Genomic DNA, 57,091 nt, shown 5'->3' on the forward strand with positions numbered 1-57,091 from the left:
ATCGGCCGCCTGGGCATAGGCGGCCACTTCCACGCCATCGGCCGCGAGCACGGCGCGCAGGGCGTCGTCGATCTTGCCCTCGGCCACGAACAGCGTGGCATGGTCCAGCCCGACCAGCGCGTGGCCGACGAAAACCGGGTTGTAGTCCACGTCCGCGCCGCGCAGGTTGAAGAGCCAGGCGATGTCGTCCAGCGTGCTGATGAAATGCACGTCGGCGCCATGCGTGCGCATGGCGGCGCGCACCTGCGCCAGCTTGTCTGCGCGGGTCACGCAGGCTTCGGGCGCCACGTGTTCATAGATGGCGGCGCCAGGCAGTCCGGCACGGTCCGCCCAGACGTCGTCCAGCAGATCCTCGCGGATTTCCAGGACGGCGCCGGCCGAGGCCGCGGCCGCCGACAGGGCACGGAACGCGCCCAGGCCCAGCACCTGTCCGTCCACCCCGATGACCTCGCCCGCCTTGGCATTGGCCGCCAGCCAGTCCACATGGCCCGGCGTCGTGGCCAGCGCGATCTTCATCAGCTGCACGCAGGTGCCGGCCAACTGGGCCTCGGCCTGTACCCAATAGCGGCTGTCGACCCACAGGCCGGCGAAATCGGCCGTGACCACCAGCGTGCCGACCGAGCCCGTGAAGCCGGACAGCCAGCGCCGTCCCTGCCAGCGCGCGGGCAGGTATTCGGACAGGTGCGGGTCCGAGGACGGAACGACATAGGCGGACAGGCCGCGGCGGCTCATGGCCTGCCGCAATTGGGCGATACGGGCGTCGGTGCTAGACATGGGGGATGGGATCCTTAGCGCAACATGAAAGACATGGCGGCCAGGCTGTTCAGCGTGCGGACGGCGGACTGCATGCTATCCGTGGTGAATCGCAAGGTCACGCCGTCCACGCGTTCCAGCGTGGGCCACATGCAGAACAGGTCGGCCAGGGCCGAGCTCTGCGTCTGCAACCGGCATTCTATAGGGGCGGGAATGCGGAAAGGAACCACTCCCCCTTTCTTCGAATTGCGCACGGCGGTTTCGGCGGCGGACGCAATCGCGCGGCGCGATGCAGCAGGCGACAGGGTCACGCCGCTGCCCTGCCCATGGGCCACCTTGGTCTGCACCCATTCGGCGCCCGGGAAGGTATCGCGGGTCTCCGCGATGAAGGCATCGTCGCCGGTGCCCAGGATGACGGGCACGCCCATCTCGCCCGCCAGCGCGCCGTACAAGCCGGCCTCGCCCAGCTCCATGCCGTTGATGAACACGCGCGCAAAGGCGAAGCTGTTGATGGTGTGGGCCAGGATGCCGCGGCCTTGCGAGCGCGAGTGGTAGCCGATCATGAAGACCGCGTCGCAGCCCTCTTCCAGGCCGCCCATCATGCCGAGGTAGCGCGGCTTGCCCAGCACCAGGCGTGCGCGCTCGTCCAGGCCGTCGGGCAGCAGGTTGCGAAAGCCGCCATGCGAATCGTTGACCAGGATCTCTTCGGCGCCGCCGGCGATCGCGCCTTGCACGGCCGCGTTGGCCTCGGCGGTCATCCAGGCGCGGGCGCGCTCGTATTCGCCGTTGCCGGCGCGGACTTGTTCGGAATGGAAGACGCCAGCAACGCCTTCGATGTCGGTGGAAATCAGGATCTTCATGGGATCAGCCTCGGAGGATTTCAGAATTCGGTTTCGGACAGCCACTGGCGCCACTGCGGCGCCGCGTCGCGGATCGCGGCGCGGTGGTTGCCGTCGCGCCCCGTCACGCCTTCGGCATGCCACAGCGCGGAAATGATGGCCTGTTCGCAGGCTTCGGCGGCCGCCTCGAACAAGGGATCGATGCGGGCCTCGTGCAGCATCGCCACCGCCGGCATGGGCTGCTCGGGCAGTTGCGGCACCGTATAGGCCGTGGAAAACGCCAGCGCGATATCACCGCTGCCATGGCCGTACACCGAACCGGTGCGGGCCAGCCCTGCCCCTGCCCGCAGCGACAGGCGGCGCAACTGGCGCGAGTCCAGCGGCGCGTCGGTAGCCAGCAGCAGGATGATGGAACCCTTCTCGGGCACGATGGCGGCGTTCTCGCCCGCCTGCGCCAGGCCGCTGTCCAGCTGCTGCGCCAGCCGTCGGCCGAAGGGCCGGCCCGCCACGGTCAGGTTGGGCAGGCGGCCGAAGTTCGCCAGCACCAGCGCGCCTACGGTGTACTGCGGTCCCGCCTGGATGGAGGCCACGCGCGACGCGGAGCCGATGCCGCCCTTGAACGAAAAACACGACATGCCCCGGCCGGCGCCGACTGCGCCCTGCTCGAACCGCTTGTCCGCGGCGGCCAGCGCCTCGGCGTAATGCGATTCCTGCACCGCCAGCGCCTGGATATCGTTCAGATAGCCATCGTTGCATTCGAAGACCAGCGGATTGACGGTAGCCATGCCGCGGCCAATGCCAGGGTTCGCCGCGACCGCCGCGCGGATCTGCGCATTGGCCACCGTGCCCACGCCAAACGTGTTGGTCAGGCCGATGGGCGTTTCCAGCACGCCCAGTTCCTGCACCTGGACCAGGCCGGTGCTCTTGCCGAAGCCGTTCAGCACGGTGGCGGCGGCCGGCACCTTGTCCAGATAGGGATCGCCGCCATGCGGACGCACCACGGTCACGCCGGTCTGCAGCGGGCCTTCGGCCAGCGTGCGGTGGCCAACCGTGACCTCGCCCACGTCGCAGATCGAATCCAGCGGTCCCGATGGCAGTACGCCGATGCGGGGGATGTCCAGCGCTTGTTTGTCCATGTTCGCTACGTGTCGCCACGCTCCTGAATGTAAAACGCCGCCGCCCTGGGGCGACGGCGCAAAGATTCGCCCTCCACGCCGGCCCTTCAGGGAGGACCGGCGGCAGGATTACTTGCGGTCGATCTTGGGATCGAGCGCGTCGCGCAGGCCGTCGCCCAGCAGGTTGAACGCAAGCACCGTGAAGAAGATCGCCAGCGCCGGGAAGATCGCCACGTGCGGCGCGATCACCATGTCGGCGCGCGCTTCGTTCAGCATCGCGCCCCACTCCGGCGTGGGAGGCGAAGCGCCCATGCCCAGGAACGACAGGCTGGCCGCGGTGATGATCGAAGTGCCGATACGCATCGTGCCGTACACCACGATCGGCGAGATCGTGCCGGGCAGGATGTGGCGCATGATGATGGTCCAGTCGGACGCGCCCACGCTCTTGACCGCTTCGACATAGGTCATCTGCTTGATCGACAGCGTGTTGCCGCGCACCAGGCGGGCAAACGCCGGCACGCTGAACACGGCCACGGCCACGATCACGTTGACCATGCTGGAACCCAGGATGGCGACCACGCCGATGGCCAGCAGCATGCCGGGGAACGCCAGCAGCACGTCGGAGATACGCATCGTGATGCGTTCCCACCAGCCTTCGTAGTAGCCCGCCATCAGGCCCATGAAGGTGCCGACGATGGCGCCCATGGCGACCGACAGGAAGCCCGCGGCCAAGGAGATGCGCGCGCCCATGATGATGCGGCTGAAGATGTCCCGGCCCAGCGAGTCCACGCCCAGCCAGTGGGTCGCGGAAGGCCCGGCGTTCAGGGCGTCGTAGTCGAAGAAGTTCTCCGGGTCGAACGGCACGATCCACGGCGCGAAAACCGCGACGACGACGAGCAGCAGGACGAAGAGGCCCGCGCCGACGGCGAGCTTCTGCTTCTTGAATTTGCGCCAGAACTCGGTGGCCGGCGTGCGCACGTCGTTCTTGGGAACGGCGGCGATGGTCGTGGCGGGTGTCGTATTGCTCATGGCCGCCTCACTTGTAACGGATGCTGGGATTGATGACGCCATAGAGCACGTCGACAATCAGGTTGATCAGGATGAATTCCAGCGAGAACAGCAGCACCAGGCCCTGGATCACCGGATAGTCGCGCTGGGTCACGGCGTCCACCAGCAGGCGGCCGAGGCCGGGCCAGTTGAACACGGTCTCGACCACGATGGAGCCGCCCAGCAGGAAGCCGAACTGCAGGCCCATCATCGTGACGACGGGAATCAACGCATTGCGCAGCGCATGCTTGATGACGACGCGGCGCTCGGTCAGGCCCTTGGCGCGGGCGGTCCGCACGAAGTCTTCCTGGATGACTTCCACGAAGGAAGCCCGGGTAAAGCGCGCCATCACGGCCGCCACGGCGGCGCCCAGCGTGATGGACGGAAGTATGTAGTGTTGCCAGGTCGAGGCGCCCACGGTAGGCAGCCAGCCCAGGTTCACGGAGAAGACCTGCATCAGCATCATGCCCAGCGCGAACGCGGGGAACGAGATGCCGGACACCGCCAGCGTCATGCCGAGACGGTCGGGCCAGCGATTGCGCCATACCGCCGACACGATCCCGATGATCATGCCGAAGGTCACTGACCACACCATGCTGGCGAGCGTGAGCCACAAGGTAGGCATGAAACGGTCGGCGATTTCGGTCGAGACGGGGCGCTTGGTACGCAAGGAGGTACCCAGGTCGCCTTGCAGCATGTGGCTGAAGTAGCGCACGAACTGCTGCGGCAGGGGCAGATCCAGTCCCAGTTCCTTGCGCACGAGCTCGACGGTTTGCTGGTCGGCCTCCTGGCCCGCGGCCAGTCGCGCCGGGTCGCCCGGAAGCATGTGCACAAACAGGAACACGACCACGGCCACCAGCAGCAGCGTGGGGATCATGCCCAAAAGACGTTTGACGATGTAGGTCAGCATTGAAATTCCTGCAACATCGGCGGGGACACCGCGCCCCCGCCGTATGTGGCCTTACAGGGGCGACTAGGCCCCGAGAGTTACTGCCAGATTTACTGCTTCAGATCGATGTCGCCGAACCAGAACGAGGTGTCCGGCTCAACGTACACGCCCGACAGGTTCTTCGACTTCACGTAAAGGTTGTTCTGGGTCACCAGGAAGGCCCACGGGGCGTCCTTCCAGATGGTTTCCTGAACGTTCTTGTAGATCTCGGTCTTCTTGGCGCGGTCGGTCGTGGCCAGGGCTTGCTGGATGCCGTCGTCCACCGACTTGTTCGAGTAGTACGACACGTTGTTGAGCACCGGCGGGAATGCGGCGGTGGTCAGCAGCGGACGCAGGCCCCAGTCGGCTTCGCCGGTCGAGGACGACCAGCCGGCGTAGTACATGCGGACCTTGGCGTCTTCAGGCTTCTGCACCTGTTGGACGCGCTGCACGCGCTGGCCCGATTCCAGCACTTCGACCGACACCTTGATGCCGACTTGCGCCAGTTGCTGCTGCAGGAACTGCACCACCTTCACCGAGGTGCCGTCGTTATAGGCGGACCACAGCTGGCTTTCGAAGCCGTTGGGGTAGCCGGCTTCGGCCAGCAGGGCCTTGGCCTTCTTGATGTCGTACGGCCACGGGCCGGTCTTGTACGCGTAGTCCACGCCTTGCGGCACGACGCCGTCGACGATGGTGGCATAGCCCGAGAAAGCGACCTTGGCCAGGGCTTCCTTGTTGATGGCGTAGTTGATGGCTTCACGCACCTTGACGTTGTCGAACGGCTTTTGCTGCGTGTTCATCGACAGGTAGCGCGCCATGATCGAGTTCTGGTGATCGACCACGTCCAGCTTGTCGTTCTTCTTCAGCACGGCGGCTTGCTCGAACGGCACCGGGAAGGCGAACTGCGCTTCACCCGTCTGCACCACGGCGGCGCGGGTGTTGTTGTCCGTCACGGTACGGAAGGTCAGGGTGTCGACCTTGGGGTAGCCCTTCTTCCAGTAGCCGTCGAACTTCTTGACCTTCAGGTATTCGGCCGGCTTCCATTCGACGAATTCGAAGGGACCGGTGCCCACGGGGTGGAAGCCGATTTCCTTGCCGTACTTGGCCAGCGCGGCGGGCGAGATCATCATGGCGGCCGGGTGGGCCAGCGCGTTGATGAAGGCCGAGAACGGCTTCTTCAGCGTGATCTTGACGGTCATCGGATCGACCACTTCGGTCTTGTCGATCACGCTGAACTGGATGTAGCGCGACAGGCGGTTGTCCGGATTGGCCGGACGGTCGAAGTTGATCTTGACGGCTTCGGCGTTGAAATCGGTGCCGTCATGGAACTTCACGCCGGGACGCAGCTTGAAGGTGTAGACCAGGCCGTCTTCGCTGACGGTGTAGTCGGTGGCCAGAACCTTCTGGATCTTCAGGTCCTTGTCGAATTCGAACAGGCCTTCGTAGTAGGCCTTGCCGGCCGCCTGGTTCAGCGTGCTGTTGGTGTTGTACGGATCGAGCGTTTCCAGCGCGATGGAGACGGCGAACGTCACGTCCTTGGCGGCATGCGCCAGCGGCGACGCGATCACGCCGAAGGCCAGCGCAGCGGCGGCCATCAGTTTGGTGGGGCGCAGAACTTTCATCATTGCAACTCCTGGTTCCAAAAAAGGAATTAGGGGGTTTGGTGGAAGAAAAACAATTACGACGACTGACTCAATACGCTCCGCCGACCGGATGCCGGGCGACGAAGTGATCCGTTCCGACCTGCACCAGCGGCTGCACCACCGGCTCGTCGCCGAGCTTGCGGATAGGGCTGGGGATTTCGTCGGACAACAGCGTGCGCTTCATGTGGCGGCGGGCCGGATCGGCGATCGGCACGGCGGACATCAGCTTCTTGGTGTAAGGGTGCTGCGGATTCTCGAAAATGGCTCGGCGCGGACCGATCTCCACGATCTGGCCCAGGTACATGACGGCGACGCGGTGGCTGACGCGCTCGACCACGGCCATGTCATGCGAAATGAACAGGAAGGAAATGCCCATGTCGCGCTGCAGGTCGATCAGCAGGTTCACGATCTGCGCCTGGATCGACACGTCCAGCGCCGACACGGATTCGTCCGCGATCACGACCTTGGGGTTCAGGGCCAGGGCGCGCGCAATGCAGATGCGCTGGCGCTGGCCGCCCGAGAATTCGTGCGGATAGCGCTGCGCCATTTCGGCGGGAAGGCCCACGCGCTCCAGCAGCTCGGCCACGCGGCGCTCGGCATCGCGGCCACGGGCCACGCCGTGCACCAGCAGCGGCTCCATGATGGAGAAGCCGACCGTCACGCGCGGATCGAGCGAGGCGAACGGGTCCTGGAACACGAACTGGATGTCGCGGCGCAGGGACTGCAGTTCGGTGTTCTTCAGGCGCACGATGTCGCGGCCGCCGAAGCGGATTTCACCGCCCTGGCTATCGACCAGGCGCAGCAGCGAACGGCCGGTGGTGGACTTGCCGCAACCGGATTCGCCCACCAGCGACAGCGTTTCGCCGGGGAACAGGTCGAAGCTGACCTGCTCCACGGCATGCACGCGGCGCTGCACGCGGCTCATGATGCCGCCGCGCAGATCGAAGCGGGTGACCAGCTTGCGCACGCTCAGGATGGGCTCGCGCTTGGCATCCGGTGCGGCGGGCGCGCTGACGGGAGCGGCCTCGGGCTGGGCCTGGCCTTCGGCCTGCAGCAGCGGGAAGCGCGCGGGCAGGTCCGTGCCCTGCATGGCGCCCAGCTTCGGCACGGCCGACAGCAGCGCCTTGGTGTAGCGGTGCTGCGGCGAGGCGAATACCTGCTCGGACGGGCCTTCCTCGACCTTGTCGCCGCGGTACATGACCAGCACGCGGTCGGCCACTTCGGCGACCACGCCCATGTCGTGGGTGATGAACACCACGCCCATGTGCATTTCTTCCTGCAACTGACGGATGAGCTGCAGGATCTGCGCCTGGATGGTGACGTCCAGCGCGGTGGTGGGTTCGTCGGCGATCAGCAGCGCCGGCTTGCAGGCCAGCGCCATCGCGATCATCACGCGCTGGCGCATGCCGCCCGACAGTTGGTGCGGGTAGCGGTCCAGCACCGACTTGGCTTCCGGAATGCGGACCTGTTCCAGCATGCGCAGCGCCTCGGCGCGCGCGGCCGCGGCGTCCTTGCCCTGGTGCTGGCGGATCGATTCGGCGATCTGGTCGCCGGCGGTGAAGACCGGGTTCAGGGAGGTCATCGGCTCCTGGAAGATCATGGCCATGTCCGCGCCGCGCACACTGCGCATTTCGCGTTGGCTGGATCCGACCAGGTCGATCACGGAACCGTTGCGCCGCCGCAGGGCCATGCTGCCCTGGGCGATGCGCCCGCCGCCGTGCTCCACCAGACGCATGAGCGCCAGGGACGTCACCGATTTGCCCGAACCCGATTCGCCCACGATGGCCAGGGTCTCGCCCCGGTCCACATGGAACGACAGATTGCGCACGGCTTCGACCGTGCGCTCCGATCCCACGAAGCGCACTGTCAGGTCGTCGACCTGGACCACGCGGTTTTCCGGCAGCGCCAGGCTGTTTGCGCGATCAACCATCTCTTTTGATTCCCCAAATACTGAAAAAACGAACCCGCCGCCGCTTATCGGTAGATAGCGGTGACCGGCTTCTCGCCGACGCGGGCGTAACCTCGATACATGCCTTCCGTGTTGAACGGCAAGGCCACATTGCCCTGGGCGTCGACAGCCACCAGGCCGCCCTTGCCCTCGATGGTGGGCAGCTTTTCATGCACGACGCGGTCGGCGGCCGCTTCCAGCGACGCGCCGCAATATTCCATCTGGGCCGCCACGTCATAGGCCGCGACCATGCGGATGAACATTTCGCCCGTGCCCGTGGTGGACACCGCGCAGGTCTTGTTGCTGGCATAGGTGCCGGCGCCGATCAGCGGCGCGTCGCCCACGCGGCCGACCTGCTTGTTGGTGATGCCGCCGGTCGAAGTGGCCGCGGCCAGGTTGCCCTGGGCGTCCACCGCCACCGCGCCCACCGTGCCGAACTTCTTGTCCGAGTCCAGCGGATCGGCCGGCGCCGGCTGGCCGCGCGCGACCAGCGCCTGGCCGTCGTGGTCCAGCACCGCCGCTTCCGGCGTTTCGCGCTGCACGCGCAGCAGCTGCTCGCGGCGGGCTTCGGTGGAGAAGTAGGAAGGATCGACCAGTTCCACCCCTTCTTCCTTGGCGAAGGCTTCGGCGCCCTCGCCCACGAAGAACACGTGCTTGCTGTTTTCCATGACCTTGCGCGCGGCGAATACCGGGTTGCGCACGCGGTGCACGCCGGCGATCGCGCCCGAGCGCAGCGTGGCGCCGTCCATGATGGCGGCGTCCAGCTCGTGGGTGGCGGCGCTGGTGAACACGGCGCCATGGCCGGCGTTGAACAGCGGACAGTCTTCCAGCAGACGGACGGCTTCGGTCACGGCGTCCAGGGCGCTGCCGCCCCGGGCCAGCACGGCCTGGCCGGCGGTCAGGATGGATTCCAGCGCGCTCAGGTACTCCTGTTCTTTCTCGGGCGACATGGCCGCGCGGGACATCGCGCCGGCGCCACCGTGAATCGCGATCACGGGTTGAATCATCGTTTACCTACTCCATGGATGAGCCACGGCATGACGGACTGGGTTACCCCAGCGGCGGCCGCGACGGAATTCTTGGCCCGATAGGCCACCGCGGCCGACAGGGCTTCGATCAGCCCCAGGGCAGCGGTTTCGGAATTGGGAATCAGCTGGCGCGCGGAATACGCATACAGCAGCACGGAAGCCGTGGGCGCCAGCGGCGAGGTGGGCTTGTCGGTCAGCACCAGCACGGGCACGCCGGCCTGCTTGGCGGCTCCGGCCAGCGTCACCGTGTCGGCCAGATAGCGGGGAAAGCCGATGGCGATCACCAGGTCCTTGGACGTCATCCGCGCCATCTGGCGCGCCGCGTGCGACACGCCGCCGGGACCGGCCAGCGATTCGACGGAATGCAGATGCATGCAAAGGCCGCGCTGCAACAGGCCGGCCAGGAAGCCGCTGGCTCCGAAACCGATGATGAAAACGCGGTCGGCGGCCAGGATGGCCTCCACTGCCTGCTCGCAGGCGGCGGCGTCCAGCGACTGCAGGTTGCGCTGGGCGTTGCGGATGTCTTCTTCCAGCGTGGCGGCGAAGATCTGCACGGCGCTGGCGGAATGCGCCAGTTCGGTGCGCAGCTTTTCCACCGGCTCCAGCGCCGCCTCGAAGCCGCGCGCGAGTTCGGCGCGGAACTGCGGATAGCCCGGCAGGTCCAGGGCGCGCGCAAACCGGTTGGCCGTCGCCACCGATACCCCCACTGCCGCGGCGAACTCATCGATGGTCATGGTGGCGGCGCGGAACTGGTGCGCCAGCACGTACTCGGCCATCTTGTGCTGAGTACGGCTCAGCGCGGGCTGGGCCCGGGCGATCCGGTCAGCAATCGTAAGTGCAGCCTTGTTCATCGAGGAGGGAGGTGTAGCGGGAGTTTATGTAAATCTGTTTACAAACAAATTTTAGAGAAGAAAATAGATTTTCATACTAAGGGTATACCCGTGAAAACATGTAACAGTGCATCAAATAAAACGGGGTCGGTTTGAGGTACGCTAAGGCCCGCCCTAATGGCCTCCCACCCCCGCCACACCGGATTGACGCTATGCCCGATTGGATCTGCAAGCCGCACCAGGAACTGACCGTGACCGAGATCTACGCGATCCTGCAGTTGCGCACGGAAGTCTTTGTCATTGAACAGAATTGCATCTTCCAGGACATGGACGGCAAGGATCTGATCGGGCGGACCTCGCACCTGATGGCCTGGCAGGACGGCAAGCTCGCGGCCTATTGCCGCATCCTGGATCCGTCGCTGAAGGACGGCCAGATCGAGATCGGACGCGTCATCACCGCCCCCTGGACCCGCGGCCAGGGCCTGGGCCACGAACTGATCCGCCATGCGATGCAGGAAGTACGCCTGCGCTGGCCCGGCCGCGCCATGTATCTGGGCGCCCAGGCCCGCTTGCGCAACTACTACGGCGGCCACGGCTTTGTGCAGGTCACCGAGGAATACATCGAGGACGGCATCCCGCATGTGGGAATGCGGCTCGACGAAACGGCATAAAAAAACGCCCCGGAGGGGCGTTTTTCGTGGGTGCGGCGCAAGGATTACTTGACTGCCGACACGTCCAGCTTGGCCTGGGTCTTGGACTTGATCTCGTCCACCGTCACGCCCGGCGCCGTTTCCAGCAGCTTGAGGCCGTTTTCGGTGACTTCCATCACGCCCAGGTCGGTGATGATCAGGTCGACCACGCCCACGCCCGTCAGCGGCAGGTTGCATTCGGACAGCAGCTTGATGTCCTCGGTGCCGTCCTTCTTCTTGGCCACGTGCTCCATCAGGACCACGACGCGGCCAACGCCCGCCACCAGGTCCATGGCGCCGCCCATGCCCTTGACCATCTTGCCCGGGATCATCCAGTTGGCCAGGTCGCCCTTTTCGGACACCTGCATGGCGCCAAGAATGGCCAGGTTGATCTTGCCGCCGCGGATCATCGCGAACGAATCCGCCGACGAGAAGATCGAGGAGCCGGGCAAGGTCGTGACCGTCTGCTTGCCTGCGTTGATGAGGTCGGCGTCGACTTCATCGTCGGTGGGGAACGGGCCGATGCCCAGCAGGCCGTTCTCGGATTGCAGCCACACTTCCATGCCCTTGGGCACGTGGTTGGCCACCAGGGTCGGCAGGCCGATGCCCAGGTTCACATAAAAGCCGTCTTGCAGCTCGCGCGCGGCGCGTGCCGCCATTTCATCGCGTGACCATGCCATGTCTGTTCTCCTTAGGCCGGGCGAGTGGTGCGTTGTTCGATGCGCTTTTCGGGCGTGGCGTTCAGCACGATCCGATGCACATAGATGCCGGGCAGATGGATCTGATCGGGATCCAGGCTGCCGGTATCAACGATTTCCTCGACTTCGACCACCGTGAACTTGCCCGCCATGGCGACGTTCGGATTGAAGTTGCGGGCGGTCTTGCGGAACACCAGGTTGCCGCTGCGGTCGGCGATGTGCGCCTTGACCAGCGACACGTCCGGCACCAGCGAACGCTCCATCACGTATTGTTGGCCGTCGAACTCGCGGATTTCCTTGCCGTCGGCCACGATGGTGCCCACGCCGGTGCGGGTGAAGAAGGCCGGGATGCCGGCGCCGCCGGCGCGCAGCTTCTCGGCCAGCGTGCCCTGGGGCGTGAACTCCAGCTCGAGTTCGCCCGACAAATACTGGCGCTCGAATTCCTTGTTTTCGCCCACGTAGGACGCAATCATCTTGCGGACCTGGCGCGTATTGAGCAGCTGGCCCAGGCCGAAGCCGTCGACGCCCGCGTTATTGCTGATGCAAGTGAGGTCCTTCACGCCCGAATCGCGCAGCGCGGCGATCAGTGCCTCGGGAATGCCGCAAAGGCCGAAACCGCCCACGGCAATCATCTGGCCGTCCTTGACGATGCCTGCCAGCGCCTCCTGGGCGCTTGCAAAAACCTTGTCCATCGCTCCAACTCCTAGTTAAGGTCGAACTTGAAGAGGGCGCGGCTGCCGGCGCCGGCCCAGCAACACCGTACGGAGTCCTGTGCGGCTGGCGCCTAGGGTGGCGCGCCCTTATTGCTTTTTTGATTTTGCGCTGATTTTACCGGCATGGCCGGCCAACGCACGCGCTATTTTGGCCGGCGCCGATTCAAGCCCCGGGCTTGAACATGGCGCCCAGTTTGACCAGCACCTCATGCGGCCACGGGGCGGACGCATTGGCCACATAGTCCATCCAGACTAGCACGTTGCGCGCGCGGGCATAAGGACCGCCTTCGTCGCCCGCCCTCTCCAGCAGCAATTCGAATTCCGCGCTGGAGCGGCCTATGCGCATGAGCTTGTGCGTCACGAGCACATTGGCCGGATAGGTCAACGGCCGCAGGAAATCGCAGGACGCATGCGCCAGGATGAGTCCCTGATCGGCGGGCAGCGCGAAACCCGCGCCATAGAGTATCTGTATCCGGGCCTCTTCCATGAGGCGGAAATACATCGCATTGTTCAGATGGTTCAGAGCGTCCGAGTCGCCCCACCGCAAAGGCAGTTCGACTTGATGGATATCTCCCACGGCCAGGATCCGCGCTGAGGTTTTGTCCGCGTTCACCAATTGCTCCTGATGGCTAAAAGAAATACGAAGGCAACCATGGCCTCCGCCTGCAATACAATCGCCGATAATACTTCCAGCCATATATGGAATACATACGGGGAGCTTTGCAATGTCTGAACGCGAGTCGATGGAATATGACGTGGTCGTGGTTGGCGGTGGACCCGCCGGCCTGGCCACTGCTATCCGTCTTAAGCAGTTGGCCGCTGAGAAGAATCAGGAAATCGGCGTCTGCGTACTTGAAAAGGGCGCGGAACTGGGTGCGCACATCCTGTCCGGCGCCGTCATGGACCCGCTGGCGCTGACCGAGCTCATCCCCGACTGGAAGGATAAAGGCGCGCCGCTGAACGTGCCCGTCACGCATGACAAGTTCATGTTCCTGTCCGAAACCGGCGCGCGCACCACGCCCAACTGGCTGCTGCCGCCCTGTTTCCACAACGAAGGCAACTACATCGTCCGCCTGGGCGACGTGGTGAAGTGGATGGGCGAGCAGGCCGAGGCGCTGGGCGTGGACATCTTCCCGGGCTTCGCGGCCGTGGAAGTGCTGTACGACGAGAACGGCGCCGTCCGCGGCGTGGCCACCGGCGACATGGGCGTGGCCCGCGACGGCTCGCACACCGACCACTACCAGCCCGGCATGGAACTGCACGCCCGCTACACCGTGTTCGCCGAAGGCGCGCGCGGCCAGCTGGGCCGCCAGCTGATTGACCGCTACAAGCTGGACGACGGCCGCAATCCTCAGTCCTACGGCATCGGCATCAAGGAAATGTGGGAAGTCGATCCGGCCCAATCCAAGCCCGGCCTGGTGATCCACACCGCCGGCTGGCCGCTGGACGCCGACACCTACGGCGGTTCCTTCCTTTATCACCTGGACAACAACCTGGTGGCGGTGGGCATGATCGTTGGCCTGGACTACGCCAACCCCTGGCTGTCGCCGTTCGACGAATTCCAGCGCTACAAGACGCACCCCGCCATCCGCGGCACCTTCGAAGGCGGCAAGCGCATCGCCTACGGCGCGCGCGCCATCACCGCGGGCGGCCTGCTGGCCCTGCCCAAACTGACCTTCCCGGGCGGCGTGCTGGTCGGCTGCGAGGCCGGCTTCCTCAATGCCTCGCGCATCAAGGGCAGCCACGCCGCCATCAAGTCCGGCAAGCTGGCCGCCGAAGCCGCGTTCGACGCGCTGCTCGCGGACCGCCGCCAGGACGAGCTGGCCGCCTACCCCGCGGCCTTCGAGGCTTCCTGGCTGCATGCGGAGCTGAACAAGGCGCGCAACTTCAAGCAGTGGTTCAAGAAGGGCCGCACCGTCGCCACCGTGATGACCGGCGTCGAACAGCTGCTGCTCAAGGGCAAGATGCCCTGGACCCTGCGCCACAACAAGCCCGACCACGCCTGTCTGCAGCCCGCATCGCAATGCGCGCGCATCGACTACCCCAAGCCCGACGGCAAGCTCACCTTCGACAAGCTCAGCTCGGTGTTCATCTCGAACACCAACCATGACGAGAACGAGCCCATCCACCTGACGCTCAAGGATCCCTCCATACCGGTGCAGGTCAACCTGGCCAAGTACGGCGGCCCGGAATCGCGCTACTGCCCGGCGGGCGTGTACGAATTCGTCAAGGACGACCACGGCGAGGACCGCCTGCAGATCAACGCGCAGAACTGCGTGCACTGCAAGACCTGCGACATCAAGGACCCGACCCAGAACATCGTCTGGGTGGCCCCGCAAGGCGGCGAAGGGCCCGTCTACAGCGGCATGTAAAGCTACCGGACGCCCGCGCCCGGCCACCACAGGCGCCCCGCGGGGCGCCTTTTTTTTCGACAGGCAGGACTATCCATGACTGAACGCGTACTCCTCATCGGCTGCGGCGACCTGGGTCAGCGCGCGGCCCGGCGCTTCCTCGCGCGCGGCGACGAAGTCTACGCGCTGCGCCGCAATCCGCCGGCCGGAACGGCGGACGGCATCCGCTGGCTGCGGGGCGACATTTCCCGCGCCGACGGACTGCCCGCCCTGCCCGATGGCGTCACCCGGCTCATCCACCTGCCCGCGCCCGGCGCGCGCGAAGCCGCCGCCTATCGTGCGGTATTCGTCGATGGCCTGCAACACGTGCTGGACGCGCTGGACGCCACGCAGCTCAAGCGCATCGTGTTCGTCTCATCCAGCGCGGTCTACGGCGAACACGAGGGCGGCTGGGTCGACGAAGACACGCCGCCCGCGCCGCTGGGCAGCAATGGCCGCATCCTGCTCGAAGCCGAAGCCGCGTTGGCGGCCCGCGGCCTGCCCTCGACCGCCTTGCGGCTGGCAGGGCTGTATGGGCCCGGACGCCTGCAACTGATCGAACGCCTGCGCCAAGGCGCGGCAGGCGCGCCATCCTCTCCCCAACACTGGGCCAACCGCATCCACATCGACGACGCGGCTGCGGCCGTGGTCCACCTGGCGCTGCTGCCCCACGCCGCGCCCGTCTACATAGGCTGCGACGATACGCCGCTGCCCTTGCACGAGCTCTACGCCGACCTCGCCAGGCTGATCGGCGCCCCCGCGCCGCGCGAGGCGGCGGCGCCGGCCAACGTCGGCAGCAAGAAGCTGAGCAACGCCCGCCTGCGCGCCAGCGGCTTCGCCCTGCAATGGCCGGACTCGCGGCTCGGCTATGCCGCGCTGCTGGCAGCGGCAGGCAACCCGGACGCGCCGCAGGCATAGTTCGCCGCGCATCGAATCGTGACCGTCGAGGCTGGCGGATACTGGCGGCCGTATCCATTACCGGCCATCGCCATGCATCCTGCCCACCCCCTGCAGGCGGTCACTCACCCCGACCCCTACCCGTACTACGCCGCGCTGGCGCGCGAGCGGCCGCTGTATCGCGAGGCGGCGCTGGACCTGTGGGTGGCCAGCCATCCGGACACGATAGCGGCCATCATGCAACATCCGGCCGCGCGCGTGCGTCCGGCGGCGGAGCCCGTGCCCAAGGCACTGTGCCCAGGCCCGGCGGGCGAACTCTTCGGCCGCTTCGTGCGCATGAACGACAGCGCAACGCACACGCGGGTGAAGACCCTGCTGAGCGCCTACCTCCGCGAACAGACGGCGCAGGCCTGTATGCCCATGTGGCCGGATCCAGGCCCGCTGGACGCCGCGGCCGTCGACCGTTACCTGAGCGCCGCGCCGGTGCATGCGCAAGCCGCGTTCCTGGGCCTGCCGCCAGGCCTGTACGCGGATTGCGCCGCCGATATCGCGGCGTTCCTGTCCGCGCTGCCCGCCACCGCAGCGGCGGATCGCATTGAAGCGGGGCACGCCGCCGCGCAGCGTCTGCAGGCACGCCTGGAGTCGCATCTGCAGGCCCCAGACGCCGCGCCCGCCTTGCGCCGGCTGCGCGACGACGGCGCGCGGGCGGGAATAGCGTCGGCGCTGCTGGCCGCCAATCTGGCCGGCCTGCTGTTCCAATCCTGCGAGGCCGGCGCAGGCCTGCTGGGCAACGCCATCATCCTGGCCGGACGGCGCGGCCTGCGCGCGGACCTCACGGGCGATGCGGCGCTGGCGCTGATGGATGACGTGGAACGCAGCGACCCGCCGCTGCACAACACGCGGCGCTTTCTCGCCGCCGGCATCGACGTCGGCGGTCTATACATCGAAGCCGGCCAGACCGTGCTGCTGGTGCTGGCCGCGGCCGCCACGGCGCAGCCCGAGGCGCACTGGACTTTCGGCGCGTTCGGGCACGCCTGCCCCGGCCGCCTGCCGGCCCGCCAGCATGCGGCGGGCGCGCTCACGCGCCTGCTGCGCGCAGGCCTGGATGCCGCCGCGCTGGCGGCCCGTTTCCGTTACCGGCCGCTGCCCAACGCGCGCGTGCCGCAGTTTGATTTTTCCGAGGAGCAAGCGCCATGATCGCAGTGATATTCGAAGTCGAACCCGCCCACGGCGACCCCAATCCCTATCTGCACATCGCCGCCGGCCTGATCGACGAACTGAAGGCCGTGGACGGCTTCATCTCGGTCGAACGATTCCAGAGCCTGTCCGAGCCGGGCAAGCTGCTGTCGCTCTCGTTCTGGCGCGATGAAGCGGCGGTCCAGCGCTGGCGCACGCTGGAGTCGCACCGCCGGGCCCAGGAAGCCGGGCGCGGCGGCGTCTTCGCCAATTACCGCCTGCGCGTGGCGCAGGTGCTGCGTGACTATGGCATGAACCAGCGCGACGCGGCACCCGCCGACAGCCGCGAGCGGCATGGCTGAGGCCTGTGCCTCAGGCCCCGGCCGCGGCTGCCGCCAGCGCCACCCGATGGGTGGCGCCGGATTCGAACACCGCCGTCATCGCGGGCAGGCCCGGCGCGGATGAGGGATCGAAGTAATCCGCCTCGTCGCGCCCCGGGCCCGCCGGCAGGTCGCGCACTTCCACGCGAAAGCCCTCGGTCCGGTTGCCACGCAGTTCCGGCACTGCCTGCAACAGGCGGCGCGTGTAGGGATGCGTGGGCCGGTCGAACACTTCATCGCGCGTGCCTTCTTCGACGATATGGCCGCGCAGCATCACCACCACGCGGTCGGCGATCTGCTCGACCACGCCCAGGTCATGCGAAATCAGCAGGCAGGCAAAGCCATGCGAGCGCTGCAGCGACATCAAGGTCTCCAGCACCTGCTTCTGCACGGTGACGTCCAGCGCCGACACCGGCTCGTCCGCGATGATGACCTCGGGCCGCAGCACCAGCGCCCGCGCGATGGCCACGCGCTGGCGCTGGCCGCCAGAGAGTTCGTGCGCATAGCGCTCCGCGTAGCCCTCGCCCAGGCCCACGTCCCGCAGCGCCTCGGCCACGCGCTTGCGGCGGATTTCCGCCGTCATGCCAACTTCCAGCCGCAGGCCTTCCCCCACCAGGTCGCCGATGGTCATGCGCGGGTCCAGCGATGAATAGGGATCCTGGAACACCATCTGCACCCGCCGGCGCGCCGCCTGCCAAGACTGGCCCGAACCGCCCGCGGGCAAGGCCTGGCCATCCAATTCAATCCGCCCCTGCGCCTGCGGCACCAGCCCCAGGATGGACATCATGACCGTGGTCTTGCCGCTGCCCGACTCGCCGACGATGGCCAACGTTTCCCCCGCCGCCACCGCGAACGTCGCGCGGTGCACGGCGCGCACCGCGCGTTTGCGGAACCAGCCCTCGCGGACCGAGTAGTCGATTGCCAATCCGTCCACCTGCAGAATGGGCGGCCCTTCGACGGCGGGACGGGCCGGACCGCGCTTGGGCAGCGCGTCCAGCAGGCTGAGCGTGTATGGATCCGCCGGCCGCGACAGGACCTCGGCCACTGGCCCGGTCTCGACCGCAAGACCGCGGCACATCACCAGCACGCGCTGCGTGTATGCGGCCACCAGGGCCAGGTTGTGGCTGATGAAGATCAGCGCAGTGCCTTGCTCGCGCGTCAGTTCGCACATCAGGTCCAACACTTCCTTCTGCACCACGCAGTCCAGCGCGGTGGTGGGTTCGTCCGCGATCAGGAGGCGCGGCTTGAGCAGCATCACGCCCGCCAGCAGAATGCGTTGGCGCATGCCGCCGGAGAATTCATGCGGGTAGCGCTTCATGCAATCCTGCGCGTCGCGTACACGCACCCGTTCCAGCATCCGGACCGCCTCGTCCCAGGCCTCGCGGCGCGCCATGCCACGGCGCAGCACCAGCGCCTCGATCAGTTGTTCGCCCACGCGGAATGCCGGGTTGAGCGACACCATCGGCTCCTGGAACACCATGCCGATGCCGGTGCCGCGCATCGCCAGCCAATCGCGCGGCGCCTGCCGCAGCAAGTCCTGGCCTTCGAACAGCGCCTGTCCGCCCGTGATGCGCGCCGAGTCGGGCAACAGGCCCAACAGGGTCTTGCCGATCAGCGTCTTGCCGCTGCCGGATTCACCGACGATGGACAGCGATTCGCCGGCGTGCAGATCGAACGACACCCGGTTCACCACAGGCGCGGCGTCGCGCTTGCCGGGAAAGCGGATCTCCAGGTCGCGTACCGACAGCAGGGGTTCTGCAGCGCTCATGCCGTCACCCCCCGCATGCGCGGATCCAGCAGGTCGCGCACCGCATCGCCCAGCAGATTGATGCCCAGCAGGCTCAACGAAATCATGGCACCCGGAAATACCGCCAGCCAGATGGCCTGGTCCATGGCGTTGCGGCTCTCGGACAGCATGCCGCCCCAGGTGGCCAGCGGCGGCGGCACGCCCAGGCCGAGAAAGCTCAGCGCGCTTTCCGCCAGCAGGGCGGAACCGAAGATCGAGGTCGCGAAGATGAGCAGCGGCGGCAGGCAGTTGGGCAGCACGTGGCGGAACACGGTCCACAGGCCGCCATGCCCGGTGGCGCGCGAGGCGATGACGAAATCGCGCTGGCGCAGGGACAGCGCCGCGCCGCGCGCAATGCGCGACACCGACGGCGAATACGCCAGGCCCAGCGCCAGCACCACGCCCCATTTGGACGGTCCCAGCACAGTCATGATGCCCAGCGCGAGCAAGAGGCCGGGAAACGCCATCAGCGACTCCACCAGCACGGTGATGCCGCGATCGACCCAGCCGCCCGCGTAGCCGGCCGTGACGCCTATCGTCGTGCCCAGGAGCAGCGCCAGCAGCACGGAAAACACGCTGACCGCCACGCTGACCCCGGCGCCCGCCATCAGCCGCGACAGCACGTCGCGGCCGAACTCGTCGGTGCCCAGCCAGTACTCCGCCGACGGCGGCGCAAAGCGCGCCAGCAGATCGCCTTCCAGCGGATCGTGCGGCGTGTACACCAGCCCGACCAGGGCCAGCAGCACGACGCCCCCGACCAGCGCGCCGCCCAGGACGGCATTGGTATGTTTAAAGCCCATGATGATCCTATTGAAGCTTCACGCGCGGGTCGAACAGCGGATACAGCAGATCCACCACCAGGTTGACCGCCACGTACAAAAGCGCGATGAACAGCAGGCAGCCCTGCACCACGGGGTAGTCCCGCGCATAGATGCTTTCCACCAGCAGCCGGCCGATGCCCGGCAGCGTGAACACGGTCTCGATCACCGCCGCGCCCGACAGCAGATGACCCAACATCAGGCCGATCACCGTCAAGGTGGGGCCGAACGAGTTGGGCAGCACATGGCGCAGCATGACGCGCTTTTCCGGCAGGCCCTTGGCGCGCGCATGCGCCACGTATTCCAGCCGCAACGTCTCGATGGTGCTGGCGCGCATCATGCGCGTGATGGCGGCGATTTCCGTCAGCACGATGGCGCAGACCGGCAGCACCAGGTAGCGCGCCGCGCCCAATCCGCCCTGGGCGATGGATTCGAAGCCGTACACCGGCAGCCAGTTCAGCTTCACCCCGAACAGCCAGATCAGCAGGATGCCGACCCAGAAGCTGGGCATGGACACGAACAGGATCGAGGTCGACACGATGGCGGTGTCGGCGCGGCGGTTCTGGCGCCACGCGGCCACCATGCCGGCGGGCACCGCCACCAGGCAGGCCAGCAGCGTGGCGGTCAGCACCACCTGGGCCGTCACCGCGAAATGCGTCAGCACCAGATGCATCACGGGTTCGCGCCGCGCGATGGACATGCCCAGGTCGCCCTGCAGCGCGTTGCCCACCCAGATCAGGAACTGCTCGCCAACGGGACGGTCCAGCCCCAGCGCGTGGCGCATTTCGGCCAGCAGCGCCGGGTTGTCGATATCGCCCAGCATCAGCGAGGCCGGATCCCCGGGGATCGCGCGTATCAGCGCGAACACGAGCACCGTGACAACGATCACGGTGGGCACCGACGCCGCGATGCGCTTGAGTAGATAGCCCAGCACGGCGCCTCAGTTCTTGGTCACGTTGAAGAAACGCGGCTTGCGCAGCGGCCAGCCGGTAAAGCCCTCCAGCTTGCTGGAGACGACCACATAGCCGGGCTTGTTGTAGTACATCAACAGCGGCGTGTCGCGCAGCATCAGCGCATGCAGCTTATCGAAGGCCTGCTTGCGCACGGCGGGATCGGACTCGGCTTCTATGCCTTCCAGGATGGCCGCGGCCTCCGGACTTTCCCACTGGGCCATGGGCGTCTTGGACTTGTCGCCGATCACGTCGCGGAACATCAGCGCGGGCTCGGTGCGCGCCGAATAGGCGAATGCCATCAGCTCGAACTTGCCTTCGCGGAAGTTGGTCACCTGGGTGCCCCATTCCAGCATGTCCAGCTCGGCCTTGATGCCGGCCTTGCCCAACAGCTGCTGCGTCACCACCGCGACGCGGTACAGATAGGGATAGCGCTTGTTGGCCTGCAGCTTCAGGGGTTCGCCGCGATAGCCGGCGGCGTCCAGCAGGCGCTTGACCTCCTTCAGGTTCTTTTCGTAGCCGGCGCGGTCGGTTTCGGAGTAATAAACGCTGGCCGCGGGCACCAGGGACGGGTTATAGACCGCGTGGCCGTTGTTCAAAGCCTTGGCAATGCCGGGAAAATCCAGCGCCAGCGCGATGGCGCGGCGCATGTTCACGTCCGACAGCAGCGGCGCGCGCGTCTGCATCAGCAGGTTGACCGTGTCCAGACCCTGCTCGGTGACGATGTTCCAGCGCGGGTCCTTGGCCGGCAGATTGTCCTCGTCCGCGTTGTAGGCGTCGACCTGGCCCGCCATGAGCGCCGCCTTCTGCGCGGCCGCATCCGGAATCACCACAAAGCGCACGTTGGCCTGTGCCGTTTTCTTGCCGGCCATGCCGCTGGGCGCTTCCTCGCGCGGCTTGTAGCCGGCGTACGGCGTCAGCAGCAGGTATTGTTCCTTTTTCCATTCCGCCAGCACGTAGGGCCCGGTGCCGATGGGCTTGGCCCACTTGCCCTCGGCGTCGACGCTCTTGGCGCTCAACACCGGCATCGGGCACTGCACGCTGGCCATCTGGTCCAGGAACAGCGCGTAGGGCTGCTCCAGCCTGAACACCACGGTAGCGGGATCGGGCGTCTCCACCGCCACGACCTTGGCCCCCTTGCTGCCGTCATAGAGGTTCTTGCAGGAATACTCGGACTGGGCGCCGTTGAGGTAGTCGTAGGTCCATTTGACGTCGGCCGAGGTCATGGGCGTGCCGTCATGGAAGGTGACGCCCTGGCGCAGCTTGAAGGTATAGGCGCGCTTGTCGTCGGACAGCGTCCAGCTGTCGGCCAGCATGGGGGCCACGCTCATGTCGGCGCGCAGCGCCACCAGGGACTCCACCACGTGCGCCAGCACGTTGTCGGTGGAAGTGTTGCGGGACCGCCCGCCAGGCAGCGTGGTCGGCGTGCCCGAACCTTCGGCGTAGCGGATTTCGGGCGCAGCGGCCTGCGCCCGCACGGCGGCTGGCAGACCGGCCGCGGCGGCGGCCAGCGCGGCGGATAACAGCAACGCGTTCTTGGCGCGCGTAGCATGCGAATTCATAGGGATCACTCCAGGCGCGGCGCTCGCCGCATATGGGTCTGGGGGCCGGCTCAGAAGAGCCGGTACTCCGCGAAATTGCGTCCTTCGTAGGGCTTGCGCGCGATCCACATCACGCCGCTGGCCGGCTCCATCAAGGTGGTGGCCACCGTGGCCGAGATGCTGTCGAAGCTGGCCGGCTTGGGCGAACGCAGCACGCCGTCGGGCGCGGCGAAGTCGTCGGCCAGGATGCGCTTGACCGTGTCCCAGTCGATGCCGCCGGCGGCGCGCGCCAGCATGTCCTGCACGCGGCGCTGGCGGTAGATCGAATCCGGATTGGCAGCCAGGCCTTTGTCGAACAGCTTGGCGCGCGCGGGCGGGCTGATCCAGTGGTTGGCGTGCACCAGCAGGCCGTCTTCGGGCGTGATCCAGAAGATTTCGTCGGGCGAGCATTCCAGATCGACCGCCTCGCCCTGCGCCTGCGCCAGCATCAGGTTGTTGGAGCAGAAGCGCCGCGAGGCCCACAGCACCTTCATGGCGTTGCAGATATTGGAGGCTTCCAGCATCTTGCGCCGCACCAGCACCAGCGGCACCTCGGCCGGGCGCTGATAGTCGTGCTCGCAGGACAGGAAGTTGCCGGACAGGGAAACGCCCGCGCTGTTGAAGCCGTGGCGCGCCAGGCTGCCCGCCTCGGTGAACACCAGCAGGTCGGGACCGTCTTCGCGGCGCATGCGCAGCACGATGCCGGTGTCCACGCATTCCTCGCGCCAGTCCCAGTTATGGGCATGCATGAGCTTGCCGCCGGCGGCGGCCTCGGGCAGCACGACCAGGCCGGTGCAGCCATCGTCCAGCTCCTTGCGGGCGCGGCCCAGCTCGGCATGGCCGAACATCATTTCGGTGCGGCAGTTGATGACCACCACGTCCTCCAGCGCCTGGCCCGATCCGTCGGCGATGCCGCGCAGCTCTTCCAGGTAGGCCGCGTCATAGTCGCCCACCACCGGCACCATGGCGGCGGCCAGTTCCTTCAAGCGGTCCGCCGCGACGCCGCGCCGCTCCAGCTGCCCGCGGTAGAGGGCCACGCTGCGCGCCACGCGCTCGGGGACGGCGGCGCCATGCTGGCGGCCCCGCTCGTATGGGCTGCCCTGTACATCGACCAGGGGGAAGGGAGTGGGCAAAGTCACGGCTCAAGGCTCCGGAGCAAGGTTCAAGACGGGCAAATTTTGTACTAATATACGAAAAAGTTCAATACAAGGGTTTCCCCGGAGCCATCACCGCGAACGCCGCGCGCGTAGCTCTCCGGTACCATTCCGACTCTGCCGCCCTTCGCGCCCATCCCCCATGTCCAACGCCGCTCCCGCCCGCCCCACTCCGCTGCAAGTCGACCTGGCGCGCCATATCGCGGAAGACATCGTGGCCCGGCGCCATGCGCCCGGCGACCACCTCTCGGAGGAAACGCTGGCGGCGAGCTACGAGGTCTCGCGCACGCCCGTGCGCGGCGCGCTCAAGCTGCTGGCCGCGCAGGGCCTCATCACGCACCGCCCCAATAGCGGCTACACGGTGGCGGCGCACGCGGCGGCCGCGCCTCCCGCCATCGAGGGCGCAGGCCCCACCCAGGACGAGCTGTACCGGCGCCTGATCGATGACCGCGCCTCGCGCGAGCTGCCGGAAACCTTTACCGAGCGCGACCTGCAGCAGCGCTATCCGGCGCCGCGCAGCGTGCTGGCCAAGACCCTGCTGCAGCTTTCCGCGGACGGCCTGATCGAAAAGCGCAAGGGCCATGGCTGGCAGTTCGCGCCGTCGCTGGAAAACCGCGACGCGCTCAACGAGAGCTACCGTTTCCGCATGACCATCGAATGCGCCGGCCTGCTGGAGCCCACCTTCCGCCTGGACCGGGAAGCGCTGGCGCGCATGCGCGCCGCGCATGAAGCGCTGGCGGCGCGCAGCGACGCCGACATCTCGGCCACAGAGTTCTTCAATCTCAACGCCTCGTTCCACGAGATGCTGGCCCGCTTCTCGGGCAACCGCTACATCCTGCAGGCGGTGCAGCAGCAGAACCAGTTGCGCCGGCTGGAAGAGCACGCCGCGTTCTACCGCGACGCGCGCTTCATCAACTCCAGCAGCGAACACCTGCAGATCATCGACGCGCTCGAGGCCGGCGACCAGGAATGGGCTTCGCAGCTCATGCGGCGCCACTTGAAGACCTCGCTGCAAGTGTCTTAACCGCCCCCCTCTCCATCTTCATTCGTCCGCCAGCCCGCCGTAGCGGGTCTCCGGCACGCGTGACGCTCGCGCTGTGGATTGCCTTCGGGTCTTCTTGTATTGTATTTATCAATTGATTAATACAAAATAGAAACCCCGAATCTCCACATGCCGGAAGCCCCATGTCATCGTCAGCGCCTAATCCCACCCCCGCCATCAACGCCGAAGCCTATTGGATGCCCTTCACCGCGAACCGCCGCTACAAGCGCGCGCCCGTGCTGTTCAGCGCCGCCGAGGGCATGCACTACATCCGGCCGGACGGACGCCGCGTGCTGGACGGCATTGCGGGCCTGTGGTGCGTGAACGCCGGACACCGCCGCCCGGAAATCGTCGAGGCCATCGCCCGCACCGCCCATGAGCTGGATTACGCGCCGTCGTTCCAGATGAGCCACCCACTGGCCTTCGAGCTGGCCGAGTCCTTGCGCCAGGAAGCGCCCGCCGGGTTCTCCAATGTGTTCTTCTCGAATTCCGGATCCGAAGCGGTGGATACCGCGCTGAAGATCGCGCTGGGCTATCACCGCGCGCGCGGACAGGGCCAGCGGGTGCGCCTGATCGGACGCGAACGCTCGTACCACGGGGTGGGGTTCGGCGGCCTGTCGGTGTCGGGCATCGCCGGCCACCGCAAGCCGTTCGGCAATCTGCTGCCCTACGTGGACCATCTGCCGCACACCTATGACCGCAGCCAGATGGCCTATACGCGCGGCCAGCCTGACTGGGGCGCCCACCTGGCCGATACGCTGGAGCGCATCGTCGCGCTGCACGACGCCTTCACCATCGCGGCCGTCATCGTGGAACCCGTGGCGGGTTCGACCGGGGTGCTGGTGCCGCCCAAGGGCTATCTGCAGAAACTGCGGCAGATCTGCGATGCGCACGGCATTCTGTTGATCTTCGACGAAGTGATCTGCGCCTTCGGCCGCATCGACGGCGCGTTCGCCTCATCGCACTTCGGCGTCACGCCGGACATCATCACCAGCGCCAAGGGGCTGACCAACGGCGCCATCCCCATGGGCGCCACGCTGGTGCAGCAGCATGTCTACGATGCCTTCATGCAGGGACCGGACAGCGCCATCGAGCTGTCGCACGGCTACACCTATTCCGGCCATCCGGTGGCCTGCGCCGCCGGCCTGGCGACCCTGGACATCTGTCGCCGCGAAGGCCTGTTCCAGCGCAGCCGCGAACTCTGGCGCTATTGGGAAGACGCGGCGCACAGCCTGAAGGGACTGCCGCACGTGGTGGACATCCGCAACATCGGCCTCCTGGCCGCCATCGAACTCGAACCGCTGGAAGGCAAGCCCGGCCAGCGGGCGTACGCCGTGCACCAGGCCTGCCTGGAACGCGGCTGCCTGATCCGTTCGGCGGGCGACACCATGCTGCTGTCGCCCCCGCTCATCATCGAGCGCGCGCAGATCGACGAATTGTTCTCGGTCTTGTCGGACGTGCTGCGCGCGGACGCCTGAGCGCCCGCCCTGCTTATGCCAGGTGCCGGGCCACCGCCTGGACCACCTGCCGCACGTCCGCGGCGGACACGTCCAGGTGCGTGACCAGGCGGGTCGGGCCGCCATACACGGCCCGCATCTGAATGCCGTCGGCAGCCAGCTTGGCGGTGAGTTCCTCGCAGCGCGCGGGCTCGAATTCCGCGAACACCATGTTGGTGTCCTGGCTCAATACCTTTACGCCCGGAATGGCGCGCAGCCCCTCCGCCAGCAGTCGGGCGTTCTCGTGGTCTTGCGCCAGGCGTTCCACGTTGTGCTCCAGCGCATACAGGCAAGCCGCGGCCAGCACGCCAGCCTGGCGCAAACCGCCGCCCAGCATCTTGCGCCAGCGGCGGGCGCGGGCGATGAGTTCGACGCTGCCTACCAGCACCGACCCCACGGGCGCGCCCAGGCCCTTGGAAAAACAGATGGACACCGTATCGAAGGGCGCGCACAGGTCCGCCACCGGCTTGCCGCTGGCGACCGCCGCATTGAACACGCGGGCGCCGTCCAGATGCGTCGCCAGGCCATGCTGGCGCGCCCAGGCCGTCGCGGCCTGCACGTAGCTGGCCGGAATCAGCTTTCCGTGGAAAGTGTTCTCCAGCGCCAGCAGCCGGGTACGGGCGAAATGCGCATCGCCCTCGGGCTTGAGCGCCGCGGCCAACTTGTCCAGCGGCAAGGTGCCATCGGCCGCATGTTCTATGGGCTGCGGCTGGATGCTGCCCAGCACGGCCGCCCCGCCCCCTTCATACTTGTAGGTGTGCGCGAGCTGGCCCACCAGGTACTCGTCGCCCCGCTCGCAATGGGCCATCAGCGCCCCCAGGTTGCTTTGCGTGCCTGACGGGAAGAACAGGCCGGCCGCCTTGCCCGTGCGCTCGGCAACCGCCTCCTGCAGGCGGATCACGGTCGGGTCATCGCCCATCACGTCATCGCCCAGGGGCGCGGATACCATGGCCTGCAGCATGGCTGCGGATGGCCGGGTGACGGTGTCGCTACGCAGATCGATCATGGAATGTCCCAGGATAGGAAAAGGAATTCAGAAAGCGTTTATTCGGCGCGCGCCGCCGGCGCCGCGCGGCTCACGACCCAGATGCCGGCCAGGATCAGCACCATGCCGCCCAGCTCGGCCGCGGTAGGCTGCTCGGACAGCAGCGCCCAGGCGAACAGCATCGCCACGACCGGCACGCCCAGGCTGGACAGGCCCGCGATAGACGCTGGCACCAGGCGCACCACCAGCAGCCAAAGCAGCCAGCCCGCGGCCGTCGCGATCAGCACGATGTAGGTCATGCCGGCCCATAGCTGCCAGCCCCACTGGGCGGGCATCTGCGGCACAAGAAAAGCGACCGGCGTCATGACCAGGCCGCCCAGCAGCATCTGCCAGGCCGTGAAAGTCATCACATCGGGCGCATGGCGTTCGAACATGCGCTTGGACAGCACGGTGCCCACGCCCCAGCACAGGCCGCTGCCCAACCCCAGCAGCACGGGACGGATATCGCCCAGGCCGTTCCAGGGTTCGACGAAGCACACCAGGCCAATGGCGGCCAGCCCGATACCCAGTCCATGGCGCGCGGTGGGGCGGTCGCCCAGCAGCCACCATGCGAACAGGATCACCCAGAACGGCATCGTGTACGCCATGAGCGAGACCTTGCCCACTCCGCCCGACACCAGCGCGGTCTGCACAAAGCCCTGGAATCCGGCCGTCTGCGTCAGGCCGATCAACAAGGTCAGCTTCCAGGGCGGCATCGCCAGCGGCCGCCGCAGCGCGATGACCAGCGCGAACAGCACCAGGCCGCCCGAGACGTAGCGCAGCGCCACGAAGTCGAAGGGGCCGATGTAGGGAACGATCAGTTTCATCGCGATCCAGCTGCCCGCCCAGACCAGGATGGTGCTGAACATCAGGGCTAGCCCTGCACGATCGAAACTGCTGCGGCTCACTGGCACGGCTCCGTAGGGGAAATTCTGGACGCGAAAAAGCAAATACGCCCGTACCGGCGGTTCCGATACGGGCGTATGACATTATGCGCCTGCCTTGCCGCCTCCGGCGGCCGCAGGCGGGCCGTTCCCGTCCATCAAGTGGACGGGAACGATCACAGGGACTTGGCCAACTGGTCCAGGATGGCCGGGTTCTCCAGCGTGGAAACGTCCTGCGTGATTTCCTCGCCCTTGGCGACCACGCGCAACAGGCGGCGCATGATCTTGCCCGAGCGCGTCTTGGGCAGGTTGTCGCCGAAGCGGATGTCCTTGGGCTTGGCGATGGGGCCGATCTCCTTGGCCACCCAGTCGCGCAGCACCTTGGCGATGGCTTGCGCCTCGTCGCCTTCCGGACGCGAACGCTTGAGCACCACGAAGGCCACCACGGCTTCGCCCGTCGTGTCGTCCGGGCGGCCCACCACGGCGGCTTCCGCCACCAGCTCGTGCGCCACCAGCGCGGATTCGACTTCCATCGTGCCCAGGCGGTGGCCGGACACGTTCAGCACGTCGTCGATGCGGCCCATGATCCAGAAATAGCCGTCCGCATCGCGCTGCGCGCCGTCGCCGGCCAGGTAGTAGCCGCGCAGTTCCGAGGGGAAGTAGCTCTTCTTGAAACGTTCCGGGTCGCCCCAGATGTTGCGGATCATGGCGGGCCACGGACGCTTGATGACCAGGAAGCCGCCATTGCCCTGCTCCACATCGCCACCCGTCTCGTCGACGATGGCCGCGGCGATGCCCGGCAGCGGCAAGGTGCAGGAACCCGGCTTGGTCGGCGTGGCGCCCGGCAGCGGCGTGATCATGTGGCCGCCGGTCTCGGTCTGCCACCAGGTGTCCACGATGGGGCAGCGCTCGCGACCGATGTTCTTGTGATACCACATCCAGGCTTCGGGATTGATGGGTTCGCCCACCGTGCCGATGATGCGCAGGCTGTCCAGGTCGTAGTTCTGCGGATGCGCTTCGGGCGCGGCCTCGGCGGCCTTGATCAGCGAGCGGATCGCGGTGGGCGCGGTGTAGAACGTGGTGACCTTGTGGCGCGCGATCATGTCCCAGAAGCGGCCGGCGTTGGGATAGGTCGGCACGCCTTCGAACACCACCTGCGTCAGGCCCGCCGCCAGCGGGCCGTATGTGATGTAGGTGTGGCCGGTAACCCAACCCACGTCGGCCGTGCACCAGTACACGTCGTCCTTGCGGGCGTCGAAGGTCCACTTCACGGTCAAGAGCGCCCACAGCAGATAGCCTGCCGAGGAATGCTGCACGCCCTTGGGCTTGCCGGTGGAGCCGGAGGTATAGAGGATGAAGAGCGGATGCTCGGCGTTGACCGGCACGGGCTCGCAGGTGTCGGGCTGGCCAGCCTCGACGTCATGCATCCAGAGGTCGCGGCCTTCGTTCCATTGCACCTTGCCGCCGGTGCGGCGGTACACGATGACCTTGGTCACGGCCTCGCAGCCGCCCATGGTGAAGGCTTCCTCGACCGCGGGCTTGAGCGGTATGGTCTTGCCGCCGCGCACCTGCTCGTCGGCGGTGATGACCAGCGACGCGCCCACGTCCATGATGCGCTCCTGCAGGCTCTTGGCCGAGAAGCCGCCGAACACCACCGAGTGCGTCACGCCCAGGCGCGCGCAGGCCTGCATGGCCACCACGGCTTCGATCGACATGGGCATGTAGATGATGGCGCGGTCGCCCTTCTTGTAGCCCAGCGCCTTCATGCCATTGGCGAAGCGGCAGACGCGCGCCAGCAATTCGCGGTAGCTGACCTTGTTGACCTTGCCGTCGTCGCTTTCAAAGATGATGGCGGTCTTGTCGGCGTTGCCGTTGGTCAGGTGCACGTCCAGACAGTTGGCCGACACGTTCAGTTCGCCATCGCCGAACCAGCGGTAGAACGGCGCGTCCGATTCGTCCAGGACCTGCGTGAACGGCTTGGTCCATTGCAGGTTGTCGCGCGCCTGCCCGGCCCAGAATCCGTCGAAATCGTTCTCGACCTGCGCGCACAGCGCGTTGTAGGCCTCCATGCTGGGAATCGCGGCGCCTTCCGCAGCGCGCTCGGGCGGCGGGAACACCCGGGTTTCCACCAGTACGGACTCAATAGCGTTCGACATGATCTTTGTCTCCAATCGGTAATTCTGTTTGTTTGTGCCGCTTGTTCATTACCCAACCGCAACCGTATCGCCACGCTCTTACGGGCACCTTACGCAAAATGCGGGCCGGAGCCCGCGGCGCAAGGCCGGCGCGGGGTAATCAAGGCGTGCCGCCGCGCTCTCGACGCGGCGGCACCGGACAGTCCATAAGGATAGCAGCCTGCGCGACCCGCACGCCTCAGGCGGCGCGCCGTTCCAGCCCGCGCTTCACGTCCACGCGCGACAAAAGGATGAGGCCGCCCACGAAGAACAGGCCGGTGACCAGGATCGCCAGCCGGTGGTTGCCGTGCGTGGCCCAGGTCACCAAGCCGTAGGTCAGCGGACCGATCACCGCGGCCAACTGCACCGCGAAGGTCCACAGCGAATAGAACTCGGCCAGACGGCCGGCGGGAGCCAAGGCGCCGGTCATGGCGCGGCCGGCGCTCTGCGTGGTGCCCATGCACAACCCGGCCAAGGTGGCGGCGACCCAGAACACGGGCGCGGTCACGGCGGCGTAGGCCACCAGCACCATCAGGATCCAGCCGCACAGCGTCAGGGCCAGCGCCGGCTTGTGGCCAATGCGGTCCTGCACGTAGCCGAACGAAAACGCGCCGGCCGCCGCGCCGATGTTCACGGTGAACACCAGCAGCATGATCTGCGGCGTGGTAAAGCCCATGACCTCCGAGGCATAGACCGCCGCCAGCGTGATTACCACCGAAATCCCCGCCTGGTAGCAGGCGATGCACATGAGCAGGCGGCGGAACTCCGGAAAGTGCTGGCCGGTTTCGCGCCAGGCATAGGCCAGGCGCTTGAGCATGTGCAGCGCTTCCTGCTTGCCGGCCTGCGGCTTCGCGCGTTCGCGCAACAGGAAGAAGGATGGCAGCGCCGCCAGCGCGAACACCGCGCAGGTGACCACGATCACCCACGGCACGAAATGCTCGGCGGTTTCACCGCGCCCCTCGGCCAGCGTCACGACCACCAGCGACAGGCCCAGCGTGAGCATGCCGCCGCAATAGCCGAAGCTCCAGCCCCAGCCCGAAACCCGCCCCAGCGCGGAGGGCCGCGCGAGTTCCGGCAGGAAGGCCGCGACCACGGACTCGCCGACGCAATAGCAGTAGTTGGAAACGACGATGGCGGCCAGCGCCAGCCAGACGTCCCCAGGCCCAGCCTGCGTCAGCACCAGCGTGGCGGCCACGCAGCCCACCGTGCTCGTAAAGAGCAAGCGACGCTTGCTGGCGCGCGCATCGGCGCGGGCGCCCAGCGTGGGCATGGTCAGCATGATGAGCAGGTAGGACAGCGACAGCGCCGCGGTCCAGGCCAGCGTGGCCCACGGGGCGCGCCCGCCGACCACACCGACGAAATAAGTGCTGAACACCGCCGTGAGGATCACGGTGGTGTAGCCGGAATTGGCGAAGTCGTACATGGCCCAGGCCCAGACCTCGCGTTTGGCCACACCGGGATTCAGGGGGCCGTCGCCCCCTGGCCCGGCGTTCTGCGCGGACGCGCCGGCCGGCGCATCCGACGGCTCGCCGTGGCTCATAGGCCCAGGGCGGCGATGCCAGCTTGAGCGATCAGCACGTCTTCGCTCGACTTCACGCCCGACACGCCGACCGCGCCGACCACGTGGCCATCGGCCACGACCGGCACGCCGCCTTCCAGCAGGCCGTCGATCAAGGGGGCCGACAGGAACGAGTAGCGGCCGTTGTTGATCATTTCCTCGTAGACGCGCGATTCGCGGCGGCCGAGCGCCGCGGTCTTGGCCTTGGCCGGCGCGATGTGCGCCGAAATCGGAGCCGCGCCGTCCAGGCGCAGCATGCCCAGCAGATGGCCGCCATCATCGACCACGGAGATCGTGACGGCCCACTTGTTCTGCAGGGCGTGTGCTTCGGCCGCAGCCAAAATCTTCTTGACGTCTTCGGCGCTCAGCACGGGCTTGGTATTCATTGCAGCGACTCCTTTATTTGTTCCAGGGCGGTGGGATCTTCTATGGTGGTCAGATCGCCGGGATCGCGTCCTTCGCATACCGCGACGATCGCGCGGCGCAGGACCTTGCCGGAACGGGTCTTGGGCAATGCGCCCACGAACCGGATCCTGGCGGGCCTCGCCACCGCTCCCAACTGCTCTTCCACCAGCCGCATGATATCGCCTTCCAGGCGCTTTGCCCCTTCTTCAGTCTCGGCCCCGGCGGGATTCTTGAGCACGGCGAACGCCATCGCGACCTGGCCCTTGAGCGCGTCCGCCACGCCCACCACCGCGCACTCGGCAATCGCGTTGTGGCTGTTGACGGATTCCTCGATCTCGCGCGTACCCAGCCGGTGGCCCGCCACGTTGATCACATCGTCCGTGCGGCCCAGGATGAACCAGTAGCCGTCGGCGTCCACCAGCCCCCAATCGAAGGTCGAATACACCTGGCGGCCGGGAATGGACGTGAAGTAGGTCTGCACGAAACGCTCGTCGTCGCCCCAGATGGTGGACATGGCGCCCGGCGGCAGCGGCGGCACGATGGCCACCACGCCTTTCTGGTCGGGGCCCAGGTCCTCGCCGGTGGACTCGCTGACGATGCGCGCGTCAAAACCGTACACCGGGAACGACGGGCTGCCGAAGCGCGTCGGGACTTTTTCCACGCCAGGCTGGGCCGACAGGATCGGCCAGCCCGATTCCGTCTGCCAATAATTGTCGATGATGGGCTTGCCCAGGCCCCCTGAAATCCATTGCGCGGTCGGCTCGTCCAGCGGTTCGCCCGCCAGGTAGACCGCGCGCAACGAGGACAGGTCGTGGCGCTTGAGCAGCGCCGGATCCTGGCGCTTGAGCACGCGCACCGCCGTCGGCGCCGAGAACAGGGTGTTCACGCCGAACTGCTCCACCAGCTTCCACAGGATGGCGCCGTCCGGACGCACCGGCGTGCCTTCATACAGCACCGTCGCCTGCCCGCCGATCAGGGGGCCGTAGATGATGTAGGAGTGGCCGACCACCCAGCCGATGTCGCTGGTGCAGAAGAAGGTATCGCCAGCGCGGCCGTCGAACAGGTATTCCATGGACGAGGCCAGCGCCACGGCGTAGCCACCGGTATCGCGCTGCACGCCCTTGGGCTTGCCGGTGGTGCCGGAGGTATAGAGGATGTAGCTGGGCTCCGAGGACTCCAGCCATTCCACAGGCACCCGCGCGCCCAGATGCCGCTGGCGCAGGGTCGCGTAATCCAGGTCGCGTCCTGCGACGGGTTCGAATGGCGCCAGACCGCGGTCGAACACCACCACCGAGGCCGGCGGCGTCTTGGCCAGCGCCAGTGCGCGGTCCAGCAGGGGCTTGTAGGGCACGACCTTGCCGCCGCGCGACCCGCCGTCGGTGCAGACCACCACCTTGGGCGCCGCGTCATCGATGCGCTGGGCCAGGTTGACCGAGGCGAAGCCGCCAAACACCACCGAGTGCACCGCGCCGATCCGCGCGCACGCCAGCATGGTGAACACGGCTTCCGGCACCATGGGCATGTACAGCAGCACCCGGTCGCCGCGCCCCACCCCCAGCTCCTTGAGCATGGCCGCGGCGGCGTTGACCTCTTCGTACATTTCCTGGCGCGTGTAGACACGCTCCCGGTCGACCTCGGTGGACACCCAGATCAGGGCCGGCGCGTCGGCCTGGGTCGGCAGCCAGCGGTCGACGGCGTTGTAGCAGAGATTGGTGCGCCCGCCCGTGAACCACTTGGCGAACGGCGGCCGGGAGAAGTCCAGCACGGACTCGAAAGGCGTCTCCCAGTGGATGCGGCCGGCCTCTTCCCGCCAGAAAGCGTCGCGGTCGTGTATCGAGCGGTAATGGAAATCCCGGGTTTTTTGCATTTATGTCTCCTGTTATCTTTCTTAGGCCTTAAGGCTGATTGATTTCTTCTCTGATCCTTCGGCCATTCTGGTAGGCAAACCTTGCACGAGGCTTGCCGCAAGTCAAAATGTTCTACCAAATGTCCACGCTGCATGGACATTAACGCCGGTTTCGTAACGAACTGGTCTTAAAAGTTTGGTAGAATCCCCGCGAAGTTGTAGAACAATGTTGATTTTGCTGACATCTCGGCCACATTCACGGCGAATTCCGTGTTTTTTGCCGTTATCTGCAAATCACCCCCAGGCGCATGCATCGACACTCCAACCACGCGAGACTGAATCCTTCCTCCGGCCAAGCAACTCGCGGTCTGCGCTTGCTGGCGTTGGTTGCATGCGTGGTGGGTCTGGCAGGTTGTGCCGCTACAAATCAAAAGTCAACCGCCCATACGTCCGAGATTGACCCCTACGAGACGGAATGGGTCGCCACCTCCGATGATCCCATCGGCGTACTGGTAAGCCAGAAATTCAAGCGCGAACGCCAGAAGACCCACTCGGGCGTCAATAGCGACAACGCCCTGGTCAGCGAAGCCCTGAACCATCTTGGCATCCGCTACCGCTTCGGCGGCAACTCCCCCGACACCGGATTCGACTGCAGCGGCTTGGTCACGTACACCGCCGAACGCTCGCTGGGCCTGAAGCTGCCCCGCAACGCCGCCGAAATGGCGCAGCAAGGCGTCTCGATCGCCAAGAACGAACTGAAGGCCGGCGACCTGGTCTTCTTCAATACGCTGGGCCGCCGCTACTCGCACGTGGGCATCTACCTGGGCGACGACCGCTTCGTGCACTCGCCCAGCGCCGGCGGCGTGGTCCGCGTGGAAAACATGACCATGGCCTACTGGTCCAAGCGCTACAACGGCGCGCGTCGCCTGGACAACAGCCTGATGGCTTCCGCCCGCGCCTCCAACTGATACGCTCCCAGGATAGCCGCCAGGCTCTCCCCGCCACAAGCAAAACGCCGCCGGACTTTCCAGTCCGGCGGCGTTTTTTTACATCTCTTCGCGGCGTTTTGGGCCGCAGGCCGTTCCGGCCTCCCCAGTTTTTGTTAGGCGGCGGCAGACCGTGCTTTCAGTGCACCGAGCCTGCCCGCTGGCACAGGCCGCATTGCTGCAGGGCCTGCTGCATGCTGCACACCGAACGCCGACAAGCGACGACCCGGATACCGCCACGTTGCGCGGCGTTGCGGAAGGTTTTCATGACGTTATGGCCCAGGAAGTCGGTCAGCAGGATGACCAGCTGGGTGCCCGAGGGCAGTTGCAACGTCTTCTTTTGATGCGAGGGATCACGCCCGCTGATGTGGTGCGTGATCGAAATGTTGTGCCCTTTGAGCAGATCCGGAATGTTGCCGAGGCGGTCGGCGCCCACTACCACTGCACTTAATCCTGCCGTCATGATGAACCTCACTGGGTCGTTGAGACTGGATGTAATGATAATGATTCCTATTTTTTAGTCAACTCAAATGAGATCTGTTCTTATTTAATTATTTTTATGAGCATATGGGAGGGGATAGGGCGGACCGTGTCGCGGCAAGAAAAAGGCGCGCCGCCCAACGGCGTCGCGCCTCTGATCCCCGAGGAAACGGCCTGCTACTTCGGCGTCCCCTGCACCGCTTCCGTCACCACCGCGCGGGTCAGCGAAGGCGCCAGCATCTCCAGGAAGGTGTAGACGTAGTCGCGCAGAAACACCCCTGCCTTCACGCCCACGCGGGTCGTATGCGTGCCGAACAGATGGCCCACCGGCAGGCCCACCAGATTGCTGTCGCGGCGCGGATCGTAGGCCACGCCAGCGATGATGCCGATGCCCAGGCCCACGTCGACATAGGTCTTGATGACGTCGGCATCGATGGCTTCCAGCACGATGTCGGGATGGATGCCCTGGTTGGCGAAGATCTCATCGATGGTGCTGCGGCCGGTGAAGGCGCGGTCATAGGTCACGATGGGATATTCGGCCAGTTGCGCCAGCGACAGGCGCTTGGCGGCGCTGGAGGTCAGTTCGGCCAGGGGATGATCCGGGCGCACCACCACGGTGTGTTCCCAGGCATAGACCGGCAAGGTCGCGAGGCCCGGCGTCAAGGCCAGCGATTCCGTCGCCAGTGCCAGGTCGGCCTGCTCGTGCAGGACCATTTCGGCCAGTTGCGCGGGGCTGCCTTCGGCCAGCGACAGGTGCACCTTGGGGAATTGCTTGCGGAATGCGGGAATCACGCGGGGCAGCAGATAGCGCGCCTGGGTGTGGGTGCAAGCGATGACCAGGCCGCCCTCGTCGCGGCGCGCGAACTCGTCGCTGACCTTCTTCAGGTTGTCGACTTCGCGCATGATGCGGTCGATGACCTGCGACACCGCCAGGCCGGGCTTGGTCAGCCCCTTGATGCGCTTGCCGTGCCGTTCGAAGATCTTGATGCCCAGTTCGTCCTCGAACTCGATGATCGCCTTGGAAACGCCGGGCTGCGAGGTGTAGAGCATCCGGGCGGCTTCGGTCAGATTGAAGTCGCGCCGGATGGTTTCGCGGACAAAACGAAATTGCTGCAGGTTCATGAATTGGCCCCTGTTAGACGGGCCAATTATAAGTAATAAGGGCGCCTTGTTATATAACTTATTTATATAAGCTTACATGCAAGGCGTCCCCAGTTCAGCGCATCGAGATCGTGGTGTTCACGCTCTTGGCATGGGCCGACCAGCGCGCGGTGACGGTCTTGGTCTGCGTCCAGAACTGCACGGCCTGCTTGCCGTTGGGGCCCAGGTCGCCCAGCTTGGAACCGCGCGAACCGGTGAAGCTGAACCAGGCCACCGGCACCGGGATCGGCACATTGATGCCGACCTGGCCGACGTCGATGTTGTTCTGGAAGTAGCGCGCCGCGCCGCCATCCTGGGTGAACAGCGCCACACCGTTGCCGTTGGGATTGCGGTTGATGAACGCGACCGCGTCCTCCAGCGTTTCAACGCCCACCACGCACAGGACCGGCCCGAAGATTTCCTCGGTGTAGATGGTCATGTTTTCGGTGACACCGTCGAAAATCGTCGGGCCCACGAAGTTGCCCTGCTCGAAACCGGCGACCTTCAGGCTGCGGCCGTCCAGCAGCAGCTTGGCGCCTTCGTCCACGCCCTTCTGGATCAGGCTTTCGACGCGCTTCTTGGCGTTGGGCGAAACCAGGGGACCGAGATCGGCCTCGCGGTCCATGCCGGAATTGACCTTGAGCTTCTTCGAGCGTTCGACGAAATCAGGCAGCCAGTTGCGGGCTTCACCCACCAGCACGGCCACGGACGAGGCCATGCAGCGCTGGCCGGCAGCGCCGAAGGCAGCGCCCACCAGCTGGTTCAGCGCGACCTCGGGATCGGCGTCCGGCAGGATCACGCAGTGGTTCTTGGCGCCCATCATGGACTGGCAGCGCTTGCCGGCGGCGGAGGCGCGGTTGTAGATCTCGGTGCCGACGCGGGTCGAGCCGATGAACGAGACCGCCTTGATGTCGGGGTGTTCGCACAGGCCGTTGGCGGTTTCCGGGCCGCCGTGCACCACGTTCAGCACGCCCGGCGGCAGGCCGGCTTCCAGCGCCAGCTGCGCCAGGAACAGCGAGGACGTCGGATCCTGCTCGGAAGGCTTGAGGACGAAGGTGTTGCCGCAGGCCACGGCGATCGGGAACATGAAGCAAGGCAGCATGACCGGGAAGTTGAACGCGGTGATGCCCGCGCACACGCCCAGCGGCTGGATCAGCGTGTAGACGTCGATGCCGGAAGCGGCATTCTCGGCGTATTCGCCCAGTTGCAGGTTGGCGATGGAGCAGGCGTGCTCCACCACTTCCAGGCCGCGGCCGACTTCGCCCTCGGCGTCCGGCAGGGTCTTGCCGTGCTCGCGGGTGATCATTTCGGCCAGCTTGCCGGAGTTGGCGCGCAGCAGTTCCTGGAACTTCAGCATGACGCGCATGCGAGCGCCCTGCCCGCTGTTGCGCCAGGTCTTGAAAGCCTCCTTGGCGTTGGAGACGGCCAGGTCCAGCTCTTCGCGCGTGGCGAAGGGCACCTTGGCGACGACCTCCTGGGTAGCGGGATTGATCACGTCCCGCCATTCGGTGGTTTTGGACTGCACGAGCTTGCCGCCGATCAATAGCGGAACGCGGGGGACTTCACTCATTTGATGCTCCTCACACTGCATGGTCGATGCGGATGGAATCCGCATACATGGATGGTGAGGCGCCGGCGGCAAGGGCCTGCCGACGCCCCGGGTTTACTTCTTGACCAGCGGGCAGCTCGAATCCGCCAGCGGCTGGAAGGCTTCGGCGGCCGGAATGGTGGCCACCAGCTTGGAATAGTCCCAACCACCCTTGGACTCGGACGGCTTCTTCACTTCATACAGGTACATGTCGTGGATCACACGGCCATCGGGACGGATGGAAGCGTTGCGCATGATCGGATCCTCGATGGGCAGCGCGCGCATCTTGTCGGCCACCACCTTGCCGTCGATGCTGCCGGAAGCGGCCACCGAGCGCAGGTAATGCCGCACGCTGGAGTACACGCCCGCCTGCGTCATGGTCGGCTTGAGGCCGCGGAAGGCCTTCTCGAAGCGCGCGGACCACTGGCGCGTGGCATCGTCGTAATCCCAGTAGAAGCCGTCCACGTAGGACAGGCCCTGGGCGCTTTCCAGGCCCAGCGCGCGCAGGTCCGACAGGAAAATCAGCAGCGACACCAGGCGCTGGCCGCCGGCCACGATGCCGAATTCGCGCGCCTGCTTGACCGCGTTGACGGTGTCCTGGCCGCCATTGGCCAGGGCCACGACCTGGGCCTTGGAGGCCTGCGCCTGCAGCAGGTAGGACGCGAAGTCCGGGGCGTTCAGGGGATGGCGCACGCTGCCGGCCACAGTGCCGCCCAGCGCCTGCACGGCCTTGGCCGTGTCGGCTTCCAGCGAGTGGCCGAAGGCGTAGTCCACGGTGATGAAGTACCAGGACTTGCCGCCCGCCTTCACCGTGGCCTTGGCGCCGCCCGCGGACTGCGAGTAGGTGTCGAACATCCAGTGAAAGCCCACCGGCGAGCATTCCTTGTTGGTCAGCGCCGTGGTGGCGGGACCGGAGAACATCACCACCTTGTTCTTTTCGCGCGCGATGCCCTGCACCGCCAGCGCCACCGCGGAATTGGTCAGGTCGGCGATGGCGGTGACGCCGTCGCGGTCGAACCATTCGCGCGCCTTGGCCGCACCCACGTCGGCCTTGTTCTGGTTGTCCGCGGACACCAGCTCGATCTTCATGCCCTTGCATTCCGCGGCCAGGCAGTCGTCGATGGCCAACTGCGCCGCCGCCACCGAACCAGGCCCGCCCATGCCGGCGTAGGTGCCAGACATGTCCGTCAGAATGCCGATCTTCACTGGCGGCTTATCCGCCGCCTGCGCCTGGCCGACCAATGCGGCGCCCAGACACAAGCCTACGGCCAGCCCGCGTGCGTGCAATTTCATGGATTTGTCTCCTGAGTTTTATGCGTTATGGCGCCGTCTTCGCGGCCTGCGGTCCCGGGGGGACCAGACCCCGGAGAGCCTGGCTACAGGCCCCAAGCCCGCCGACCCAGTGTAGATGTGTGAAAATCAACAAGCAACACTAGAAATGCACATTCCTTGTGCATTCATGCACAAGCAAAATTTGACCGGCGGCGCAGCGCGCAGCCGGGCCTGGAGAGCCGGAAAGTGCTTGATTGGGACAGCCTGAGATATTTCCTGGAAGTGGCCCGCACCCAGCGGGTGAGCGCCGCGGCGCGCAAGCTTGGCGTCGAGCACACGACGGTGTCGCGGCGCATCCGCGCGCTGGAAGCGGAGCTGGACACCCTGCTGTTCGAGAAGTCGCGCAGCGCGGGCTTCGTGCTGACCGAAGACGGCCAGCGCCTGTTCGTGCATGCCGAACAGATGGAGAGCACGGTGCACTCCGCCCGCGAAAACCTGTCGGGCATCGGCCAGGCGCTGTCGGGGCATTTGCGCATCGGCGCCACCGAGGGCTTCGGCAGCTATGTGCTGACGCCGCTGGCGGCGGACTTCCAGCGGCGCTATCCGCACATCACGCTGGACATCCTGCCGGTGCCGCGCTTTGTCAGCCTGTCCAAGCGCGAAGCCGACCTGGCCATCACCATCGAGCGCCCCCAGCGCGGCCCCTATGTGTGCAGCAAGCTGTGCGACTACACGCTGCGCCTGTACGGCACGCCCGGCTATCTGGCCAGCCACCCGCCGATCCGCGAGCGCGCGGACCTGGCCGACCACACCTTCATCGGCTACGTCGACGAACTGCTGTTCAGCGAGCGGCTGCGCTATCTGGAAGACCTGCTGCCCGCCAGCAAGGTGGTGTTGCGCAGCACCAGCGTGGTGGCGCAGTACCACGCCGCGCTGCAGGGCCAGTCGCTGGCGATCCTGCCCTGCTTCATCGCCGCGCAGGACCCGCGGCTCACGCCGGTGCTGGCGGACGAGGTCGAGATCACGCGCTCGTTCTGGATGTATTGCCATGAAGACCTGCGCAAGCTCAAGCGCGTGACGGCCCTGTGGGAATTCATCCGCAAGTCGGTGCTAAAGAACGCCGACCTGCTGGCCGGCAAGGGCGGCACGATGAAGTACCTGCCCTGAAAAAGCCGCGGCCCGCGCTGGGCGGGCCGCAAGGCGTTGGATGTGCCGGCGTCAGGCGCTGTTCTTGGGCGCCTTCACGCGCAAGCGCCGCATCAGCAGGAAGAAGGTCAGCATCGCCACCAAGGCATGGATCGCCCACACGCCCACGCCGAAGCTCAGCTTGCCGTTGGAGATCCAGGCGCGCGACAGGTTCATCAGGTTCATGTAGAGCAGGCCCACCAGGCCGGCGATGAGCAGGTCGCCCGAACGCCCCAGGCGCGGATTGACGGCGCCCAGCGGAATCGCCAGCAGCGCAAGGTTCAGCGCGGCCAGCGGCAACGAGACCCGCCACATCACTTGCGACCAGCTGCTGTTGGTGTTGTCCGCGATCAGTTGCGAGGTGGTGCGCGCCTTGGCGGAACGTTCCGCGTTGGCGCGCGCTTCGGCCACGGGATCTCCGCCCGACTTGCTTTCCAGGCGCAGGCCGTACTTGTCGAAGTGCACCAGCCGGATCTCGGGAGTGCCCGGCTTCAGGTCATAGCGATGGCCTTCGCCCAGCACCAGGAAGCGGTCGCCATTGGGCAAAGTTTCGCTGTGGGCCTTGCTGGCGGTCAGCACGCTGAGCCATTCGGGGCCATTTTCGCGCGCGAACACGTTGCCCAGTTCGTCGCTGGGTTCCAGGGGATCCTCGGCGAAGAACACACGGTTGCCGCCGGACGATTCCGCGAACTGGCCGGCCGTGACCTTGGACAGGTCGGACCGCTGCTCGAAGCGTTCATGGTATTCGCCGATCTGGCGGTACGCCCAGGGCGCCGCCACCAGCGTCAGCCCCGCCACCGCCAGCGCCACCGGGATGGCGACGCGCAGCACCGGCCGGAACCAATCGGCCAGCGACAGGCCGCTGGCGAACCACACCACCATTTCGGATTCGCGGTAATTGCGGGTGACGGTGGTGAGGACCGCGATGAAGACCGAGACCGCGAGAATGGTCGGCAATGCGGTGATGGTCGACAGCGCGGCCAGCACCACCACGACGTCCGCCCCGATGTTGCCGCCCGCGGCTTCGCCGAGCAGGCGCACGAGCAGCACGCTGAGCCATACGATGAGCAACGTGGAAAAGACAACGCCAGCGTGACTGGTGATCTCGCTGACGACAGAGCGTTTGAATAGAGACATGGGAGAATATGCGGGATAATCGACCGCATTCTACACAGACGTACACGGGAAACCCTCATGGAATTTAGCACACAGACCACTGCTTCCCTGCACCAAGTCAAGACCGCCGCCCTGGCCGTCGGGGTCTATGCGGAAGGCGTGTTGAGCCCCGCCGCCGATCTCATCGACCGCGCTTCCAACGGCGCCGTGCGTTCGGTGGTCAAGGCCGAGTTCCGCGGCCGCGCCGGCTCCACGCTGACCCTGCGCAACCTGCCCGGCGTGTCCGCGCAGCGCGTGGTGCTGGTCGGCCTGGGCAAGCAGGAAGAATATTCGGCCCGCGCCCACGCTTCGGCCGAGCAGGCCTTCGCCGCGGCCTGCGTATCGGCCCAGTTGGCCGAAGGCGTGTCCACGCTGGTCGCCAACCCGATCGCGGACGTGGCCGTCATCGCGCGCGCCCGCAGCGCCGCGATCGCAGCCGGCAACGCCACCTATCACTACGACGCCAGCTTCGGCAAGCCCGACCGCGACGCCCGTCCCAAGCTCAAGAAGATCGTCCAGGTGGTCGAGCGCGCCGACGCGGCCCAGGCCCAGAAGGGCCTGCGCGAAGGCGGCGCCATCGCCAACGGCATGGACCTGACCCGCACGCTGGGCAACCTGCCCGGCAATATCTGCACGCCGACCTACCTGGGCGAAACGGCCAAGCGCCTGGCCCGCGAGTTCAAGTCGCTGAAGGTGGAAGTGCTGGACCGCAAGCAGGTCGAAGCGCTGGGCATGGGCTCGTTCCTGTCGGTCGCGCGCGGTTCCGAGGAAGCGCTGCGCTTCATCGTCCTGCGCCATGCCGGCAGCAAGACCGCCAAGAAGACCGCCAAGGGCGCGCAAGGCCCCATTGTGCTGGTCGGCAAGGGCATCACCTTCGATGCCGGCGGCATCTCGCTCAAGCCCGCCGCCACCATGGACGAAATGAAGTACGACATGTGCGGCGCCGCCAGCGTGCTGGGCTCGTTCCGCGCCCTGGCCGAACTGGAGCTGCCGCTGGACGTGGTGGGCCTGATCCCCGCTTGCGAAAACCTGCCCAGCGGCAAGGCCAACAAGCCGGGCGACGTGGTCACCAGCATGGCCGGCCTGACCATCGAAATCCTGAACACCGACGCCGAAGGCCGCCTGGTGCTGTGCGACGCGCTGACCTACGCCGAACGCTTCAAGCCGTCCGCCGTCATCGACATCGCCACCCTGACCGGCGCTTGCGTGGTGGCCCTGGGCAACGTCAACAGCGGCCTGTTCTCCAAGGACGACGCCCTGGCCGACGCGCTGGCCGCGGCCGGCCGCCAGTCGCTGGACACCGCATGGCGCATGCCGATGGACGACGCCTACCAGGAACAGCTCAAGTCCAACTTCGCCGATCTCGCCAACATCGGCGGTCCTCCGGCGGGCGCGGTCACGGCGGCCTGCTTCCTGTCGCGCTTTGCCACCTCGTACCGCTGGGCCCACCTGGACATCGCCGGCACCGCCTGGCGCGGCGGCAAGGACAAGGGCGCCACTGGCCGCCCCGTGCCGCTCCTGATGCAGTACCTGCTGGACCAGGCTTGAAACGGCAGCAACGGAACCCGGCATGACGCGCATCGACTTCGCCTTCGGCGCGCCCGACCGCTTGCGCACCGCCTGCCAGGTGGTGCGCAAGCGCTACCTGGCAGGGCAGCGGCTGGTGGTGTACTGTAGGGATGGCTCCCGCCTGGCCGCGTTTGACCGCATGCTCTGGGCCTTCGACGACACGTCTTTCGTGCCGCACGTGCTGGCCAACGATCCGCTGGCGGGCGAGACCCCGGTGATTCTCACCGCCGGCGATCCGCAACAGGCGGCCGCCGCGGCGAGCCAGGGCGGACAGCCCCAGCCGTCCTGGCTGCTGAACCTGGACCTCGACTGCCCTCCGGGTTTCGAAGCCTTCGAGCGCCTGCTTGAAATCGTCTCGGATGACCCCGAGGACAAGCAGGCCGCCCGCCAGCGCTGGCGAGCCTACCTGGCCGCGGGCCACACGCCGCAAAGCCACGACCTCAGCCGCCAGCAGCCGGACGGCTGAACGCGCCGGCCTTGCGGCGCGCCACCTCGATCATCCGGGAGCCATCATGCCCTCTCGCCACGCCGACCCCGGCATCCCTACCCTGACCCAGCGGGCCGAGCCCGCGCTCTACCCGCCGGCTTCCCCGGACGACGCGGACATGCCCGTGCTGACCGAACTGGCCGACGATGGCGCGCAGGATCATGACGACGACGCCTTTCCTCTCCTGACGGAAGTGGCGGACGGCGACCATGCGTCCCCTGATATCATTCCACCGGCAGCCGCCGTCCCTGCTACGCCCTATGCCGCGCCGGACGCCACGGTTCTGAGCGCCCGCCTGCAGGCCGAGGTCGAACAGCTGATGCGCGAGGCCCTGGCCGAAGCCATCGAACAGATCCAGGCCCGCATGGACGCGGAATTGCCGCGCATCGTCGCCCGGGTGCTGCAGGACGTCAGGCCGGGTTGACCCGTCTGGAACCTATTTCCCGCCTCTGGTCTAATCCTAGGCAGAACTGGATTCTTCAGGGAACTGTAAGGTATCCTTCCCATCTAAGCCTTCTAGGCAACCATTACTCTGCCGCACACAGGAGTTCTCAATGAACGAATATCGTCCGTCCCCTTTTAACCGTTCCGGCGCCGTGGCCGGCGCGCCGGGCGAGGTCGCGCGCAACCAGGTGCTGCGCAACACCTATTGGCTTCTGGCGCTCTCGCTGATCCCGACCGTGCTGGGCGCGGCCGTGGGCATGTACACCGGCATCAACCGCATCATGGGCGCAAGCCCCGGCCTGTCCGCCATCGTGTTCCTGGTGGGCGCCTTCGGCCTGATGTTCGCGATCGAAAAGAACAAGAACAGCTCGCTGGGCGTGGTCCTGCTGCTGGCCTTCACGTTCTTCATGGGCGTGATGCTGTCGCGCCTGCTGGGTTTCGTCATGGGCATGAGCAACGGCTCGCAGCTGGTCATGACGGCCTTCGGCGGCACCGCGATCGTGTTCGGCACGATGGCCACGCTGGCCACCACCATCAAGCGCGACCTGTCGGGATTGCAGAAATTCCTGTTCATCGGCGCGGTCGTGATCCTGGTGGCGGCCCTGGCCAACATCTTCCTGCAGCTGCCGGCGCTGATGCTGACCATCTCGGTCCTGGCCATCGTCATCTTCTCGGCCTTCATGCTGGTCGACCTGCAGCGCGTGGTCAACGGCGGCGAAACCAACTACGTGTCCGCCACGCTGGCCATCTACCTGGACGTCTACAACGTCTTCTCGAACCTGCTGATGCTGCTGGGCATCTTCGGCGGCAACCGCGAGTAATCGAAACGCTGCCAAACCGGCACAAAGAGCCTACATTCACATGTAGGCTCTTTTTCTTTATCTTGGGCCTACATTCACGTGTAGGCTCTTTTTCTTTATCTTGGGCCTACATTCACGTGCAGGCCCTTTTTCTTTGCCGCGCCCGCCCCCTCCCGCTGGAGCCACGCCATGCCCGACCGCCGCCGCTTCCTCCAGACCGCTGCCGCCGCCGCCCTGACCGGTTCCGCCTTGCCGGCTCGCGCCCTCAGCGTGGTGACGCCCATGCACAGGCGGAACATACCCGCCTCTGGCGAGGCGCTGCCTGTCATCGGCTTGGGTACCGCCGACACCTTCAACGTGTCCCCCGCGGACAAGGCCGCCATGGCGCCGCTGGCGCAGGTGCTGGACACGCTGCTGCAAAAGGGCGGCAAGCTGATCGACACGGCTCCCAGCTACGGGCAGGCGGAAGCGGTCACCGGCGCGCTGCTGGCGCGCGACGGCGGCTTGCGGAGCAAGACCTTCCTGGCGACCAAGATCGGCACGCAGGGCCACGAATCGGCCATGCGCCAGGTGCGCCAATCGCAACAGGCGCTGGGCAGCAACAAGCTCGACCTGGTCCAGGTGCACAACCTGATCGACACCGCCAACCAACTGGCGCTGCTGCGCGAACTGAAACAGCAAGGCGTGATCCGCTACCTGGGCATCACGCACTACACCGACCACGCCCACGACGAGCTGACCGAACTGGTGGAACGGGAAAAGCCCGATTTCCTGCAGGTCAACCTGTCCGTGGCCGACCGCGGCGCCGAAAAACGCCTGTTGCCCGCCTGCCAGGCCCACGGTGTCGCAGTGCTGATCAACCGCCCGTTCCAGGACGGCGCGCTGTTCCGCCGGGTCAAGGGCATGGCGCTGCCGCCGCTGGCCGCCGAGCTCGATTGCGGATCCTGGGCGCAGATCTTCCTGAAATTCATCATCGGCCATCCCGCGGTCACCGCCGTCATTCCGGCCACCTCCAAGCCGGCCAACATGGCGGACAACGCGCAGGCCGGCTTCGGGCCGCTGCCGGACGCCGCCATGCGGGAACGCGTCGCTGCCCTGCTGGCCTGACGCCATGGCGTCGGCCCCCGGCAGCCTGCAAGCCCGCGCCGCGCAGGCGCTGGGCATACTCCAGGAGGAACTGGCGCCGGCAGCCTGCGGCTTCGCGTTTTTCTTCTTCCTGTTCTGCGGCTATTTCATGCTGCGGCCGATACGCGAGACCATGGGCATCCAGGCGGGCGTCGACCAGCTGCAATGGCTCTTCACCGCGACCTTCGTCGCCATGCTGGCCGTGGTGCCGCTGTTCGGCTGGCTGTCGGCGCGCGTGCCTCGCGCCATGCTGGTGACCTGGGTCTATGCCGCCTTCGCCCTCAGCATGGCCGGTTTCGCCGCCCTGCTCCATCTGCGGCCCGGCAGCGTCTGGGCGGCGCGCAGCTTCTATGTGTGGCTGTCGGTCTTCAACCTGTTCGTCGTCTCCATCGCCTGGAGCCTGATGGCCGACGTGTTCCGTATGGATTCCGCCAAGCGCCTGTTCGCGCTGATCGCCGCGGGCGCCAGCGCCGGCGGGCTGGCCGGCCCGCTTTTGGGCGGCCTGCTGGCTGGCGTGCTCGGTCCCGCCGGCCTGTTGCTGCTGTCGGCGCTGCTGTTGACCGCCACCCTGCCCCTCAAGCGCTGGCTGCTGCGCTGGCGTGCGGCCCACCGCGAGGATGCTGCCGCGGACGACATGCGCAGGCCGCTGGAGGGTTCGATCCTGGCGGGCCTCTCGCGCATTTTCCAGTCTCCCTTTCTGCTGGGAATTTCGCTGCTGGTGATCCTGCTGGCCACGCTCAACACCTTTCTCTACATGGAGCAGGCGCGGCTGGTGGCGGATGCCTTCACCGACACGGCGCAACGCATCCGGGTCTTCAGCGCGCTGGACTTCACGGTGCAGGCGCTGTCGCTGCTGTCGCAGCTCTTCATCACCGGACGCGTGGCCACCCGCCTGGGGCTGCGCTTCCTGCTGACCGCCGTGCCGCTGACGATGACGGCCGCTTTCCTGGCGCTGGCGGCCTTTCCCGTCTTCGGCGTGCTGGCCGCGGCCATGATCGTGCGCCGGGTCGGCGAGTACGCGCTGATCCGGCCGGGGCGGGAAATGCTGTTCACGGCGGTTTCGCCGGAAGACAAGTACAAGACCAAGAACGTCATCGATACCGTGGTCTACCGGGCGGGCGACGCGGCCAGCGGCTGGGTCAAGGCGGGCGTGGACATGCTGGGCTATGGCGCGGCCCTGATCGCCGTGCTGGGCGCCCTGTGCGCGCTGGCGGCCGCGGCGGTAGGCCATGGGCTGGGACGGACCGCAGACCGTCGTATTGCGGACAAGTCTTAGATTTTTTTGAACATCCATCTCATTGAAACAAACGTATTCCCCAGGCCGCGACCGCACAATGGCGCAGCTCTCAATGCCTGGGGAAACGTCATGAAACGCACCGCCTGTCTTGCCTCCCTGTTGCTCAGCCTGGCCGCGCCCGCCGCGCTGGCCGCCTATCCGGAACGCGCCATCACCCTGATCGTGCCGGCCGCAGCGGGCGGCAACGCCGACATCACCGCACGGCTGGTGGGCCAGGAAATGAGCCGCCAGTTGGGCCAGCCCGTGGTCGTGGAAAACCGCGTCGGCGCGGGCGGCCGCATCGGCACCCAGGCTGTGGCGCGCGCGGCGGCCGACGGCTACACCATCGGCTATGCCCACGTCGGCACGCTGGTGCTGCACCGGTTCCTGTTCAAGCAGCAACTCTACGACCTGGACCGCGACATCGCCGCCATCGGGCTGGTGGCCGAAACGCCCAACGTCATCGTGGTGAACGCGTCCTCGCCCTATCGCGACTTGAAGGGGTTCATCGAAGCCAGCCGCGCCCAGCCGGAGCGCCTGACGATGACCTCGGCCGACCCGGGCACCACCAGCGAAGTCGGGGTCAAGCTCTTCATCGCCCAGACCGGCGCCGCCGTGCGCCAGATCCCGTACAAGGCCACGGCTGCGCAGTTGTCCGACCTGCTGGGCGGCCATGTCGATTCCATGATGGAGAACCTGCCGCCGCTCATCGGCAACCTGAAGGACGGCCGCCTGCGCGCGCTGGCGGTCACCACCAAGACCCGCGCCGCCTCCAATCCGGACGTGCCGACGGTGGCGGAGCAAGGCTATCCCGACTACGAACAATCAGCCTGGAGCGCGCTGGTCGCGCCCGCAGGCACCCCGCCCGAGGTCATCGCGCGGCTGAACGCGGCGATGAACGCGGCGCTGCGCTCGGACAACGTCAGCAAGGAACTGCGCAGCCGCTCCCAGGAACCGCTGGGCGGCACGCCGCAGGACGTACAGAACCAGATACGCAAGGAGCTGCCCAAATGGGAAGGCATCATCAAGGCCGCCGGCACCACGCTGGATTGAACCGGATCCCCACACGCGCAGGAGCCGCCGCATGGCCACGGTAAGCCGCGAGGACTTCTCCTGCGCCGCGGCGACCAACGCGTCGGCCTACCGGCGCGTCACCATACCGATGCTGCGGATCGAGGCGGGGCCTGGCCCCGCCGTCGCCTTGATGGCGGGCGTGCATGGCGACGAATGGGAAGGCCAGGCCGCCATCCTGGAACTGTGGCGCCTGCTGCCCGGCATCCTGCGGCGCGGCACGGTCTACCTGCTGCCCGCGGCCAACGCCGAGGCCTCGCTGGCAGGCACCCGCCTGTCGCCGTCCGACGGCGGCAACCTCAACCGCGCTTTTTTGGGAGCCCCCGCGCGCGGCTACACGGAGAGCGTGGCCGCCGCGCTGGAAGCCCGGCTGTTGCCGCGCATACAGGCGCTGGTGGACGTGCACAGCGGCGGCGCGTCGCTGCGCTACCTGCCCTCGTCGGTCATCACGCGCTACGGCAATGATGCCTACGACGAACGCCTGCCCGCCCTGGCGCGCGCCTTCGGGCTGCCCGATTGCATGTACTTCCGCGGCACGGAGTCCGGCTCCATGCCGGCCGCCGCCAGCCGCCACGGGGTGCTGCGCCTGAGCGCCGAGATCGGCGGGGGCCGCGAAACCAGCCAGGCGCTGGTCGACCGCTGCCGCGACGGCCTGCTGGGCTGCCTGGGCGAACTCGGCCTTTTGCCCGACCGGCCGCCCGCGCGCCACCCCGAAGTCCGCCTCTACGACCTGGACGTCCCCGCCGCCACCGTGCGCGCCAGCGAGGCCGGCGTGTTCGTGCCGGCGGTCGAACTGGGACAACAGATCAATGCGCGCCAGCGCGTCGGCCAACTGATGGAACCCGCCCGACCCGATACCGCGCCGCGCGCCCTGACCAGCCTGCAAGCCGGCACCGTCGTCTGCCTGCGCTCCATCGCCCGCAGCGACGACGGCGATTGCCTGATCCAGGTCGCGCCCGCCCTTCCCCTCGATTCCCTAGCCTCGAAGTACTGACACATGCAGATGAACCCTAGCTTGTCCGGCCTGCGCTGCATCCGTTGCGCCAGCCTGTGGCCGCCAGCCGATTACCCAGAAGGCTGCCCCAGCTGCCTGGAAGCCGGCCACCCCGCCAGCCTGGAATGCCTGTACGAACCCTCGGCCGACGGCGCCATGCCCCTGCCGGTGCTGAACGCCGTCACGCTGGGCGAAGGCGCCACCCCCTGTCTCGCCGTGCCCGCGCTGGCGCAGACCGAAGGCGTGGGCCAGCTCTGGCTGAAATGCGAAAGCGCCAACCCCACCGGCAGCCACAAGGACCGCATGGCGGCCCAACTGGTGTCGCGCGCGCGCCTGGCCGGCGCCACCCGCGTGGCGGCCGCCTCCAGCGGCAACGCCGGCGTCTCGCTGGCCGCCTATTGCGCCGCCGCGCGGCTGGAGGCCGACATCGCCATCACCAGCAACTGCCCGCCCTTGCAGCGCGAGGCCATGCAGCGCTTCGGCGCCCGGCTCACCGCCTTCGAGGACAGCCTGAGCCGTTGGCCCCATGTCGAAGACCTGTGCCGCAACCGCGGCGCCTTCGCCGGCACCAACTATCTGAATCCGCCTGTCGGCACCCACCCCTACGGCGTGGAAGGCTACAAGCCCATCGCGCTGGAAATCCTGGAAAGCTGCGGCGTTCCCAGCGACATCGTGGTGCCCACCGCGCGCGGCGATCTGCTGTGGGGCATCTTCCTGGGCTGGCAGCATCTGCTGCAAACCGGCCGCATTGCGCATCTGCCTCGCCTGCACGCGGTGGAGCCATACGCTCGCCTGTCGCGCGCCCGCGCAACGGGCGACGCGCGCAAGCAATGGGACGGCGTAACGGACCAGTATTCAATCGCGGGCAGCACCAGCACGCTGCAGTCGCTGGAAGCCTTGACGCGTTCGGGCGGCACGCCGGTGGAGATCTCGGACGCCGCTGCCGCGCAAGCGCAGCAGCGGCTGGAACGCATGGGCCTGGCGACCGAACTGTCGTCGGCCGCGGCGCTGGCTGCCGTGTCTCGGCTGCGACGCTCGGGCCTGCTGGACGCGGAGTCGTCCGTGGTATTGATCGTGACCTCGGACGGCCGCCGCGGCTAGCGTCCCGGGAACGGCTTCGGCGCGCTAGACGCCGAAGCTCTCCACCAGCGGCGCCAGCGCGCCGCGCAGGCAGGTCGCCCAGAACTTGCCCGCCTCGGACAAGGGGCGGCTGCCGTGCAGGATCATGTGGCATTCGAAATGCACCGGCGCGGCCAGCGGGCGGTAGCACAAGCCCGCCGCCGCCATGCCGACCGCCGTCGCAGGGTTGGCGATACCCACACCGTGTCCCGCCAGCGCCAGTTGGCACACCGTGCTTGAATATGGCGTCTCGATGGCCACCTTCAGGCTTTGCCCCGCCTGCGCCAACAGCGCGTCCAGGCGCTTGCGCGAGCCGTCCTCGGCGTTCAGCGCGATCACGTCGGCGTCGGCCAGGTGCGAAAAATCCACTTGTTCCAGCCGCGCCAGCGGATGCCCCTTGGGAAAGACCGCCACGGCGCGCAGGCTGGCCAGCCGATGGCCGCGCAAGCCTTCCAGCTCGGATTCGTCGGCCACCGCCGCCAGGTCCAGTTCGCCCGACACCACCATGTCGCGCAAGGTATTGGAATCCCGGATCTGCAGATACAGGCCGGTATCGGGATAGCGTTCCCGAAAGCGCGCGATGGTGTCGCTGATGATGGCGCCGCTATAGGCATGGATGCAGCCGATGCGCAGCCGCGGCTGCGCGGCGCCGCGGATGGCGCGGATCTTGCGGCCCAGGCTTTCCAGCCCGACATTCAGGCGGCGGATTTCTTCATACAACAGCGCCGCCTCGGGCGTGCGCTGCATGCGCTGGCGCACGCGCTCAAACAGGCGCAGCTCGATGCTGGCTTCCAGTGCCGCCAAGGTCGCGCTGACGGTGGCGGGCGACACGTCCAGCCGCCTGGCGGCGGCGGTGACGCTTTCCGTTTCGTAGACGGTGCGGAAGGTCTCGACCTGCTTGAGCGTGAAGGTCATGGCCGGATCGCGCTGCGCTCAGATGCGTTGCAGGTCCAGCAACACGCGCCGGGTCGACAAGGGTCGGCCCGCCAGGATTTCGGCCAGCCGTTCGCGCAGGTCGCGGCGCAGGGCCGGCTCGATCGCCGGATCGTCGAAATCGGGGGGATCCTCGTCCACGCCATAGCCGGTCTCGCGCAGCAGCGTCCATTCGAAACGGCGCAGCGCGCCCGCAGCGCGGGTGCCGCCGGACAGTTGCTGCAAGGCGAAGTCGTAAGCGTCGAACAGCAGTGGGTGGGCGTCTTCGCGCGGCAGCAGCCGCAGCAGCAGCTCGTTCATGTACCAGGCCGACATCAGCGCGGTGCCGGTCAGCGGGCGGATGCCCGCGATCTCGGCGCGCGTCAGCGTCTTGACCTCGCCATTGCCGGTCCACGACAGCAGCAGCGGCTGGAACGCGGACAGCACGGGACGCAGGACGGAATACGGGCGCTTGGCGCCCTTGGCGACCATGGCCACGCAGCCGTGATCGCGGGAGAAAGTCTGAACGATGAGGGATGTCTCACGCCACGCTGTGGCGTGCAACATATATCCGGGGCGATCCTGGACGCGGGGCGCCCGTCTACTCATAGCCCAGATCGCGCAGCGCACCCTCGCGGTCGGACCAGCCCTTGCGCACCTTGATGTAGACCTCCAGGTGCACCGGCTTGTCCAGCAGCTTGGCGATGTCCTGCCGCGCCTCCGTGGCGATGCGCTTCATGTGCATGCCGCCCGCGCCCAACAGGATGGGCTTGTGGCTGTCGCGCTCGACCACCACGCAGGCATTGATGCTGGCCCCCTTGCTGGTCTCTTCCCATTGCTCGATGACGACGGTACAGCCGTAGGGCAGTTCGTCGCCGACCAGGCGGAAGATCTTCTCGCGCACCAATTCGGCGGCGATGAAGCGCATGGGACGGTCGGTCAGCGTGTCTTCCTCGAACATCGGCTCGCCTTCCGGCAGGCGCGACGCGATTTCCTCCAGCAGCTGGTCCAACTGCTGGTTCTTGGTGGCGCTGACGGGCACCACGGCGCCGAACGGATGCAGCGCCATGATTTTGGAGACGAAGGCGAACAGGTCGTCGCGGTTCTTCAGTGCGTCGATCTTGGAGACGACCAGGATGGTGCGCTCCGGCGCGGGCAAGAGCGGCAGCAGCTTGGCGTCGCCCTCGGACCATTTGCCGGCTTCCACCACGTGCACCACCACGTCCACGTCGGCCAGGGCCTGCGTGACCACGCGGTTCATCATGCGGTTCATGGCGCCGCCATGCCGCGTCTGGAAACCGGGGGTATCGACGAATACGAACTGCTCGTGCTCGCGCGTCAACACGCCGTGGATGCGGTGGCGCGTAGTCTGCGCCTTGCGCGACACGATGGAAATCTTGGAACCGATCAAGGCGTTCGTCAGGGTGGACTTGCCCACGTTGGGGCGGCCCACGATGGCGACGAAGCCGGTACGAAAAGGGGTATCGCTCATTTAGTCTCTTGAGCCACTGCCACCGGCAGCGACAATTGCGCGGTTTTGCGCGCCTTGCCCGACTTGCGGGCAGCCTTGGTCGCCGGGCTGACGGCCAACGCGGCCTCCAGCGCCAGCTTGGCCGCCGATTGCTCGGCGGCGCGGCGGCTGGCGCCAGGCGCCATCACCTTGATCTCGAGCGCCGGAATGGCGCACTCGACTTCGAACTGCTGGCTATGGGCCGCGCCATGCGTGGCGACCACCGTGTACACCGGCAGCGCCAGCTTGCGGCCCTGCAGGAATTCCTGCAGCAAGGTCTTGGCGTCCTTGCCCAGGGTCTTGGGATCGACCGAGGCCAGCACCGGCTGGTACTGGCGCACGATCACGCGGCGGGCGGCGTCGAAGCCTGCATCCAGGAACACAGCGCCGAACAGGGCCTCGACCGTGTCGGCCAGGATCGAAGGACGGCGGAAACCGCCGCTCTTCAATTCGCCCTCGCCCAGGCGCAGATACTGCGACAGTTCCAGCCGCTGGGCGATATCCGCCAGCGAGGCCTGCTTGACCAGATTGGCCCGCAGGCGCGACAAGTCGCCTTCGTCGATCTTGGAATAACGCTCGAACAGCATCGCTGCAACGACGAAGTTCAGCACGGAATCCCCGAGGAATTCCAGGCGCTCGTTGTGGCGCGCGCCGTGGCTGCGATGCGTCAGCGCCTGTTCGAGCAATGCCGGATCACTGAAGTGGTGGTCCAGGCGGTTTTCTAGCGTGGCTAGCGACATAATCAGTTGAACCGGCCGATGCGGCTGAGATCGCTGAAATTCATCCAGATGAAGAACGCGCGTCCGACGATATTGGCTTCCGGTACGAAGCCCCAGTATCGGCTGTCAGCGCTGTTATCCCGATTATCGCCCATGGCGAAAAACTGCCCCTCGGGTACTTTGCAGCGTACCCCATTACGGCTGTATTGGCAGTTCTGGCGGTTGGGAAATTGCCACATCGCGTTGTACTCCTGCGGTTTTCCCTCATCCAGCAGGATTTTGTGCTCAACGTCGCCCAACTTCTCTTTATATTGCGCAATATACGACACACGATCCGGCTCAAAATAGTCGCCGTCGCGCACATGCGGCACCAATTCGCCGTTGATGTAGAGCTTTTTATCCAGGTAGGCAATTTCATCGCCCGGCAGGCCGACCACGCGCTTGATGTAATCGACGTCCGGATCCACCGGGTAGCGGAACACGAACACGTCGCCGCGCTGGGGCTTGCCCACTTCGATGACCTTCTTGTCGATGACCGGCAGGCGCAGGCCATAGCTGAACTTGTTCACCAGGATCAGGTCGCCCGATTGCAGGGTCGGCAGCATGGAGCCCGACGGAATGCGGAACGGCTCGACCACGAACGAGCGCAGCATGAACACGAAAAGAATGACGGGGAAGAAGCTGACGGCGTATTCGATCCACCACGGCATGCGGCGCGCAGCGTCGCCGGCTTCGCGGCGCAGGCGCTCGGCTTCCTGGGCGTCGCCGACCAGGGCCGCATCGTATTGCGCCATTGCCGCCTGGGCCCGGCGTTCACGGCCCTTGCGCAGCACTGCCAGATCAAGCACCCAGATAAAGCCGGTCAACACCAGCAAAATAAAAAGAATCAGGGCAAAGTTCCAACTCATCAGCTAACCGCCTTCTTTGGGTTCTATTTGTCTTCCACTTGCAGGATGGCCAGGAACGCCTCCTGCGGAATTTCCACGCTACCCACCTGCTTCATGCGCTTCTTGCCGGCCTTCTGCTTTTCCAGCAGCTTCTTCTTGCGCGAGATGTCGCCGCCGTAGCACTTGGCCAGCACGTTCTTGCGCAGCGCCTTGACGTTTTCGCGCGCGATGATTTCGGCGCCGATGGCGGCCTGGATGACCACATCGAACATCTGGCGCGGAATCAAGCCGCGCATGCGCGTGACCACGTCGCGGGCGCGGTGGCGCGCGTTGCTGCGGTGGACGATCACGGCCAACGCATCGACACGGTCGTTGTTGATCAGCAGGTCCACGCGCACCACGTCGGCCGAGCGGTACTCCAGGAACTCGTAGTCCATCGAGGCGTAGCCGCGCGAGACCGACTTCAGCTTGTCGAAGAAGTCCAGCACGATCTCGGCCAGCGGGATCTCGTACACAAGATGCACCTGGCGGCCGTGATAGCTCATGTTGACCTGCACGCCGCGCTTGTTATTGCACAGCGTCATGACAGGACCCACGTAGTCCTGCGGCATGAACAGCGTGACCTTCACGATGGGTTCGCGGATGTCGGCGATCTTGCCGATCTCCGGCATGCGCGACGGGCTTTCCACGGTGATCACGGAACCGTCGCGCTGTTCGACCTCGTACACCACCGACGGCGCGGTGGTGATGATGTCCATGTCGAATTCGCGCTCCAGGCGCTCCTGCACGATTTCCATGTGCAAAAGACCCAGGAATCCGCAACGGAAGCCGAAGCCCAGCGCCTGCGACACTTCCGGCTCGAACATCAGCGCGGCGTCGTTCAGCTTGAGCTTTTCAAGCGAATCGCGCAGCTGGTCGTATTCGGAGCTTTCCACGGGGTACAGGCCCGCGAACACCTGCGGCTTCACTTCCTTGAAGCCGGGCAGCGGCTCGGCCGCGGGCTTGTTGGCCAGAGTGACGGTATCGCCCACCTTGGCGTCTTCCAGCTGCTTGATACCGGCGATGATGAAGCCCACTTCGCCCGCCGACAGATGCGGACGCTGCTGCGACTTCGGCGTGAACACGCCGGTCTGCTCGCACAGGTGGGTGGCGCCGGACGCCATCAGCAGGATCTTGTCCTTGGGCTTGAGCACGCCGTTGATGATGCGCACCAGCATCACCACGCCCACGTAGTTGTCGAACCACGAATCGATGATGAGGGCCTGCAGCGGCGCGTCGGGATCGCCCTTGGGCGGCGGCACGCGGGCCACGACCATTTCCAGGATCTCGTCGATGCCCATGCCGGTCTTGGCGCTGGCCAGCACCGCCTGCGAGGCGTCAATGCCGATTACGTCCTCAACTTCCTGGCGGGCGCCGTCGGGATCGGCCTGCGGCAGGTCCATCTTGTTCAGCACGGGCAGGACTTCCACGCCCAGCTCGATGGCGGTGTAGCAGTTGGCCACGGTCTGCGCTTCCACGCCCTGCGAGGCGTCCACCACCAGCAGCGCGCCTTCGCAGGCCGACAGGGAACGGCTGACTTCATACGAGAAGTCCACGTGTCCCGGGGTGTCGATCAGGTTCAGGTTGTAGACCTTGCCGTCCTGCGCCTTGTAGTGCAGGGCCGCGGTCTGGGCCTTGATGGTGATGCCGCGCTCGCGCTCGATTTCCATGGAATCGAGGACCTGCGCCGACATCTCGCGATCCGCCAATCCGCCGCAGCGCTGGATCAGGCGATCGGCCAGGGTCGATTTGCCGTGATCGATGTGGGCAATGATGGAGAAGTTGCGAATATGCTGCATGCTTGAAGTTATAAGGGACGGAACACTCGGCACTGGGCCGGAAGACACCGCCGCCGGAATACGCACGGCTGACGAGGAGGGTGCCAACGGGCCTGGCCCGGGCAAAACAAGGGGGCGCCATGCGCCCCCTCTTGCGGCAACCAGGCATTTTAGCCGGTCTTGCGCCTTTTTTCTGCGGACTCGGAGGACGGGCCCGGCATTACTTCGATGCCGGCACCGCCACCCACTGCGTCTGGTCGCCGCGGCGCACCAGCAGCCCCGCCGCGCGGCCCTTGTCCAGCTTGGCCACGAGCTCGCCGAACTGCTTGGCGCCGGTGACGTCGGTGTCGTTCAGGGCCAACACGATGTCGCCTTCCTGCAGGCCGGCCTTGGCCGCGGCGCCTTCGGCCACCTTGACCTGGACGCCGCCCTTGATGCGCAGCTTCTTCTGCACGTCGGCCGGCACGTCGACCACGCCCAAGCCCAGCGCATTGGTGACTTCCGGCACCGGCGGCGCGCCCTTCTTGCTGGCGCCCGCGGCCTTCTCGGTCGGGATCTCGCCCACCTTGACCGACAGCGTCAGGTTCTTGCCCTTGCGCCACACTTCCATGTCGGCGCGCGTGCCCGGCTTGGTTTCGCCCACGATGCGGGGCAGGTCGGACCAGCGCTTGATGGGTTCGCCGTTGAACTTGAGGATCACGTCGCCCGGTTGCACGCCTGCCTGCTCGGCGGGGCCGTCGGCTTCCACGCTGCTGACCAGCGCA

53 protein-coding genes (2 of these 53 running past the window's edge) are annotated in these 57,091 nt (G+C 66.5%); 18 read left to right on the top strand and 35 right to left on the bottom strand.

Features of this window, described 5'->3' with window-relative positions:
- From NGK62_RS02855 to NGK62_RS02895, 9 genes are all read right to left on the bottom strand, one after another.
- Positions 1-774: the 5' portion of an aminopeptidase P family protein gene (locus NGK62_RS02855; protein WP_251877345.1), read on the bottom strand. 1,017 nt of this gene lie to the left of the window's left edge; only the first 774 of its 1,791 coding nucleotides appear in the window; its start codon is at positions 772-774; its stop codon lies beyond the left edge, outside the window.
- 14 nt (positions 775-788) lie between these two features.
- Entirely contained in the window at positions 789-1,613 is an 825-nt protein-coding gene (locus NGK62_RS02860) for a M55 family metallopeptidase (RefSeq protein WP_251877347.1), read from the bottom strand.
- Between the two features lie 20 nt (positions 1,614-1,633).
- Positions 1,634-2,728: a DmpA family aminopeptidase gene (locus NGK62_RS02865; RefSeq protein WP_118931823.1), complete on the bottom strand. Its 1,095-nt coding sequence runs from the start codon at positions 2,726-2,728 to the stop codon at positions 1,634-1,636.
- 108 nt (positions 2,729-2,836) lie between these two features.
- Positions 2,837-3,736, bottom strand: coding sequence for a glutathione ABC transporter permease GsiD (gene gsiD / locus NGK62_RS02870; protein ID WP_059374694.1), 900 nt, complete (start codon positions 3,734-3,736; stop codon positions 2,837-2,839).
- A gap of 7 nt (positions 3,737-3,743) precedes the next feature.
- Positions 3,744-4,664, bottom strand: a complete 921-nt coding sequence (gene gsiC / locus NGK62_RS02875; protein ID WP_013392281.1) for a glutathione ABC transporter permease GsiC — start codon at positions 4,662-4,664, stop codon at positions 3,744-3,746.
- Between the two features lie 89 nt (positions 4,665-4,753).
- On the bottom strand, positions 4,754-6,307 hold the full coding sequence (gene gsiB / locus NGK62_RS02880) for a glutathione ABC transporter substrate-binding protein GsiB (protein ID WP_059374697.1): 1,554 nt from the start codon (positions 6,305-6,307) through the stop codon (positions 4,754-4,756).
- Positions 6,308-6,374: 67 nt separating this feature from the next.
- Positions 6,375-8,255, bottom strand: coding sequence for a dipeptide ABC transporter ATP-binding protein (locus tag NGK62_RS02885; protein ID WP_054450703.1), 1,881 nt, complete (start codon positions 8,253-8,255; stop codon positions 6,375-6,377).
- Between the two features lie 44 nt (positions 8,256-8,299).
- Complete coding sequence (locus NGK62_RS02890; RefSeq protein WP_059374702.1) at positions 8,300-9,280, bottom strand: isoaspartyl peptidase/L-asparaginase family protein; 981 nt, start codon at positions 9,278-9,280, stop codon at positions 8,300-8,302.
- On the bottom strand, positions 9,277-10,152 hold the full coding sequence (locus NGK62_RS02895; RefSeq protein WP_059374704.1) for a MurR/RpiR family transcriptional regulator: 876 nt from the start codon (positions 10,150-10,152) through the stop codon (positions 9,277-9,279). The genes NGK62_RS02890 and NGK62_RS02895 overlap by 4 nt, the downstream gene beginning before the upstream one ends.
- Before the next feature lie 191 nt (positions 10,153-10,343).
- Here NGK62_RS02895 and NGK62_RS02900 point away from each other — a divergent pair, with 191 nt between their 5' ends.
- Complete coding sequence (locus NGK62_RS02900) at positions 10,344-10,802, top strand: GNAT family N-acetyltransferase (RefSeq protein WP_251877349.1); 459 nt, start codon at positions 10,344-10,346, stop codon at positions 10,800-10,802.
- A 44-nt stretch (positions 10,803-10,846) separates the two neighbouring features.
- Here the strand turns inward: NGK62_RS02900 and NGK62_RS02905 are convergent, their stop codons facing one another.
- From NGK62_RS02905 to NGK62_RS02915, 3 genes are all read right to left on the bottom strand, one after another.
- Complete coding sequence (locus NGK62_RS02905) at positions 10,847-11,500, bottom strand: CoA transferase subunit B (protein ID WP_054450695.1); 654 nt, start codon at positions 11,498-11,500, stop codon at positions 10,847-10,849.
- Positions 11,501-11,511: 11 nt separating this feature from the next.
- Complete coding sequence (locus tag NGK62_RS02910) at positions 11,512-12,210, bottom strand: CoA transferase subunit A (RefSeq protein ID WP_025137174.1); 699 nt, start codon at positions 12,208-12,210, stop codon at positions 11,512-11,514.
- A 184-nt stretch (positions 12,211-12,394) separates the two neighbouring features.
- Positions 12,395-12,844: an acyl-CoA thioesterase gene (locus NGK62_RS02915; protein WP_059374708.1), complete on the bottom strand. Its 450-nt coding sequence runs from the start codon at positions 12,842-12,844 to the stop codon at positions 12,395-12,397.
- A gap of 112 nt (positions 12,845-12,956) precedes the next feature.
- Between NGK62_RS02915 and NGK62_RS02920 the strand changes: the two genes are divergently transcribed.
- The 4 genes from NGK62_RS02920 (at position 12,957) to NGK62_RS02935 (ending at position 17,056) form a co-directional block, all read left to right on the top strand.
- The gene (locus NGK62_RS02920) at positions 12,957-14,603 is read left to right on the top strand and encodes an electron transfer flavoprotein-ubiquinone oxidoreductase (RefSeq protein WP_251877351.1); all 1,647 of its coding nucleotides are present in this window, start codon (positions 12,957-12,959) and stop codon (positions 14,601-14,603) included.
- 75 nt (positions 14,604-14,678) lie between these two features.
- The gene (locus NGK62_RS02925) at positions 14,679-15,539 is read left to right on the top strand and encodes an NAD-dependent epimerase/dehydratase family protein (RefSeq protein ID WP_251877353.1); all 861 of its coding nucleotides are present in this window, start codon (positions 14,679-14,681) and stop codon (positions 15,537-15,539) included.
- 72 nt (positions 15,540-15,611) lie between these two features.
- Positions 15,612-16,715, top strand: coding sequence for a cytochrome P450 family protein (locus NGK62_RS02930; RefSeq protein WP_251877355.1), 1,104 nt, complete (start codon positions 15,612-15,614; stop codon positions 16,713-16,715).
- Positions 16,712-17,056: an antibiotic biosynthesis monooxygenase family protein gene (locus NGK62_RS02935; protein WP_059374714.1), complete on the top strand. Its 345-nt coding sequence runs from the start codon at positions 16,712-16,714 to the stop codon at positions 17,054-17,056. The genes NGK62_RS02930 and NGK62_RS02935 overlap by 4 nt, the downstream gene beginning before the upstream one ends.
- 10 nt (positions 17,057-17,066) lie before the next feature.
- Here the strand turns inward: NGK62_RS02935 and NGK62_RS02940 are convergent, their stop codons facing one another.
- From NGK62_RS02940 to NGK62_RS02960, 5 genes are read right to left on the bottom strand one after another with little or no spacing between them, the layout of a single operon-like run.
- Positions 17,067-18,842 (bottom strand): ABC transporter ATP-binding protein, encoded by a 1,776-nt coding sequence (locus NGK62_RS02940; protein ID WP_251877357.1) that lies wholly within the window; start codon positions 18,840-18,842, stop codon positions 17,067-17,069.
- A complete protein-coding gene (locus NGK62_RS02945; protein WP_251877359.1) occupies positions 18,839-19,660 on the bottom strand; it encodes an ABC transporter permease in 822 nt (273 codons plus the stop codon). The genes NGK62_RS02940 and NGK62_RS02945 overlap by 4 nt, the downstream gene beginning before the upstream one ends.
- A gap of 7 nt (positions 19,661-19,667) precedes the next feature.
- Entirely contained in the window at positions 19,668-20,612 is a 945-nt protein-coding gene (locus NGK62_RS02950) for an ABC transporter permease (protein WP_013392266.1), read from the bottom strand.
- Positions 20,613-20,618: 6 nt separating this feature from the next.
- Positions 20,619-22,190 (bottom strand): ABC transporter substrate-binding protein, encoded by a 1,572-nt coding sequence (locus tag NGK62_RS02955; protein ID WP_251877361.1) that lies wholly within the window; start codon positions 22,188-22,190, stop codon positions 20,619-20,621.
- A gap of 50 nt (positions 22,191-22,240) precedes the next feature.
- Positions 22,241-23,347: a C45 family autoproteolytic acyltransferase/hydrolase gene (locus tag NGK62_RS02960; protein ID WP_251877364.1), complete on the bottom strand. Its 1,107-nt coding sequence runs from the start codon at positions 23,345-23,347 to the stop codon at positions 22,241-22,243.
- A 157-nt stretch (positions 23,348-23,504) separates the two neighbouring features.
- Between NGK62_RS02960 and NGK62_RS02965 the strand changes: the two genes are divergently transcribed.
- Both NGK62_RS02965 and aptA read left to right on the top strand, forming a co-directional pair.
- On the top strand, positions 23,505-24,386 hold the full coding sequence (locus tag NGK62_RS02965; RefSeq protein ID WP_059374724.1) for a GntR family transcriptional regulator: 882 nt from the start codon (positions 23,505-23,507) through the stop codon (positions 24,384-24,386).
- Positions 24,387-24,547: 161 nt separating this feature from the next.
- On the top strand, positions 24,548-25,882 hold the full coding sequence (gene aptA, locus NGK62_RS02970) for an omega-aminotransferase AptA (RefSeq protein ID WP_251877366.1): 1,335 nt from the start codon (positions 24,548-24,550) through the stop codon (positions 25,880-25,882).
- 13 nt (positions 25,883-25,895) lie between these two features.
- On the opposite strand, the gene ltaE is transcribed toward aptA, so the two are convergent.
- The 6 genes from ltaE to NGK62_RS03000 all read right to left on the bottom strand — a co-directional run bounded on the left by ltaE (position 25,896) and on the right by NGK62_RS03000 (position 33,812).
- Complete coding sequence (gene ltaE, locus NGK62_RS02975) at positions 25,896-26,906, bottom strand: low-specificity L-threonine aldolase (protein WP_251877368.1); 1,011 nt, start codon at positions 26,904-26,906, stop codon at positions 25,896-25,898.
- Between the two features lie 38 nt (positions 26,907-26,944).
- Complete coding sequence (locus NGK62_RS02980) at positions 26,945-27,832, bottom strand: DMT family transporter (protein ID WP_118931830.1); 888 nt, start codon at positions 27,830-27,832, stop codon at positions 26,945-26,947.
- A 152-nt stretch (positions 27,833-27,984) separates the two neighbouring features.
- Positions 27,985-29,964: an acetate--CoA ligase gene (acs, locus tag NGK62_RS02985; RefSeq protein WP_059374732.1), complete on the bottom strand. Its 1,980-nt coding sequence runs from the start codon at positions 29,962-29,964 to the stop codon at positions 27,985-27,987.
- 217 nt (positions 29,965-30,181) lie between these two features.
- The gene (locus NGK62_RS02990) at positions 30,182-31,522 is read right to left on the bottom strand and encodes an MFS transporter (protein ID WP_059374734.1); all 1,341 of its coding nucleotides are present in this window, start codon (positions 31,520-31,522) and stop codon (positions 30,182-30,184) included.
- Positions 31,519-31,926 (bottom strand): GlcG/HbpS family heme-binding protein, encoded by a 408-nt coding sequence (locus NGK62_RS02995; protein WP_042792413.1) that lies wholly within the window; start codon positions 31,924-31,926, stop codon positions 31,519-31,521. The genes NGK62_RS02990 and NGK62_RS02995 overlap by 4 nt, the downstream gene beginning before the upstream one ends.
- A complete protein-coding gene (locus NGK62_RS03000; RefSeq protein WP_251877370.1) occupies positions 31,923-33,812 on the bottom strand; it encodes a propionate--CoA ligase in 1,890 nt (629 codons plus the stop codon). Before NGK62_RS03000 ends, NGK62_RS02995 begins: the two co-directional genes overlap by 4 nt.
- A gap of 287 nt (positions 33,813-34,099) precedes the next feature.
- Here NGK62_RS03000 and NGK62_RS03005 point away from each other — a divergent pair, with 287 nt between their 5' ends.
- The gene (locus NGK62_RS03005) at positions 34,100-34,759 is read left to right on the top strand and encodes a C40 family peptidase (RefSeq protein WP_059374739.1); all 660 of its coding nucleotides are present in this window, start codon (positions 34,100-34,102) and stop codon (positions 34,757-34,759) included.
- A 157-nt stretch (positions 34,760-34,916) separates the two neighbouring features.
- Here NGK62_RS03005 and NGK62_RS03010 read toward each other — a convergent pair whose 3' ends face one another.
- The 4 genes from NGK62_RS03010 to NGK62_RS03025 form a co-directional block, all read right to left on the bottom strand.
- A complete protein-coding gene (locus tag NGK62_RS03010; protein WP_054451313.1) occupies positions 34,917-35,240 on the bottom strand; it encodes a DUF2325 domain-containing protein in 324 nt (107 codons plus the stop codon).
- 194 nt (positions 35,241-35,434) lie between these two features.
- Positions 35,435-36,379, bottom strand: coding sequence for a CysB family HTH-type transcriptional regulator (locus tag NGK62_RS03015; protein WP_054450660.1), 945 nt, complete (start codon positions 36,377-36,379; stop codon positions 35,435-35,437).
- Positions 36,380-36,473: 94 nt separating this feature from the next.
- A complete protein-coding gene (locus NGK62_RS03020; RefSeq protein WP_059374741.1) occupies positions 36,474-37,967 on the bottom strand; it encodes a CoA-acylating methylmalonate-semialdehyde dehydrogenase in 1,494 nt (497 codons plus the stop codon).
- Between the two features lie 93 nt (positions 37,968-38,060).
- Positions 38,061-39,278, bottom strand: a complete 1,218-nt coding sequence (locus NGK62_RS03025; protein WP_251877372.1) for an ABC transporter substrate-binding protein — start codon at positions 39,276-39,278, stop codon at positions 38,061-38,063.
- A gap of 225 nt (positions 39,279-39,503) precedes the next feature.
- Here NGK62_RS03025 and NGK62_RS03030 point away from each other — a divergent pair, with 225 nt between their 5' ends.
- Positions 39,504-40,424: a LysR family transcriptional regulator gene (locus NGK62_RS03030; protein ID WP_059374745.1), complete on the top strand. Its 921-nt coding sequence runs from the start codon at positions 39,504-39,506 to the stop codon at positions 40,422-40,424.
- Positions 40,425-40,475: 51 nt separating this feature from the next.
- On the opposite strand, the gene lptF is transcribed toward NGK62_RS03030, so the two are convergent.
- Positions 40,476-41,579: an LPS export ABC transporter permease LptF gene (gene lptF, locus NGK62_RS03035; protein ID WP_059374747.1), complete on the bottom strand. Its 1,104-nt coding sequence runs from the start codon at positions 41,577-41,579 to the stop codon at positions 40,476-40,478.
- Between the two features lie 57 nt (positions 41,580-41,636).
- Here lptF and NGK62_RS03040 point away from each other — a divergent pair, with 57 nt between their 5' ends.
- The 9 genes from NGK62_RS03040 (at position 41,637) to NGK62_RS03080 (ending at position 50,464) form a co-directional block, all read left to right on the top strand.
- Positions 41,637-43,145, top strand: coding sequence for a leucyl aminopeptidase (locus NGK62_RS03040; RefSeq protein WP_059374749.1), 1,509 nt, complete (start codon positions 41,637-41,639; stop codon positions 43,143-43,145).
- 22 nt (positions 43,146-43,167) lie between these two features.
- The gene (locus NGK62_RS03045; RefSeq protein ID WP_251877374.1) at positions 43,168-43,632 is read left to right on the top strand and encodes a DNA polymerase III subunit chi; all 465 of its coding nucleotides are present in this window, start codon (positions 43,168-43,170) and stop codon (positions 43,630-43,632) included.
- Positions 43,633-43,678: 46 nt separating this feature from the next.
- A complete protein-coding gene (locus NGK62_RS03050) occupies positions 43,679-44,077 on the top strand; it encodes a hypothetical protein (RefSeq protein WP_118931834.1) in 399 nt (132 codons plus the stop codon).
- A 130-nt stretch (positions 44,078-44,207) separates the two neighbouring features.
- Positions 44,208-44,918 (top strand): Bax inhibitor-1/YccA family protein, encoded by a 711-nt coding sequence (locus NGK62_RS03055; protein ID WP_054450644.1) that lies wholly within the window; start codon positions 44,208-44,210, stop codon positions 44,916-44,918.
- A 168-nt stretch (positions 44,919-45,086) separates the two neighbouring features.
- Entirely contained in the window at positions 45,087-46,004 is a 918-nt protein-coding gene (locus tag NGK62_RS03060; RefSeq protein ID WP_251877376.1) for an aldo/keto reductase, read from the top strand.
- A gap of 4 nt (positions 46,005-46,008) precedes the next feature.
- Positions 46,009-47,298 (top strand): NTP/NDP exchange transporter, encoded by a 1,290-nt coding sequence (locus tag NGK62_RS03065; protein WP_059374757.1) that lies wholly within the window; start codon positions 46,009-46,011, stop codon positions 47,296-47,298.
- A 90-nt stretch (positions 47,299-47,388) separates the two neighbouring features.
- Positions 47,389-48,351 carry a Bug family tripartite tricarboxylate transporter substrate binding protein gene (locus NGK62_RS03070; RefSeq protein WP_118931837.1) on the top strand — a complete coding sequence of 321 codons (963 nt, stop codon included), beginning with the start codon at positions 47,389-47,391 and terminating at the stop codon, positions 48,349-48,351.
- A gap of 31 nt (positions 48,352-48,382) precedes the next feature.
- A complete protein-coding gene (locus NGK62_RS03075) occupies positions 48,383-49,363 on the top strand; it encodes a M14 family metallopeptidase (protein WP_251877378.1) in 981 nt (326 codons plus the stop codon).
- 3 nt (positions 49,364-49,366) lie between these two features.
- Positions 49,367-50,464 carry a pyridoxal-phosphate dependent enzyme gene (locus NGK62_RS03080; protein ID WP_251877380.1) on the top strand — a complete coding sequence of 366 codons (1,098 nt, stop codon included), beginning with the start codon at positions 49,367-49,369 and terminating at the stop codon, positions 50,462-50,464.
- A gap of 24 nt (positions 50,465-50,488) precedes the next feature.
- Here the strand turns inward: NGK62_RS03080 and NGK62_RS03085 are convergent, their stop codons facing one another.
- The 7 genes from NGK62_RS03085 to NGK62_RS03115 form a co-directional block, all read right to left on the bottom strand.
- Positions 50,489-51,397 (bottom strand): LysR family transcriptional regulator, encoded by a 909-nt coding sequence (locus NGK62_RS03085; RefSeq protein ID WP_251877382.1) that lies wholly within the window; start codon positions 51,395-51,397, stop codon positions 50,489-50,491.
- 18 nt (positions 51,398-51,415) lie between these two features.
- Positions 51,416-52,003 carry a DNA repair protein RecO gene (gene recO / locus NGK62_RS03090; protein ID WP_054450631.1) on the bottom strand — a complete coding sequence of 196 codons (588 nt, stop codon included), beginning with the start codon at positions 52,001-52,003 and terminating at the stop codon, positions 51,416-51,418.
- Entirely contained in the window at positions 51,996-52,886 is an 891-nt protein-coding gene (gene era / locus NGK62_RS03095; RefSeq protein WP_059374765.1) for a GTPase Era, read from the bottom strand. The genes recO and era overlap by 8 nt, the downstream gene beginning before the upstream one ends.
- Positions 52,883-53,644 (bottom strand): ribonuclease III, encoded by a 762-nt coding sequence (gene rnc, locus NGK62_RS03100; protein ID WP_042792396.1) that lies wholly within the window; start codon positions 53,642-53,644, stop codon positions 52,883-52,885. The genes era and rnc overlap by 4 nt, the downstream gene beginning before the upstream one ends.
- Positions 53,645-53,646: 2 nt before the next feature.
- Positions 53,647-54,531: a signal peptidase I gene (lepB, locus tag NGK62_RS03105; RefSeq protein ID WP_059374767.1), complete on the bottom strand. Its 885-nt coding sequence runs from the start codon at positions 54,529-54,531 to the stop codon at positions 53,647-53,649.
- A 23-nt stretch (positions 54,532-54,554) separates the two neighbouring features.
- The gene (gene lepA / locus NGK62_RS03110) at positions 54,555-56,348 is read right to left on the bottom strand and encodes a translation elongation factor 4 (protein ID WP_059374769.1); all 1,794 of its coding nucleotides are present in this window, start codon (positions 56,346-56,348) and stop codon (positions 54,555-54,557) included.
- Positions 56,349-56,547: 199 nt separating this feature from the next.
- Positions 56,548-57,091: the final stretch of a DegQ family serine endoprotease gene (locus NGK62_RS03115; RefSeq protein ID WP_373429154.1), read on the bottom strand. It continues 875 nt past the right edge of the window; 544 of the gene's 1,419 nt are visible here — the last part of the coding sequence; the start codon falls outside the window, past its right edge; it ends in the stop codon at positions 56,548-56,550.

The organism is Achromobacter sp. Marseille-Q4954 (assembly GCF_943737025.1).
In the GTDB taxonomy this organism is placed as follows: domain Bacteria; phylum Pseudomonadota; class Gammaproteobacteria; order Burkholderiales; family Burkholderiaceae_B; genus Achromobacter; species Achromobacter bronchisepticus_A.

Bases quoted from the DNA above. Each gene is read 5' to 3' on its own strand.
- NGK62_RS02860 (WP_251877347.1), bottom strand. From the start codon at position 1,613: ATGAAGATCCTGATTTCCACCGACATCGAAGGCGTTGCTGGCGTCTTC.
- NGK62_RS02865 (WP_118931823.1), bottom strand. From the start codon at position 2,728: ATGGACAAACAAGCGCTGGACATCCCCCGCATCGGCGTACTGCCATCG.
- gsiD (WP_059374694.1), bottom strand. From the start codon at position 3,736: ATGAGCAATACGACACCCGCCACGACCATCGCCGCCGTTCCCAAGAAC.
- gsiC (WP_013392281.1), bottom strand. From the start codon at position 4,664: ATGCTGACCTACATCGTCAAACGTCTTTTGGGCATGATCCCCACGCTG.
- gsiB (WP_059374697.1), bottom strand. From the start codon at position 6,307: ATGATGAAAGTTCTGCGCCCCACCAAACTGATGGCCGCCGCTGCGCTG.
- NGK62_RS02885 (WP_054450703.1), bottom strand. From the start codon at position 8,255: ATGGTTGATCGCGCAAACAGCCTGGCGCTGCCGGAAAACCGCGTGGTC.
- NGK62_RS02890 (WP_059374702.1), bottom strand. From the start codon at position 9,280: ATGATTCAACCCGTGATCGCGATTCACGGTGGCGCCGGCGCGATGTCC.
- NGK62_RS02895 (WP_059374704.1), bottom strand. From the start codon at position 10,152: ATGAACAAGGCTGCACTTACGATTGCTGACCGGATCGCCCGGGCCCAG.
- NGK62_RS02900 (WP_251877349.1), top strand. From the start codon at position 10,344: ATGCCCGATTGGATCTGCAAGCCGCACCAGGAACTGACCGTGACCGAG.
- NGK62_RS02905 (WP_054450695.1), bottom strand. From the start codon at position 11,500: ATGGCATGGTCACGCGATGAAATGGCGGCACGCGCCGCGCGCGAGCTG.
- NGK62_RS02910 (WP_025137174.1), bottom strand. From the start codon at position 12,210: ATGGACAAGGTTTTTGCAAGCGCCCAGGAGGCGCTGGCAGGCATCGTC.
- NGK62_RS02920 (WP_251877351.1), top strand. From the start codon at position 12,957: ATGTCTGAACGCGAGTCGATGGAATATGACGTGGTCGTGGTTGGCGGT.
- NGK62_RS02925 (WP_251877353.1), top strand. From the start codon at position 14,679: ATGACTGAACGCGTACTCCTCATCGGCTGCGGCGACCTGGGTCAGCGC.
- NGK62_RS02930 (WP_251877355.1), top strand. From the start codon at position 15,612: ATGCATCCTGCCCACCCCCTGCAGGCGGTCACTCACCCCGACCCCTAC.
- NGK62_RS02935 (WP_059374714.1), top strand. From the start codon at position 16,712: ATGATCGCAGTGATATTCGAAGTCGAACCCGCCCACGGCGACCCCAAT.
- NGK62_RS02940 (WP_251877357.1), bottom strand. From the start codon at position 18,842: ATGAGCGCTGCAGAACCCCTGCTGTCGGTACGCGACCTGGAGATCCGC.
- NGK62_RS02945 (WP_251877359.1), bottom strand. From the start codon at position 19,660: ATGGGCTTTAAACATACCAATGCCGTCCTGGGCGGCGCGCTGGTCGGG.
- NGK62_RS02955 (WP_251877361.1), bottom strand. From the start codon at position 22,190: ATGAATTCGCATGCTACGCGCGCCAAGAACGCGTTGCTGTTATCCGCC.
- NGK62_RS02965 (WP_059374724.1), top strand. From the start codon at position 23,505: ATGTCCAACGCCGCTCCCGCCCGCCCCACTCCGCTGCAAGTCGACCTG.
- aptA (WP_251877366.1), top strand. From the start codon at position 24,548: ATGTCATCGTCAGCGCCTAATCCCACCCCCGCCATCAACGCCGAAGCC.
- ltaE (WP_251877368.1), bottom strand. From the start codon at position 26,906: ATGATCGATCTGCGTAGCGACACCGTCACCCGGCCATCCGCAGCCATG.
- acs (WP_059374732.1), bottom strand. From the start codon at position 29,964: ATGTCGAACGCTATTGAGTCCGTACTGGTGGAAACCCGGGTGTTCCCG.
- NGK62_RS02990 (WP_059374734.1), bottom strand. From the start codon at position 31,522: ATGAGCCACGGCGAGCCGTCGGATGCGCCGGCCGGCGCGTCCGCGCAG.
- NGK62_RS02995 (WP_042792413.1), bottom strand. From the start codon at position 31,926: ATGAATACCAAGCCCGTGCTGAGCGCCGAAGACGTCAAGAAGATTTTG.
- NGK62_RS03000 (WP_251877370.1), bottom strand. From the start codon at position 33,812: ATGCAAAAAACCCGGGATTTCCATTACCGCTCGATACACGACCGCGAC.
- NGK62_RS03005 (WP_059374739.1), top strand. From the start codon at position 34,100: ATGCATCGACACTCCAACCACGCGAGACTGAATCCTTCCTCCGGCCAA.
- NGK62_RS03010 (WP_054451313.1), bottom strand. From the start codon at position 35,240: ATGACGGCAGGATTAAGTGCAGTGGTAGTGGGCGCCGACCGCCTCGGC.
- NGK62_RS03015 (WP_054450660.1), bottom strand. From the start codon at position 36,379: ATGAACCTGCAGCAATTTCGTTTTGTCCGCGAAACCATCCGGCGCGAC.
- NGK62_RS03020 (WP_059374741.1), bottom strand. From the start codon at position 37,967: ATGAGTGAAGTCCCCCGCGTTCCGCTATTGATCGGCGGCAAGCTCGTG.
- NGK62_RS03025 (WP_251877372.1), bottom strand. From the start codon at position 39,278: ATGAAATTGCACGCACGCGGGCTGGCCGTAGGCTTGTGTCTGGGCGCC.
- lptF (WP_059374747.1), bottom strand. From the start codon at position 41,579: ATGTCTCTATTCAAACGCTCTGTCGTCAGCGAGATCACCAGTCACGCT.
- NGK62_RS03040 (WP_059374749.1), top strand. From the start codon at position 41,637: ATGGAATTTAGCACACAGACCACTGCTTCCCTGCACCAAGTCAAGACC.
- NGK62_RS03045 (WP_251877374.1), top strand. From the start codon at position 43,168: ATGACGCGCATCGACTTCGCCTTCGGCGCGCCCGACCGCTTGCGCACC.
- NGK62_RS03050 (WP_118931834.1), top strand. From the start codon at position 43,679: ATGCCCTCTCGCCACGCCGACCCCGGCATCCCTACCCTGACCCAGCGG.
- NGK62_RS03055 (WP_054450644.1), top strand. From the start codon at position 44,208: ATGAACGAATATCGTCCGTCCCCTTTTAACCGTTCCGGCGCCGTGGCC.
- NGK62_RS03060 (WP_251877376.1), top strand. From the start codon at position 45,087: ATGCCCGACCGCCGCCGCTTCCTCCAGACCGCTGCCGCCGCCGCCCTG.
- NGK62_RS03065 (WP_059374757.1), top strand. From the start codon at position 46,009: ATGGCGTCGGCCCCCGGCAGCCTGCAAGCCCGCGCCGCGCAGGCGCTG.
- NGK62_RS03070 (WP_118931837.1), top strand. From the start codon at position 47,389: ATGAAACGCACCGCCTGTCTTGCCTCCCTGTTGCTCAGCCTGGCCGCG.
- NGK62_RS03075 (WP_251877378.1), top strand. From the start codon at position 48,383: ATGGCCACGGTAAGCCGCGAGGACTTCTCCTGCGCCGCGGCGACCAAC.
- NGK62_RS03080 (WP_251877380.1), top strand. From the start codon at position 49,367: ATGCAGATGAACCCTAGCTTGTCCGGCCTGCGCTGCATCCGTTGCGCC.
- NGK62_RS03085 (WP_251877382.1), bottom strand. From the start codon at position 51,397: ATGACCTTCACGCTCAAGCAGGTCGAGACCTTCCGCACCGTCTACGAA.
- recO (WP_054450631.1), bottom strand. From the start codon at position 52,003: ATGAGTAGACGGGCGCCCCGCGTCCAGGATCGCCCCGGATATATGTTG.
- era (WP_059374765.1), bottom strand. From the start codon at position 52,886: ATGAGCGATACCCCTTTTCGTACCGGCTTCGTCGCCATCGTGGGCCGC.
- rnc (WP_042792396.1), bottom strand. From the start codon at position 53,644: ATGTCGCTAGCCACGCTAGAAAACCGCCTGGACCACCACTTCAGTGAT.
- lepB (WP_059374767.1), bottom strand. From the start codon at position 54,531: ATGAGTTGGAACTTTGCCCTGATTCTTTTTATTTTGCTGGTGTTGACC.
- lepA (WP_059374769.1), bottom strand. From the start codon at position 56,348: ATGCAGCATATTCGCAACTTCTCCATCATTGCCCACATCGATCACGGC.